Source organism: Paraburkholderia kururiensis JCM 10599 = LMG 19447, assembly GCF_003986935.1.
Classification (GTDB): domain Bacteria; phylum Pseudomonadota; class Gammaproteobacteria; order Burkholderiales; family Burkholderiaceae; genus Paraburkholderia; species Paraburkholderia kururiensis.
In genome coordinates this window covers 1-54255 of record NZ_RJZE01000032.1, presented here as the reverse complement: position 1 = coordinate 54255, position 54255 = coordinate 1, and the positions used below count along the sequence as shown (strand labels likewise).

Annotated in this window: 66 protein-coding genes and 4 pseudogenes (1 of these 70 only partly in view); 21 read left to right on the top strand and 49 right to left on the bottom strand. The window is 61.0% G+C overall.

Annotation, left to right across the window (positions count from 1 at the left end; all coding sequences use genetic code 11):
* Both PKKP23_RS29815 and PKKP23_RS29810 read right to left on the bottom strand, forming a co-directional pair.
* A protein-coding gene (locus PKKP23_RS29815) for a fumarylacetoacetate hydrolase family protein (RefSeq protein WP_126879526.1) crosses the window boundary here: on the bottom strand, nt 1-402 show its beginning. 462 nt of this gene lie to the left of the window's left edge; only the first 402 of its 864 coding nucleotides appear in the window; the start codon lies at nt 400-402; its stop codon lies beyond the left edge, outside the window.
* A gap of 36 nt (nt 403-438) precedes the next feature.
* Nucleotides 439-1368 (bottom strand): VOC family protein, encoded by a 930-nt coding sequence (locus tag PKKP23_RS29810; RefSeq protein ID WP_126879525.1) that lies wholly within the window; start codon nt 1366-1368, stop codon nt 439-441.
* 198 nt (nt 1369-1566) lie between these two features.
* On the opposite strand from PKKP23_RS29810, the gene PKKP23_RS29805 reads away from it, so the two are divergent.
* The 4 genes from PKKP23_RS29805 (at nt 1567) to PKKP23_RS29790 (ending at nt 5791) form a co-directional block, all read left to right on the top strand.
* Nucleotides 1567-2310, top strand: coding sequence for a GntR family transcriptional regulator (locus tag PKKP23_RS29805; protein WP_017773355.1), 744 nt, complete (start codon nt 1567-1569; stop codon nt 2308-2310).
* A 143-nt stretch (nt 2311-2453) separates the two neighbouring features.
* Complete coding sequence (locus PKKP23_RS29800; protein ID WP_126879524.1) at nt 2454-3698, top strand: MFS transporter; 1245 nt, start codon at nt 2454-2456, stop codon at nt 3696-3698.
* Between the two features lie 84 nt (nt 3699-3782).
* Nucleotides 3783-5384 carry a bifunctional 3-(3-hydroxy-phenyl)propionate/3-hydroxycinnamic acid hydroxylase MhpA gene (mhpA, locus tag PKKP23_RS29795; RefSeq protein ID WP_126879523.1) on the top strand — a complete coding sequence of 534 codons (1602 nt, stop codon included), beginning with the start codon at nt 3783-3785 and terminating at the stop codon, nt 5382-5384.
* A complete protein-coding gene (locus PKKP23_RS29790; protein WP_126879522.1) occupies nt 5381-5791 on the top strand; it encodes a DUF4440 domain-containing protein in 411 nt (136 codons plus the stop codon). The genes mhpA and PKKP23_RS29790 overlap by 4 nt, the downstream gene beginning before the upstream one ends.
* 153 nt (nt 5792-5944) lie before the next feature.
* On the opposite strand, the gene PKKP23_RS29785 is transcribed toward PKKP23_RS29790, so the two are convergent.
* The 5 genes from PKKP23_RS29785 to PKKP23_RS29765 all read right to left on the bottom strand — a co-directional run bounded on the left by PKKP23_RS29785 (nt 5945) and on the right by PKKP23_RS29765 (nt 11537).
* A complete protein-coding gene (locus PKKP23_RS29785) occupies nt 5945-6538 on the bottom strand; it encodes a malonic semialdehyde reductase (protein ID WP_126879521.1) in 594 nt (197 codons plus the stop codon).
* A gap of 96 nt (nt 6539-6634) precedes the next feature.
* A complete protein-coding gene (locus PKKP23_RS29780) occupies nt 6635-7051 on the bottom strand; it encodes a nuclear transport factor 2 family protein (protein ID WP_017773348.1) in 417 nt (138 codons plus the stop codon).
* A gap of 59 nt (nt 7052-7110) precedes the next feature.
* Entirely contained in the window at nt 7111-8751 is a 1641-nt protein-coding gene (locus tag PKKP23_RS29775) for a carbohydrate porin (protein ID WP_126879520.1), read from the bottom strand.
* Between the two features lie 27 nt (nt 8752-8778).
* A complete protein-coding gene (locus PKKP23_RS29770) occupies nt 8779-10158 on the bottom strand; it encodes an MFS transporter (protein ID WP_240659185.1) in 1380 nt (459 codons plus the stop codon).
* A gap of 89 nt (nt 10159-10247) precedes the next feature.
* Nucleotides 10248-11537, bottom strand: coding sequence for an acyl-CoA dehydrogenase family protein (locus PKKP23_RS29765; protein ID WP_126879519.1), 1290 nt, complete (start codon nt 11535-11537; stop codon nt 10248-10250).
* Between the two features lie 253 nt (nt 11538-11790).
* On the opposite strand from PKKP23_RS29765, the gene PKKP23_RS29760 reads away from it, so the two are divergent.
* Nucleotides 11791-13611, top strand: a complete 1821-nt coding sequence (locus tag PKKP23_RS29760; RefSeq protein WP_126879518.1) for a tetratricopeptide repeat protein — start codon at nt 11791-11793, stop codon at nt 13609-13611.
* Here the strand turns inward: PKKP23_RS29760 and PKKP23_RS29755 are convergent.
* From PKKP23_RS29755 to PKKP23_RS29730, 6 genes are all read right to left on the bottom strand, one after another.
* A complete protein-coding gene (locus tag PKKP23_RS29755; protein ID WP_017773343.1) occupies nt 13608-14153 on the bottom strand; it encodes a flavin reductase family protein in 546 nt (181 codons plus the stop codon). The two genes, PKKP23_RS29760 and PKKP23_RS29755, sit on opposite strands and share 4 nt — an antisense overlap.
* A gap of 127 nt (nt 14154-14280) precedes the next feature.
* A complete protein-coding gene (locus PKKP23_RS29750; protein WP_126879517.1) occupies nt 14281-15699 on the bottom strand; it encodes an efflux transporter outer membrane subunit in 1419 nt (472 codons plus the stop codon).
* The gene (locus PKKP23_RS29745; RefSeq protein ID WP_126879516.1) at nt 15696-16670 is read right to left on the bottom strand and encodes an efflux RND transporter periplasmic adaptor subunit; all 975 of its coding nucleotides are present in this window, start codon (nt 16668-16670) and stop codon (nt 15696-15698) included. Before PKKP23_RS29745 ends, PKKP23_RS29750 begins: the two co-directional genes overlap by 4 nt.
* Nucleotides 16667-17416: an ABC transporter ATP-binding protein gene (locus tag PKKP23_RS29740; RefSeq protein WP_017773340.1), complete on the bottom strand. Its 750-nt coding sequence runs from the start codon at nt 17414-17416 to the stop codon at nt 16667-16669. Before PKKP23_RS29740 ends, PKKP23_RS29745 begins: the two co-directional genes overlap by 4 nt.
* On the bottom strand, nt 17413-18576 hold the full coding sequence (locus PKKP23_RS29735; protein WP_017773339.1) for an ABC transporter permease: 1164 nt from the start codon (nt 18574-18576) through the stop codon (nt 17413-17415). Before PKKP23_RS29735 ends, PKKP23_RS29740 begins: the two co-directional genes overlap by 4 nt.
* 356 nt (nt 18577-18932) lie before the next feature.
* Nucleotides 18933-19592 (bottom strand): HAD family hydrolase, encoded by a 660-nt coding sequence (locus PKKP23_RS29730; protein WP_240659184.1) that lies wholly within the window; start codon nt 19590-19592, stop codon nt 18933-18935.
* Nucleotides 19593-19605: 13 nt separating this feature from the next.
* Here PKKP23_RS29730 and PKKP23_RS34660 point away from each other — a divergent pair.
* From PKKP23_RS34660 to PKKP23_RS29695, 7 genes and pseudogenes are all read left to right on the top strand, one after another.
* A pseudogene (locus tag PKKP23_RS34660) lies at nt 19606-20096 on the top strand (transposase); the annotation flags it as partial.
* Nucleotides 20062-20591 (top strand): annotated as a pseudogene (locus PKKP23_RS29720) (IS110 family RNA-guided transposase); the annotation flags it as partial. The pseudogenes PKKP23_RS34660 and PKKP23_RS29720, both read left to right, overlap by 35 nt.
* A 93-nt stretch (nt 20592-20684) precedes the next feature.
* A pseudogene (locus PKKP23_RS29715) lies at nt 20685-21629 on the top strand (IS30 family transposase); the annotation flags it as partial.
* Nucleotides 21630-21709: 80 nt separating this feature from the next.
* Nucleotides 21710-22126, top strand: a complete 417-nt coding sequence (gene tnpA, locus PKKP23_RS29710; protein WP_126879514.1) for an IS66-like element accessory protein TnpA — start codon at nt 21710-21712, stop codon at nt 22124-22126.
* Nucleotides 22123-22464, top strand: coding sequence for an IS66 family insertion sequence element accessory protein TnpB (gene tnpB, locus PKKP23_RS29705; protein WP_126879513.1), 342 nt, complete (start codon nt 22123-22125; stop codon nt 22462-22464). The genes tnpA and tnpB overlap by 4 nt, the downstream gene beginning before the upstream one ends.
* Before the next feature lie 52 nt (nt 22465-22516).
* A complete protein-coding gene (gene tnpC, locus PKKP23_RS29700) occupies nt 22517-24103 on the top strand; it encodes an IS66 family transposase (RefSeq protein WP_126879512.1) in 1587 nt (528 codons plus the stop codon).
* 117 nt (nt 24104-24220) lie between these two features.
* The gene (locus PKKP23_RS29695) at nt 24221-25018 is read left to right on the top strand and encodes a hypothetical protein (RefSeq protein WP_126879511.1); all 798 of its coding nucleotides are present in this window, start codon (nt 24221-24223) and stop codon (nt 25016-25018) included.
* 110 nt (nt 25019-25128) lie between these two features.
* On the opposite strand, the gene PKKP23_RS29690 is transcribed toward PKKP23_RS29695, so the two are convergent.
* The 32 genes from PKKP23_RS29690 to PKKP23_RS29540 all read right to left on the bottom strand — a co-directional run bounded on the left by PKKP23_RS29690 (nt 25129) and on the right by PKKP23_RS29540 (nt 39615).
* Entirely contained in the window at nt 25129-25413 is a 285-nt protein-coding gene (locus PKKP23_RS29690; protein WP_126879510.1) for a hypothetical protein, read from the bottom strand.
* A gap of 12 nt (nt 25414-25425) precedes the next feature.
* Nucleotides 25426-25638, bottom strand: coding sequence for a hypothetical protein (locus tag PKKP23_RS29685; protein ID WP_126879509.1), 213 nt, complete (start codon nt 25636-25638; stop codon nt 25426-25428).
* A 21-nt stretch (nt 25639-25659) separates the two neighbouring features.
* Nucleotides 25660-25992, bottom strand: a complete 333-nt coding sequence (locus PKKP23_RS29680; RefSeq protein ID WP_126879508.1) for a hypothetical protein — start codon at nt 25990-25992, stop codon at nt 25660-25662.
* Nucleotides 25993-26006: 14 nt separating this feature from the next.
* Complete coding sequence (locus PKKP23_RS33835) at nt 26007-26153, bottom strand: hypothetical protein (RefSeq protein ID WP_161978161.1); 147 nt, start codon at nt 26151-26153, stop codon at nt 26007-26009.
* A 178-nt stretch (nt 26154-26331) separates the two neighbouring features.
* The gene (locus PKKP23_RS29675; protein WP_161978160.1) at nt 26332-26685 is read right to left on the bottom strand and encodes a GNAT family N-acetyltransferase; all 354 of its coding nucleotides are present in this window, start codon (nt 26683-26685) and stop codon (nt 26332-26334) included.
* Between the two features lie 89 nt (nt 26686-26774).
* Nucleotides 26775-27143 carry a helix-turn-helix domain-containing protein gene (locus PKKP23_RS29670; protein WP_126879506.1) on the bottom strand — a complete coding sequence of 123 codons (369 nt, stop codon included), beginning with the start codon at nt 27141-27143 and terminating at the stop codon, nt 26775-26777.
* A 697-nt stretch (nt 27144-27840) separates the two neighbouring features.
* Nucleotides 27841-28059, bottom strand: a complete 219-nt coding sequence (locus PKKP23_RS29665) for a hypothetical protein (RefSeq protein WP_126879505.1) — start codon at nt 28057-28059, stop codon at nt 27841-27843.
* A 7-nt stretch (nt 28060-28066) separates the two neighbouring features.
* A complete protein-coding gene (locus PKKP23_RS29660) occupies nt 28067-28282 on the bottom strand; it encodes a hypothetical protein (RefSeq protein WP_126879504.1) in 216 nt (71 codons plus the stop codon).
* A gap of 8 nt (nt 28283-28290) precedes the next feature.
* Nucleotides 28291-28470 carry a hypothetical protein gene (locus PKKP23_RS29655; protein ID WP_126879503.1) on the bottom strand — a complete coding sequence of 60 codons (180 nt, stop codon included), beginning with the start codon at nt 28468-28470 and terminating at the stop codon, nt 28291-28293.
* A 20-nt stretch (nt 28471-28490) separates the two neighbouring features.
* A complete protein-coding gene (locus PKKP23_RS29650) occupies nt 28491-28808 on the bottom strand; it encodes a hypothetical protein (protein ID WP_126879502.1) in 318 nt (105 codons plus the stop codon).
* A 21-nt stretch (nt 28809-28829) separates the two neighbouring features.
* Nucleotides 28830-29114 carry a hypothetical protein gene (locus tag PKKP23_RS29645; protein WP_126879501.1) on the bottom strand — a complete coding sequence of 95 codons (285 nt, stop codon included), beginning with the start codon at nt 29112-29114 and terminating at the stop codon, nt 28830-28832.
* Nucleotides 29115-29130: 16 nt separating this feature from the next.
* Entirely contained in the window at nt 29131-29631 is a 501-nt protein-coding gene (locus tag PKKP23_RS29640; RefSeq protein ID WP_126879500.1) for a hypothetical protein, read from the bottom strand.
* A 21-nt stretch (nt 29632-29652) separates the two neighbouring features.
* The gene (locus PKKP23_RS29635) at nt 29653-29946 is read right to left on the bottom strand and encodes an H-NS histone family protein (protein ID WP_126879499.1); all 294 of its coding nucleotides are present in this window, start codon (nt 29944-29946) and stop codon (nt 29653-29655) included.
* Nucleotides 29947-29988: 42 nt separating this feature from the next.
* Entirely contained in the window at nt 29989-30261 is a 273-nt protein-coding gene (locus tag PKKP23_RS29630) for a hypothetical protein (RefSeq protein ID WP_126879498.1), read from the bottom strand.
* A gap of 11 nt (nt 30262-30272) precedes the next feature.
* A complete protein-coding gene (locus PKKP23_RS29625) occupies nt 30273-30530 on the bottom strand; it encodes a hypothetical protein (protein ID WP_126879497.1) in 258 nt (85 codons plus the stop codon).
* Nucleotides 30531-30540: 10 nt separating this feature from the next.
* Nucleotides 30541-30843, bottom strand: coding sequence for a hypothetical protein (locus PKKP23_RS29620; RefSeq protein WP_126879496.1), 303 nt, complete (start codon nt 30841-30843; stop codon nt 30541-30543).
* Between the two features lie 22 nt (nt 30844-30865).
* The gene (locus PKKP23_RS33830; RefSeq protein WP_161978159.1) at nt 30866-31036 is read right to left on the bottom strand and encodes a hypothetical protein; all 171 of its coding nucleotides are present in this window, start codon (nt 31034-31036) and stop codon (nt 30866-30868) included.
* A 12-nt stretch (nt 31037-31048) separates the two neighbouring features.
* Nucleotides 31049-31468 (bottom strand): hypothetical protein, encoded by a 420-nt coding sequence (locus PKKP23_RS29615; protein WP_126879495.1) that lies wholly within the window; start codon nt 31466-31468, stop codon nt 31049-31051.
* Nucleotides 31469-31634: 166 nt separating this feature from the next.
* On the bottom strand, nt 31635-31877 hold the full coding sequence (locus tag PKKP23_RS29610; protein ID WP_126879494.1) for a hypothetical protein: 243 nt from the start codon (nt 31875-31877) through the stop codon (nt 31635-31637).
* Between the two features lie 19 nt (nt 31878-31896).
* A complete protein-coding gene (locus PKKP23_RS29605) occupies nt 31897-32679 on the bottom strand; it encodes a DUF5677 domain-containing protein (protein ID WP_126879493.1) in 783 nt (260 codons plus the stop codon).
* A gap of 315 nt (nt 32680-32994) precedes the next feature.
* A complete protein-coding gene (locus tag PKKP23_RS29600) occupies nt 32995-33327 on the bottom strand; it encodes a hypothetical protein (protein ID WP_126879492.1) in 333 nt (110 codons plus the stop codon).
* A 46-nt stretch (nt 33328-33373) separates the two neighbouring features.
* The gene (locus PKKP23_RS29595) at nt 33374-33793 is read right to left on the bottom strand and encodes a DUF2513 domain-containing protein (protein ID WP_126879491.1); all 420 of its coding nucleotides are present in this window, start codon (nt 33791-33793) and stop codon (nt 33374-33376) included.
* A 46-nt stretch (nt 33794-33839) separates the two neighbouring features.
* Nucleotides 33840-34043, bottom strand: coding sequence for a hypothetical protein (locus PKKP23_RS29590; RefSeq protein ID WP_126879490.1), 204 nt, complete (start codon nt 34041-34043; stop codon nt 33840-33842).
* A gap of 25 nt (nt 34044-34068) precedes the next feature.
* Nucleotides 34069-34638: a hypothetical protein gene (locus PKKP23_RS29585; RefSeq protein ID WP_126879489.1), complete on the bottom strand. Its 570-nt coding sequence runs from the start codon at nt 34636-34638 to the stop codon at nt 34069-34071.
* 207 nt (nt 34639-34845) lie between these two features.
* The gene (locus tag PKKP23_RS29580; protein WP_126879488.1) at nt 34846-35826 is read right to left on the bottom strand and encodes a hypothetical protein; all 981 of its coding nucleotides are present in this window, start codon (nt 35824-35826) and stop codon (nt 34846-34848) included.
* A gap of 13 nt (nt 35827-35839) precedes the next feature.
* Nucleotides 35840-36346, bottom strand: coding sequence for a superinfection exclusion B family protein (locus PKKP23_RS29575; protein WP_126879487.1), 507 nt, complete (start codon nt 36344-36346; stop codon nt 35840-35842).
* Between the two features lie 27 nt (nt 36347-36373).
* Nucleotides 36374-36787, bottom strand: coding sequence for a hypothetical protein (locus PKKP23_RS29570; RefSeq protein WP_126879486.1), 414 nt, complete (start codon nt 36785-36787; stop codon nt 36374-36376).
* 15 nt (nt 36788-36802) lie between these two features.
* Complete coding sequence (locus PKKP23_RS29565) at nt 36803-37195, bottom strand: hypothetical protein (RefSeq protein ID WP_126879485.1); 393 nt, start codon at nt 37193-37195, stop codon at nt 36803-36805.
* Nucleotides 37196-37312: 117 nt separating this feature from the next.
* Nucleotides 37313-37633: a type II toxin-antitoxin system PemK/MazF family toxin gene (locus tag PKKP23_RS29560; RefSeq protein WP_126879484.1), complete on the bottom strand. Its 321-nt coding sequence runs from the start codon at nt 37631-37633 to the stop codon at nt 37313-37315.
* On the bottom strand, nt 37627-37875 hold the full coding sequence (locus tag PKKP23_RS29555) for an AbrB/MazE/SpoVT family DNA-binding domain-containing protein (protein ID WP_126879483.1): 249 nt from the start codon (nt 37873-37875) through the stop codon (nt 37627-37629). The genes PKKP23_RS29560 and PKKP23_RS29555 overlap by 7 nt, the downstream gene beginning before the upstream one ends.
* A 111-nt stretch (nt 37876-37986) precedes the next feature.
* Nucleotides 37987-38658: a tyrosine-type recombinase/integrase gene (locus tag PKKP23_RS29550; RefSeq protein ID WP_126879482.1), complete on the bottom strand. Its 672-nt coding sequence runs from the start codon at nt 38656-38658 to the stop codon at nt 37987-37989.
* A gap of 504 nt (nt 38659-39162) precedes the next feature.
* Complete coding sequence (locus PKKP23_RS29540) at nt 39163-39615, bottom strand: Rrf2 family transcriptional regulator (RefSeq protein WP_042303655.1); 453 nt, start codon at nt 39613-39615, stop codon at nt 39163-39165.
* A 101-nt stretch (nt 39616-39716) separates the two neighbouring features.
* Between PKKP23_RS29540 and PKKP23_RS29535 the strand changes: the two genes are divergently transcribed.
* Entirely contained in the window at nt 39717-40622 is a 906-nt protein-coding gene (locus PKKP23_RS29535) for an NAD(P)/FAD-dependent oxidoreductase (protein ID WP_126879534.1), read from the top strand.
* Between the two features lie 339 nt (nt 40623-40961).
* Here the strand turns inward: PKKP23_RS29535 and PKKP23_RS29530 are convergent.
* A pseudogene (locus PKKP23_RS29530) lies at nt 40962-41273 on the bottom strand (helix-turn-helix domain-containing protein); the annotation flags it as partial.
* Nucleotides 41274-41502: 229 nt separating this feature from the next.
* Between PKKP23_RS29530 and PKKP23_RS29525 the strand changes: the two are divergent.
* On the top strand, nt 41503-41952 hold the full coding sequence (locus PKKP23_RS29525; protein ID WP_126879481.1) for a hypothetical protein: 450 nt from the start codon (nt 41503-41505) through the stop codon (nt 41950-41952).
* A 373-nt stretch (nt 41953-42325) separates the two neighbouring features.
* On the opposite strand, the gene PKKP23_RS34945 is transcribed toward PKKP23_RS29525, so the two are convergent.
* A complete protein-coding gene (locus PKKP23_RS34945; RefSeq protein WP_338120182.1) occupies nt 42326-42685 on the bottom strand; it encodes a VOC family protein in 360 nt (119 codons plus the stop codon).
* Nucleotides 42686-43481: 796 nt separating this feature from the next.
* On the opposite strand from PKKP23_RS34945, the gene PKKP23_RS29515 reads away from it, so the two are divergent.
* The 7 genes from PKKP23_RS29515 to PKKP23_RS29485 are packed head-to-tail and all read left to right on the top strand — an operon-like array spanning nt 43482 to nt 50638.
* The gene (locus PKKP23_RS29515; protein ID WP_126879480.1) at nt 43482-44243 is read left to right on the top strand and encodes a hypothetical protein; all 762 of its coding nucleotides are present in this window, start codon (nt 43482-43484) and stop codon (nt 44241-44243) included.
* The gene (locus tag PKKP23_RS29510; RefSeq protein ID WP_126879479.1) at nt 44240-45043 is read left to right on the top strand and encodes a hypothetical protein; all 804 of its coding nucleotides are present in this window, start codon (nt 44240-44242) and stop codon (nt 45041-45043) included. Before PKKP23_RS29515 ends, PKKP23_RS29510 begins: the two co-directional genes overlap by 4 nt.
* 2 nt (nt 45044-45045) lie before the next feature.
* Nucleotides 45046-46176 (top strand): CapA family protein, encoded by a 1131-nt coding sequence (locus PKKP23_RS29505; RefSeq protein ID WP_126879478.1) that lies wholly within the window; start codon nt 45046-45048, stop codon nt 46174-46176.
* A gap of 28 nt (nt 46177-46204) precedes the next feature.
* Nucleotides 46205-47317, top strand: a complete 1113-nt coding sequence (gene alr, locus PKKP23_RS29500; protein WP_126879533.1) for an alanine racemase — start codon at nt 46205-46207, stop codon at nt 47315-47317.
* A gap of 9 nt (nt 47318-47326) precedes the next feature.
* Entirely contained in the window at nt 47327-48814 is a 1488-nt protein-coding gene (locus PKKP23_RS29495; protein ID WP_205703023.1) for an amidase, read from the top strand.
* 23 nt (nt 48815-48837) lie between these two features.
* Entirely contained in the window at nt 48838-49731 is an 894-nt protein-coding gene (locus tag PKKP23_RS29490) for a DMT family transporter (protein ID WP_126879477.1), read from the top strand.
* Entirely contained in the window at nt 49703-50638 is a 936-nt protein-coding gene (locus PKKP23_RS29485) for a GntR family transcriptional regulator (protein WP_126879476.1), read from the top strand. Before PKKP23_RS29490 ends, PKKP23_RS29485 begins: the two co-directional genes overlap by 29 nt.
* 29 nt (nt 50639-50667) lie before the next feature.
* Here PKKP23_RS29485 and PKKP23_RS29480 read toward each other — a convergent pair whose 3' ends face one another.
* Together PKKP23_RS29480 and PKKP23_RS29475 are read right to left on the bottom strand one after the other, a co-directional pair.
* Complete coding sequence (locus PKKP23_RS29480) at nt 50668-51873, bottom strand: trans-sulfuration enzyme family protein (RefSeq protein ID WP_126879475.1); 1206 nt, start codon at nt 51871-51873, stop codon at nt 50668-50670.
* Nucleotides 51870-53492 (bottom strand): B12-binding domain/radical SAM domain-containing protein, encoded by a 1623-nt coding sequence (locus PKKP23_RS29475; RefSeq protein ID WP_205703022.1) that lies wholly within the window; start codon nt 53490-53492, stop codon nt 51870-51872. Before PKKP23_RS29475 ends, PKKP23_RS29480 begins: the two co-directional genes overlap by 4 nt.
* Between the last annotated feature and the right edge of the window lie 763 nt (nt 53493-54255).

Sequence of the window (54255 nt, the reverse complement as noted above, 5' to 3'; positions counted from 1 at the left end):
TTCGGCCTCGTAGTCCATCTTGTCCGACACGCGCGGCTTGACGATCGGATCGAACGGCCCCGTGATGCAGCTCACCTGCTTGTTGAACCACAGTTGATGGGGCGGCACGGTAATGCCGGCGCGCGCCGCTTCGTCGGCGTGGTCCTGATAGTTCATGCCGATAGCGAGGTATTTCTGCGCATCGGGAATGGGCGCTTCGAGCTTCACGCGCGCGAGCGGCACGCCGTCTTTCACGTCGCGAAGCGTCTGTTCGAGGCGGCTCAGCAAGGCGGGACCGGCGGCCAGCACGTCGCGGATCGAAGCGGGTGCCGAAGAGTCGAGCGCCTTCAAGGCAACGACGCGATCGCCATCCACAGCGCCGATGGTGGTCACACCGTCATAGGTGTAGCGGGCAAGTTTCATACAGAACGCTCCTGCGCAAAAAAATGGGAATGGAGTTCAGGCGAAGAATTCGGGCGTGAGCGGCGGCGCCCATTGGCGAAGTTCGTCGGGCGACATAGGCGCGTGCCCGGACGGCGTGCTGTCGTTGACCAGATCGCCGTCGGTCCAGTGCTCGATCTTGTTGCCGAACGGGTCGCGCCAGTAGTCGAAGATCTGGCTGCCCTGCACATGGCGGCCCACGCCCCACGAGTGCTCGTAGCCGCGCGACTTCAGGTGCTCGCCGCCCAGCACGACGTCGTCGAGGTCCAGCACTTCGAACGCGGCGTGATCGAAGCGCGAGCGGCCGTCCTGCGCCGAGATCAGGGCAACCGTGTGGTGGTCGGTCCATTGCTCGCCCAGCCCGCAGTGCAGGAAGGCGGCAATGGTGTTCTGCTCGCTGCCGGCCCAGTACGTGTCCGATACGCGAAAGCCCAATACGTCGCGATAGAAGGCCAGCATGGCGGGGAAGTCGCGCACCTGGAGCGCGACGTGGCCCAGCCGCAGCACGCCGCTGGGCCGCGGCTGCAGGCGTACGGTCTGGCCCAGACGCCGGCGCGCGCCGCCGCCGTTCATGGCGACCGGGTCGCGCAGCGGCAACGGCGCGTGCCGTGCGGCGCCATGCACGACGTCCACGAGGAAGCCGTCCGGGTCGCGAAAGCGCACGCGCTGCCCGCCGCCCGGCTCCGGGTTGTCTTCCACCTGAACGCCCAGATGCGCAGCGAGCCGCTCGAGATCCCCCGCGTCGGCCGCATGCAGGCCGAAGCCCAGGGTGACGTTGTCGGGACCGAGTTCGCTTACATGCACGTGGTGCGCGGTGTCCGCGGCCCGCATGTACAACGCGTGCTCGCTGCGGGCCGCGCGGTGCAGGCCGAAGTCGAGCAAAAAGGTTTCCATGCGGTCGAGGTCGGTGACCTGATACCGCACGAAGGCAATGTCTTGCACTGTCATCACGAAAGCGTCTCCTTGTGTTGTGCGAGTCGTGGCAGGCGAGCGTGGCATCACGGCCAGCCGAATCCACAAATTCAACAATCAAAGATTAACCTCAAAAAAATCGATAAAACATAGGGAATTCCATAATCTTGACGAACGTGGATGGCGGAAGCGAGAATCGCGGCAAGCTCCCCACATGTACGAACGCTTGCTCTCATGGACACGACCCTCACCTCTCCAGGCGCAAAAAGCCTGACGTCGCTCGCGGTGGAACGCCTGCGCGGCGACATCCTTGCCGGGCAGTTGCGCCCTGCGGAACGGCTGCGCATCCAGGCGCTCAGCGAGCGGTACGGCATCGGCGCCACGGCCATTCGCGAAGCGCTGTCGCGCCTCGTCACCGACGGCCTCGTGGATTCGGAAGACCAGCGCGGCTTCTGCGTCACGCCGGTCTCGCGCGAAGACCTGACGGACCTCACGCAAACGCGTGTGGAAGTGGAAGGCAGCGCGTTGCGGCTGGCGCTCAAGCACGGCGGCATCGACTGGGAGTCCAACGTGCTGTCGGCCTTTCACCGGCTGCAACGCACGCCTATGCCCAGCTCGCCCGAGTTGCACGAAGCGTGGGCGGCGGTGCACCGGCAGTTCCACGAGGCGCTCATCGCGGGATGCGCATCGCCGTGGATGCTGCGGCTGTGCCGGCTGCTGTACGACCAGTCGGAGCGCTATCGCAACCTGGCCGAGCAGTACACGACCGAGAAGAACCGCGATGCGGCGAAGGAGCATCGCGAGTTGATGGAAGCCGCCATGGCGCGCGACGCGGACCGCGCAGTCCAACTGCTCGCCGGGCACTTCTGGGAAACCACCGGAATCATCCTGAAGGCCGTGTTCAGCGACAACGCAACCTCCCGCACGGCCAAACGCGGCTCCGGCCGCAAACCGCGCAGCAGTCGCGACGAAACATAACGGGGCGCCGCGCGTAAGCCCGCCCCGCTAACGCTGTGGGGCCGCCCGCGCCCTTTCCAGATCACGATGCAGATGCTGCGCACAACGCGGCAGGGGCGGACTTTGCCGTAGCGAGCCGCTCACGAACAAAAGGAGACAACGCAATGCAACCTCACACCGCGCCGGCAAGCGACCGGGCATACGAATTCAAGGCGGTCAGCCTGCTGGCGTTGGGCCTCGGCATGGTCGGGCTCGACCGCTTCATCATCAATCCGCTGTTCCCGGTGATGCAGAAGGAACTCGGGCTTGGCTACCAGGACCTCGGCCTGATTTCGGCCGCGCTGGCGCTGACGTGGGGCGTGGCGTCGATCGTCAGCGGACGCCTTGCGGACCGCGTGGGTCCGCGCCGCGTGTTGATCGCCGCGATGGCCATCTTCTCGCTGCTCGTGGCAACCACGGGGTTTGCAACGGGCCTCGGCAGCCTGCTCGTGATCCGCTCGGTCATGGGCCTCGCAGAAGGCGCCTACGTGCCCGCCAGCATCGTGGCGACCGTGAACGCGTCGAAGCCCTCGCGCGTCGGGCTCAACATCGGCCTGCAACAGATGGCCCAGCCGCTCGTCGGGCTGGGCTTCGGCCCCATCGTGGCCGTCGGGCTGCTCAAGGTGCTGCCAAGCTGGCATTACGTGTTCGCCGCGGTCGCGGTGCCGGGCCTGCTGCTCGCCGCCGTGATGGCGAAGGTGCTGCGCGACCCGGCCCGTGTCGCCGGCGCACCGCGCAACGAGGCAAGCGATTGGCGCACCGTCGCCATGCTCGGCGCCGTGCGCGTGAATACGGCGGCCATGCTCTGCTATCTGACCTGCGTGATCACGCTCTCCGCGTTCATGCCCAATTACCTGACCGACTACCTCCGGCTGAATCTGGACCAGATGGGCATGGTGCTGACGGGCCAGGGCGTGGGCAGCCTGGTCGGCATGGTGGTCATTCCCGCGCTATCCGACCGGTTGGGACGCAAGCCGATGCTGCTCGCGGCGCTGCTCGCGGAACTCGTGGCGCTCTGGGTGCTGCGCACGATCGGCGCCGAGCCGGTCAAGCTGTTCGCGGCCTTGTTTGTCATTACGTTCATGAACTCGGGCGCCATCGCGATCACGGTGGGGCCGCTCACCAGCGCCGCGGTTCCCGCCCGCCTCGCCGCTTCGGCCACGGGCGTCGTGGTGGGCATCGGCGAAATTGTGGGCGGGGCGCTGGCACCCGCCGCCGCGGGCGCGCTGGCCCACGCCATGGGCATCGCCGTGATTCCGGTCATCGCGTTGGTTGCCACCGCTGCGGGCGCCGCCATCGTGGCCTTCGGCGTGCGCGAGCCCCGCCCGTCCGCACACATCGAAGAGCATCCGGCCAACACGCTGCCCTGAAGCAGCAACGACGGCGAGATAGCGACGAGACAGCGGCAAGGCGCCGCCCACACCCCATTCACGACCTTCCATTGGAGACACGAAGTGACATCCGTATCGCAGCACCCTGACGACGGCGCGTCGGAAAACCTCGCCGACGTGGCGATTGTCGGTTACGGCCCGGTTGGCCAGGCGCTGGCCTTGAAGCTCGCGCTGGGCGGGCACCGGGTCGTCGTGATCGAACGCTGGCCGCAGCTGTACGGCCTACCGCGCGCGGTCGGGCTCGATCACGAGGCGATGCGCGTCCTGCAGTCGCTCGGCATCATCGACGAATTCGAACCCAACACGTGCCTGAGCCACGTCTACGAATGGCGCAACGGCAAAGGCGAACTGCTGGTCGCCTTCCCTGGCCTCGACGAAATAGCGGTGTCCGGCTGGCCGCGGCAATTCGGGTTCAGCCAGCCCGCGCTCGAACGTCTGCTCGACGAGCGCATCGGCCGCGCCTACGCGGACCGCGTCACGGTGCATCGCAACCTCACCGTGGTGGCCGCCACCGGGCATCCCGACAAGGTGGTGCTCGAAACGCGGCCTACCGGAGAGATCGACGGCGAGCCCCGCCATATCGCCGCGCGCTACGTGGTGGGATGCGACGGCGCCGGCAGCTTCGTGCGAGACGCAATGGGCGCCTCGCTCGTGGACCTTGGCTTCGTTGCGGACTGGCTCGTGGTGGACGTGCAGCCGCGCGACCCATCGCAATGGAGCGCGGACGTCATCCAAGTCTGCGATCCGCAAGGCCCGACGACGATGGTGCCAGGCGGCCCCGGACGCCGCCGCTTCGAATTCATGATGCTCGAGGGCGAACACAAGGACGAGCAGAACAACCCGCAGGCCGCATGGGCCCGGCTGGAACGGTGGGGCTGGACGCCTGCCAACGCGATCCTGGAACGCCACGCCGTCTATACGTTCCGCGCCGCCGTGGCCGACCGGTGGCGGCGCGGGCGGCTGATGATTGCCGGCGACGCCGCCCACCTCACGCCGCCTTTCGCCGCGCAGGGGCTCTGCGCCGGCCTGCGCGACGTGATTGCGCTCGCGTGGCGGCTCGATGCCGTATTGCGCGGCGAGGCCGAAGAGACGCTGCTTGACAGCTACGGGCCGGAACGGCAGGCGCATGCCACCGCGCTCATCGAGTTCGCCGTGATGCTCGGCAAGATCATCTGCGTGCTGGACCCAGCCAAAGCGGAAGAACGCGACCAGCAACTGCGCAACGACGCCGGCCGCGGCGAACAGAAGTGGCCGGCGCCGCGCCTTGGCCCATCGCCGCTCGTGCGCGAAAACGACCCAGGCGCCGGATGGCTCGGCGTGCAGGGACGCGTGCAGCTGGGCGAGCAGACCGCCCGTCTCGACGACCTGATCGGCTCGGGCTTCGTGCTGATCGGGCACGGGCACGATCCGTCGAACGCGCTCACCGCCGAACAGCGGCGCTTTCTCGCCGGCATCGGCGCAACGGCGATCGGCATCGGCGGATCGTGCGCGGCGCGCGACGTCGACGGCACCTACGCACGCTGGTTCGAGCAACTGGGCACATCCGCCGTGCTCGTGCGGCCGGACTTCTATGTGTTCGGCAGTGGTGAGGCGCCGGTACTCGTCAGCGACCTCATGGCCGCCTGGACGCGCGGCGTGTCGGCGTTCACCGCGGAGGCCGCATGAACGCGGACATGGCACCCCGGCATGCCGCGCTCGAGCGGCACGGCGAGCGCGTCCGGCGGCTTGCTGCCGGCGACCTTGCCGGCCTCGCCGACCTGCTGGACGACGATCTGGTCTACGTGCATTCCACGGGGCTCGTGCAAGGCAAAGCCGAGCTGATCGGTTTCTTCACGCAGACGCTGCACGTGCTGGACATTCGGACCCGCATCGCGCACTTCGCGCAGGGCAGCGACATGGCCTGCATCGGCCTGTTTCAGCGCATGCACGCACAACTGCAAACGGACCCGCCGCGCGAGCTATGCACGTACAGCTACGTGAGTGAAGTGTGGCGCCTGTGCGGCAGTGGCAGTGGCTGGCGTCTGCGGCATTTCCAGTCCACGGCGGTCAGCGAGGAAGCGGCGCAGCTTTGATTCGTGTCGAAAAGGCGCGACCACGTTCGTCGTGGGGCCGCGCTTTTTCCAGATGCGAGGCATGCTCGCCACGTGCTCCACGACATCGCCGCCGCACGCAAAGCCGGTGCCTTGCGCACCGGCGCTTCTGCGCTTCTGCACGAAACGCGTGCCTTATTCGATCCGCGCGACCTCGTCGAAGGAAAGACGCGGCCCTCGCGGACGATAGCCCGCCGGGTCCGCCACGCCCAGATTGAAGAGGAAGTTCGTCGTCCACGTCGTATCGCGGAAGAACGCCTCGTCCACCTTGGCGCGGTCGAAGCCGCTCATCGGCCCCACCGCCAAACCCGCCAGCCGCGCCGCGATCATCAGATACGCGCCCTGCAGGCTCGCATTGCGCAACGCGGTCTCGGCCGCCAGCCCGGCATTGGCCACGTACATGCCGGCAATGCCGGGCACCGCGGGAAACTGGGTGGCGAGCTGCTCGTGGAATTGCCGGTCCATCGCGACGATGACCGTCACGGGTGCAGCTATGGTCTTCTCGACGTTGCCGGGAGCGAGCGCATCCTTGAGCTTCGCCTTCGCGGCAGCGCTGCGCACGAACACGAGCCGCATCGGCTGGCAGTTCATCGACGTCGGGCCGAACTTTGCCGCCTCGTACAGCGCCTTGAGCACGTCGTCGCCAATGGCATCGCTGGTGAACCGGTTGGCGCTTCGCGCCTGCAGGAACGGTTGCTCGAAAACAGCGGGATCGATCAGATAGGTCATGGGAACGGGTTTGACGGATAGAGATTGAAAGAGTGTGTGCGTTGCGCGCCGAACGACGCACCAAACGTCACGTGGCCACAGCGGGCCACGCGCCGTTCACGGGTGCCGCGGCGGCGCGATCTTGTTGATGCTGTTCCAGTGCTCGGCCAGCTTCCCGTCGCGCAGCCGAAACGCGTCGAACACGAAGTAGTCGTAGAACGCACCGGGCTTCGCGGGCTCGGGCTGCGGCACGTAGCCCGCAATGATCACGACGTCGCCCTCGGCCACGAGCAGCGCGGGCGGCGGCGAAAGCTCGTCTTTCACGGGCAGCGGTGGCGCATCGCCAAAGAGCCCGCGCAGGTAGCGCTCGAGGCCGTCCGCCCCGTCGGGAATGTGCCGGCAGTGCTGTTTGTAGTCGGCGGTGACGAAGTCTTTCGCCGCAGCGGGATTGCGCGCCTCCAGCACGTGCCGGAAGAAGTCGACGACCACCTGGCGGTTCTTCTGTTCGAGGGTGGGTTCAGCGGTTGCGTTCATGGTTGGAGTGCCTCATTGGACGAATATCATCGGACGGGTAAAAAATTGAACGGCGTTCTTCACGGTCTGGACAGACCCGTGATGCGGCCCAGGTCGACGACCAGAAACATGCCCACCATCCAGCCGCTGCGGATCGGCGTGGTGGAGACGGAAGCCAGCACGGCGGTGTTGGGATGCAGGAAATACTGCGCAAAGCCCTGGACCAGCACGCCGGGCACAAGGCCGAACTGGCCGTGCACGTCGAACGTGAAGGTGTTGCGGGCCACGCCTTCGTTGACGACCGGCACGGCGCCTCCCGTGGACGCGTTCAGCAAGCCGGTGAAGGCCGCCCGAGCCTGCTGCTCGTACAGCGCCCGCTCGCTGCTCAGGCGGATGTAACGCACCGTGGAGCCGACCATCGCCGCGGGGTTGTTGCGCAGAAAGCCGCCGTACTCCGCGCCGCCATAAGCTTCGATCGGATAGCTCTGGCCCGGGCCAGGTGTGATGAACGCGCCGCCGTACAGGGCAACGTTGCGCGGCACCGGGCCTGATGCTTCGTCCGCGCGCCACACCACTTTTCTCGCCTGTCCGTAGAAGCCCCACGTGCCGCGCCCGTGTTCGAGCGGTGTGCCCGACGAATTGAGCGCCTGGCTGGACCCGTCCACGTTGTACAAGGCGTCCTGGTATGGCGTCGTGCGGTGATAGATGCCGGCCTCGGCCTTCAGCGGGTACCGCGTTTCGGAGAAGTCTGTTTCGTGCAGCACGTTGACGATGCCGGTCCAGCCCGTCCTCGTTCTCGTGCGCCAGTCCCAGCCGGTGGTGTTCTGCCAGATGTCGGTGTTGTCCTCGATCACGCCGAGCCCGAGCCGCGTGTTGCGCGACAGCGCATAGGCCATGCGGGCGCCCCATACCGACTTCGTCACACCGGGTGCGTCGAGCACGTTGGCCATCGTCGAATTCACGCAGCCGCTGCACATCGTCGTCACCATGAAGTCGTCGTTCAGGTTCATGCGGCCGTACTCGATATGAAGCCGCTTGTTGAACAGATCGTGCGACAGCGTGAATTTCACGAGATCCGTGCTTTCGGGCTCCACAGGAAAAGGTGTGAACGCAGAGCCCGTCTGGAACAGGTAGGTCTTCGTGTTGTGCGAAGGCCGGTTCCACGACTCCGTGATGTTGAACTGCGTGTCGGGAATGCCGACGAGCTTGTCGAGGTCCACATTGGCCTTCATGAACAGCGCGCCGTAGTCCGCCGACTTGCCGGGCGAAATGCCCGTGGACGGATTCGCGAAATAGGCGTTCGTGAAGAGCAGGCCAAGGCTCACACCGTGCTCCTCCAGCACGTCGCCTACGTGCGCGAGCGGCCCCTGCCTCGCCGCGGGCCCTTCACCGGGCGGCACGGACGGAACGGGCAAGCCCACGCCCGGCGGGTTCTGGCGCGTCTCGGTTTGCGCCTGCAGCAACGAGGAGGACGCAGGCGTTGCCGCGGCGGCGCTCGGCGGCGCGCTGCCAGCGACCGTCGTACTGGCCGTACTGGCGACACTGACCGCACTTGCCGCGTTTGCCGTACCGGGGGCACTTGCCGCACTGGCCGCACTTGCGGCCTGCACAACGCTCGCGTTCGCAGCAGGAACGCTGGAATCCGACGATTGCGCCGCGTAGGCGCCCTGGGCAGCGAGCAATAGCGAGCCCGCTGCAATCACATTGAATGCAGTTGTCATGTCGATGTCCCGATGCGGGTGTGTGTTTTAGTTGTTTCCCGTTTCGGGACCGACGAATGCAGGCCGACGTGCTGTCTCACGCGCCTTGGGCGGCGCGGCAAGCGAGACGGCCAGGGTCGCGACGACCGAGAGCGATATGCACAAGGCGAACACCGGCGAATAGCTGCCGGTACGGTCGAATACCGCGCCGGCGGCCCCCACCAGGAACGCACCCGACCCCGTGCCCACGGCCATCATCAGACCCAGCAGTTGCGGAAAGACGTTCGCGCCGAAGTAGTTGCCGAGCAAGGCCATCAGGCAGACCTGCGAGGCGCCGTAACCAAGCCCCACGGGCACGGCGAACATCCACGACCCTGCGGCGCCCTGAGGATGAACGGCAAGAATCAACCCTGCGGTAAGCGACGCGATGGCCACCGCGCCAATGCGCTGAATGGAAAAGCGGTCGCCCAGCACGCCGGCCAGCGCATTGCCCGCGAGCGATGCCGACACCATGATCGAGACGGCAAACGCAGCACTGCCCGACGAGTAGCCGCTGTCGCGCAGATGCACGACGCCGTGGGCCATCATGAGCATCCAGTCGAAGCCGACCACGCACATGTACAGCATGATGAGCCAGTAGGAGCGCTCGCCGAGCGCTTCACGCCATGTCGAAAACACCGGCGCCGTGGGTCCGGATGCGGCGGGCAACGGCGCAGCGACAGCGCCTTCGCCGGCCGGTTCGTCGCGCCGGATGGCGAACGCCGCAATCAGGAACGCAAGCAGCGCGAAGCCGGACATCACATACCAGCCCGCGCGCCACTCGCCGCCGTCCAGAACAATGGCCTTCTCGAGAAAGGGAGCGGCGATCATGCCGCCAACGTCGATTGCCGAAAATACGATGGACACGGCAAGCGCGCGCCGGTCGGGAAACCATTTCGCCACGGCGGCCTGCGCCGGTAGCAGACCCGAACAGGCCACGCCGCTGCCCACCAGCAGCCCGAATACGAGCGGAAACTGCCACGCGTGCCTCACTGCTTCGGCCATGGTGAGCGTGCCGGCCGCGAGCAATGCCGTTCCGGCGAGGATCACGCGCTTCACGCCCACGCGACGAACACCCATCGCGATGATCGGTCCGGGCGCGCCCATCATGAGAATGAACACGCCGAAGCCTGTGCCGATGACGGTCCGGTCGAAGTGCAGCGCGTCCGCCATGTGTGCGTTCACCACGCTTGCGCCGATACTGGGCAGCGCGGCCGCAAAGACGACGATGACCCAGAGTGCTGCGATCAAACGCCACCGGTAGGCGCTACTGCGCTGCGGCTGCTCAACGGGGTGCTTAACGGGCTGCTTAACAGGCCGCTCAACGGTCTGAATAAGGGTCTGCGCCTGATTGCCCGGCGAAGACGAACCATCCTGAATGGAACTCATGCATGTCTCCTACGTTGTCATTTTTTGCCGACTGTTTTTGCCGACTGTTTAGTGCAATGCCTCGTGAGCGAGGCATGAAGAACGAGGTATCAGCCTGCCGCCTTGGGCCCAGCCACATCCGGCAGACCGCCGGCAAACATGCCGAACGGCGGGCGTCCGAGCAGATAGCGTCCGTAGATTTCACCGAGCGGGTCGACGCGCACGGCGCCGTGCAGATTGGCCACGCGGATATCGCGCACGAAGCGCTGAATGGGATTGGTGTCGCGCGCCGTGGATGACCCGAGACACAGCTGGATCATGCCCACCGCGTCGTCGCACATCTTCGCGCCGTAGGCCGTGTGCATGGTCATCTGCGATTCCGCTTCGGCGGAAAGGGCCGTGCCTTCCAGCGCCGAGCAGTCCACGATTTCGGCGTAACGCTGAATGAGCGCCTGCGCGGCGCCTATCATGGCGTCCGCCTTGGCCGCCACGATCTGGGTGGACGGCATGTCCGCCACTGTTTCGTACGGCAGATTGAAGGGCTTGAGCTTCTGCGTCTGCTCCATGAAACACTCGAGCGCGCCCTTCGCCATACCGTGAGCGATCGCCATGACCGTGAGGTGCGTGACGAGCATCAGGCCCCGCGCATCGACGCGATACGCGATGCCGCGGTACTTGCCCTTCAGCGCATCCATGCGCGGCCCCAGTTCGGCGAGGTCCAGATAGCGATGTGCCGGCACGAACACCTCCTCGCGCGCCGTGACGCTGTTGCTGCACGTGCCTCGCATGCCCATGACGTGCCAGTCATCGAGAATTTCGTATTGGCCGCGCTTGAGCAGCGCCATGCCGCGACGGACCACGCCATCCGCCCCTGCGATTTCCACGCCCACCGTCACCCAGCCCGCGTGCTTGCAGCCGCTGCCGAAATGCCACGTGCCCTTCACCATGTAGCCGCCCTCCACGGCGCGCGCTTCACCCACGCGTGTCGAAAAGACGGAAGCGCCCGCGGCAAGCGGCCCTTGCCAGCTGTCGCGTTCCGCGAATACCTCTTCCACGGCCTGTTCGGGAAAAGGCAGAAGGTTGCGCGTGCCGCCGGCCACGAATGCCATCCAGCCGGCCGCGCCGTCGGCCCGGCCGATTTCCGACACGATGTCCACGACGTCGCGAATGCCGAGCGCGTATCCACCCAGCTCGACGGGCGTCGTCAGCTTGAACGCGCCGGCCTGAGTCAGCGCTTCCAGCGTCGGCGCAGGCACCTCGCCCGCTGCCTCGCCCGCGAGCGCGTGCTGCCGGATGAGCGGCACCAGTTCGGTCATCCGGTTGCGCAGTTCGCGCCCCGTCTTGGTGGTCAGCTCGGTTGGCAGATCAAAGCGGGGGTTCGGGAAAAACGGCGCAGTCATGTGATGAATATCCTTTTGGAAAAAATTGGGCCGCCATGCGTGCATGTCATGCGACTGGTCTGGATGCCTGAATGTGCATCGCCGCGCGTTGCAGATGAAGTCACAACACGTCTAAGCGCGACGTCTCAACGGCGACGTCGCGCAATACGTCGTAATGACGCACGGGGCGAACGTGGTGTTTTCCCGGCTGGGCCGCAGAGGGCGGACCCTCTAGCATCGGAATCCGGACTCACGGATTGGCGGGAACATCGAGGTGGAAAGCAGCGGCGCGATCATTCGTTCTCACCCCGCTGAGGGGAACACGCCCGACGAACAGGACGTTCGCGACGAACTGGCTCGCGTGCTGAAGAGCCACTGCTTCGCCACGTCGGGCCGCATGCGCGCGCTGCTCGACTATCTTGTCAACGAGACGCTGCAAGGGCGCGGCGACCGCCTCAAGGAATACACGATCGGTATCGAGGTCTTCGACCGCGGCACGAATTTCGATCCGCGCATCGAAACGGTCGTGCGAACCGAGGCGTGGCGTTTGCGCTCGCGCCTTACCCTTTATTACCAGACCGAAGGCGCGCACAACCCTGTCCGTATCGAACTGGCGAAGCGCTCGTTCGCGACGGCGGCGTATCGCGTCGCGACCGCCACACCTGCCCTCGCCTTCGCCGACCTGCCACCGCAGCGCATTGCGCGGCTCGCCGTCCTGCCCTTTGCCGTAACGGACGACGCGCCCGACATCGGCCACTTCGCCGCGAGCCTCGCCGACGAAACGAGCCATGCCCTCGCGCGTTTGCCGCGCATCGAAGTGCTCGCGCGCTCGTTGTGCCGCGCCATGCCGGCTACGGCGGCTTCCATCGGCGAGACCGTACAGCGGCTCGACGTCGACTGGATCATGGAGGGCAGCGTGCGCCGTTCAGGTGCTCGCATACGCGTGCTCGTGCAACTGGTGGAGACGACAAGCGGTTGCCAGGTCTGGGCTCACGCGATCGAACAGGACTGGAACGACGGTCTTCCACGCGTGGAAGACACGGCGGCGGCGCTCGTCACCGAACTCGCGAAAAGCGAAAGGGTCTGGCAGACGCCGCTGGCTGAAGCGTTCGTGGAAAACGTCTGCTCCGGTTCCGACCTGCGGCAGTTGCTTCGCTTCGGCACCGGCGGCTCGCCATCGGTGGTCGATGTCTTGCGCCGCGGCATCGGCTGGCTCGAAGGCCGCTTGCAGCGCAACCCGCACGAAGCCGCCATGCACGCGAGCATGGCCAACCTCCTCGCGGCCTTCGTCTCGATCGTGCCGGGTTCGAGCGCGGACCTCATGCCGCGCCTGAAACGTTCGGCCATGGCCGCCGCCACGGCGCCTCGCAGCGGAACGCGTGGACTCGTCGCGCTGGGAATGGCTTCGCTCTTCGTCTGCGACTGGGTGGCTGCCCAAGATGCGCTGGATCGCGCCATCCGCCTCGCTCCCGACGATAGCGGCGCGCGCATGTGTCTCGGCCTGCTTCACCTGCAAACCGGCAAGCTGGGCGAAGCGCTCGACAACATGCGGGAAGCGCGCGACTTGCATCCGTTGTCGGCAACCGTAACGGGGTCTCTCGCCGCGGTCTTGATGAATAGCCGCCGCTACGGCGAAGCAATGGAGCTGGCGCGCCGGGCCGTCGCACTGGACAGCGACTTTCAGCCTGCCCACGTGCTGCTCGCCGACGCCATGCTGTGGGACGGACGTATCTCGCAGGCCTTGGGACGGTTCGAGGAAATCAGCCAGCTGGATGGCCGCAGCGCGTTCGGCCTCGGAAAAATGGGCTATGCGTATGGCAAGACGGGAAATGGGCCGAAGGCACGCGCGATTCTCGATGAACTCGACAGCCGGGACGACGATCCGGGCCGTGTGCTGATGGCCAAGGCGCAGATCCATCTCGGCCTTGGCGAGCACAACGCAGCGTTCGAGCATCTGGACGCCGCACTCGGCGCACCGACTGCGCCGGAGCTGCTGCTTCGCACCGCGCCGCAATTCGATCCGCTGCGGGCCGACCCGCGCTTCGCAAGCCTGCTCGCCCGGCTCGGCCTGACCGCCTGCCGGGCGGACAGTTAGACGGCAAGCGCGCCGCCCGTCTCGCGTAACGGCCGGGCCGGATCATCGGCCGTGGCAAGCCGCCTGTATTGCCCGCCGTGAAAGACGAGGGGCGCCGCGTCCTGCCGTTGCGTGAACGAGCGGACCTCGCCGAGAAAGATGGCATGGTCGCCGCCGTCGTACTGAACGGCGCGCTCGCATTGCAGCCAGCCCACGCATCCCTCGATCAGCGGTATGTCGCCCAGGCCGTGCCGGGTTTGAACACCGGCGAACCGGTCGATTCCCCGGCTCGCGAATCGGCCCGAAAGCGGCTCCTGCTCCTGCGCAAGAATGTGAATCGCCCAATAGCGCGCCGATGCGAACGCCGCATACGACGACGAACTGCGCGCGAGGCTCCACAGCACGAGCGGTGGATCGAGCGAAACGGAGCTGAAGCTGTTGGCGGTGATGCCGACCGGAGCCCCGTCGGGGCTCCGTGTCGTGATGATGGTGACGCCCGTTGCGAACTGCCCCAATACGCGGCGAAAGGAGGCAGGTTCGATTGCGGCAAGCGGCTCTGTCATGGCTGAACGCTCCGTGTTGATCGGGCCCATCGTCGGCCGGATCTTCACGCAGCGGAAGTCACGAGACGTCTCTTGAGCGCAGCGGCGGTCGATGCAACCACGTCGCCGGTCGGTGCGGTGTTCTGTATCAGTCGCGAGGCGCGAGCGCCGCGGTGCGCTCGCCGTCTTCCCAGCCGCCGCCAAGCGCCTTGTAGAGCGCGATGGCGTCCATCGCGAGGCTGACGTCGCTCTGCGCGAGACTGTCCCGCTGCGAAGCGAGCGACCGGTCGGCCTCCAGCACACTCAGGAAAGTGGTGAGACCGGCCATGTATTGCGCCTGCGAGACGTCGAACGCGCTCTTGTAGGCCGCAACCGTTTTCTTGAGCGCGTCGTTGTGCGCCTTCTCGCGGTCCAGCGCAACGAGCGCGTTCTCGGTTTCTTCAATCGCGCTTCGCACCGTTGCCTGCCAGGCCGCAACTTTCTCGTCCCTGACCGCCTCTTTCTCGCGCACCTTGGCGGCACGCTTGTGGGCGTCGAAGACCGGCACGCTCAACGTCGGACCGAACGACCATGTTGCCGATGAACGAGCGGCCATCGACCGTATGCTCTCCGAGTTCACGCCGAGTGCCCCCGCGAGCGAAACAGCCGGATAACGGTCCGCCTCCGATACCCCGATGTCGGCCGTCGCCTCGGCAATGCGCCGCTCGGCGGCGCGCACGTCGGGCCGTCTCGCCAGCACCTCGACGGGCGGGTCCGGTTCGATCGCCCACGAAAGCGCCGGCACGGGAGCGACCTCGCGCAGGCGGTCCAGAACGTCCTGCGACGACGCCCCGGTGAGCACCGCAAGGCGATTGACCGATTCACGGAAGCTGTATTCGAGCGGCGCAATGCTCGCCCCCGCGCTTTCCATCTCGGCGCGTGCCTGCACTTCGTCAAGCCCTGTTCCGGTACCGGCCAGCGCCTTCGCACGCGTGAGCTGCCAGGTGTCGGTGCGCGAGGCCAGCGTCGCCTTCGCTATGACGAGACGAGCCTGATACCCGCGCGCTTCGACGTAATAGCGCGCCACGTCCCCCAGCAGCGAACGGATCGTATCGTCCAGATCGGCCGCGTAGGCCTGCACGTTCGCCGCAGCCGACTCGACGCTACGACGCTGGGCTCCAAAGATGTCAAGTTCGAAGCTCGCATCGAAGCCAGCCTCAAAGGTGTTGCTCGTGAGGCTCGCGTTATCGCCGAAACCCGAGAGCTTCTGGCGTGACCGGGTGGCACTGGCCGAGCCATCGACTGCGGGATACAGCCCCGATCGCGTCTGGACCAGCGAAGCCCGCGCCTCGCGCAAACGCGCCTGCGCCTCGCGCACGTCCGCATTCGCGCGCATCGCGTCAGTCACGAGGCGGTTCAGCTGAGGATCGTTGAATCGCGTCCACCACAATTTCAGGTCCGTGGCGACTGACTTCGTGGGCGTCCTGTCCGCCCAGTCAGCCGGCGCGGCGGCCTGCATAGCGTGATAGTCGGGCCCGACTGTGCATGCAGCCAGCAGGGACGCGCACAGCAGCGCCAACGCTCTCATGGCCGGACCGCGCTAGCTGCGCCACTGTCGAGCGGCGGCGCCTGAATGAAGACGTCCACGAGCTGCCCGAGATACGCGGGGAACTGGTCGTCCTCGATCTGGTAGACCACTTCCAGGACGCGCGTATCCACGCGCTCGGTGCTGTCGCCCGTGAGCGACGTCTTCGTGACGACATAAGGCTCGCTGTACATGTACTTCAATGCCGTGCCGATGTTGCCGTTGCCCCGCAGGTAGGCTCGGGCGGCCGCCCCCGGCTTGAAGCGCCAGGCATCGTTCTGGTCGATCTGCACGCGCACGTGGTGCTTGCCCGAGCGGCCCAGCATGACGAGCGGCGTGGAAAGGGCCGCGGCCGACGCATATTCCCCCGGCCGGATGTTGACCTGAAGGACGGTCGCATCGAAAGGCGCCTTCACGGTGAGACGGACGAGCGAAGCTTCGGAATACGCAAGCTGCGCACGCGCCGAAAGCAGTTGCGCCCGCGCCGATGCAAGCTTTGCTTCGTACAGACGCACCGCGTAACGGCGCTTCGACAAATCTTCCGCGCTCACCGCGCGTGGATCGGAAACCGATTCCGCCAGTTTGAGCTGCGCCCGGTAGTCGCCCAGATTGGCGTCGGCTTCGCGCACGTTCGCAACGGCGGTTTCGACGTCGGCGCTACGCTGGTCCCGATCGGCGCGTTTGACGCGGTCGTCGATACGAAACAGCGTTTGGCCGGCCTTGATCTCATCGCCGGGCGCGATGGGCACGTCAACGACGATTCCGCCGTCAGGCGCCCCGATGCCCACCGCCTGGCCCGGCGGCTCGAGTTTGCCCGTGCCGCCGATGTAGCTCGAGAACGGCGCACTCGCGGGTTCCGAAAGCGGCTTGGTCGCGGAGATCGAGGACGGTGCCGTCATCACCGCCGTGGCGGCAACGGCGACACCCAGTGCGGCCAGCAGCGGCAACATGGCCTGAGTCAGACGGAGTCTCACGGAGCGGTGCCCTCAACAATGACAGAGGATGAAGCGCGGATACCCGTTATGCGGCCGTCGTCCATTTCCGCAATGCGATCGGCGTATTCGTAGATGCGCCGATCGTGCGTGACGACGATGAGCGTTGTCCCGCGTTCGAGAACCAGACTGCGCAGCAGCTTCATGATGTCTCGCCCCGTTGTGTGATCGAGCGCACTGGTCGGCTCGTCGCAGACGATGAGGCGCGGCGAATGGACGATCGCGCGGGCGATGGCGACGCGTTGCTGCTGCCCGCCCGACAGTTCAGACGGCATCTTGTCGGCCTGATCGCTTAGCCCGACCAGTTCCAGCGAACGCTGCGCAGTTTTCGCTGCATCCCTGGGCTTCGCCCGCTGGAGCAGAAGCGGGATGCTGACGTTGTCCCGCACGCTGAGCGAGGGGATCAGGTTGTACGACTGGAACACGAAGCCGATGTGATCGCGCCGGAACGCGGTGGCTTGCGCGGAAGGCAAGCTCTCCGGGTCTACGTCGAAGATCGTGCATCGGCCCGCGTCCCGTCGCAGCACACCCGCCACGATGGAGATCAGCGTGGTTTTTCCGCAGCCCGACGGTCCCACGAGGAACATCACCTCGCGCGTGCGCACGGCAAGATCGACGCCGCGCAACGCGGGCACGCTGCCCGTGGGTGTCGGATAGGCCTTGGCGAGCTGTTCACAGACGACGGCGAACCCGGCGCTGGAAGCGGCGCGTTGCGGATCGGCATTCATTTGAACACCACACCGGGATCGAGGCGCAGCACGCGACGCAGCCCCAGCGACCCGGCCGTGCTTCCAACCAGCACGACCACCGCGCAGGCGGCGCCCACCACGGGCCACGTCAGACGGACGTTGATATCGGAATTGACGTTGAGCAGGATGAAAGTCGCTATGCCGCCAATGCCCAGACCGTAGCCCAGCAGCGTCACGCCCAGGGCCTGCAGCGCGACCATCCCGATCAGCGTCCCATCCTGGGCTCCGATTGCCCGCAGCACGGCAAAGTGCCTCTGGCTGTCGAGCATAAAGTTGTAGAAGGTCATTCCCGCGATGCCGCCTCCAATGGCAAACGTCATCAGCGCGGAGAGCCCCATGTTGAGAATCACGCTGGTATTGAGGATGAACCAGCGCAACGTCTCGTTGGAGAATTCGCGGCTCGTGCGGGCAAGCAGCTTCAGCCCTTCGCGCGTCTGCGACTTGACGCGCGCGACATCGGCATTCGGCCTGAGCTTGACGAGGACATACGACAGCAGTTTTCTCTGGCTCGGCACATAGGTCTTGACGCGTTCATACGTGGTGTAGACCACCGGGGTCGAGGCAAACGTCTTTTCGCCGCGGTAGATGCCTGCCACCACCACACGGTGATCGTTGAGTTCGAACGTGTCGCCCACTCTGAGCGGACGGCGTGCGCCGCTGGAAGTCGCGCCTGAAGCTGAATAGGCGAGGCGATTGCGTGCCCCGTCTTCGTCGACGAACACGCTGTCGGCCATGCGCAGGTCGGCGAGCGAGCCCGACACCATTCGCCCCGGCGCACCGATCAGTGTGGAATCGTCCACGCCGATCAACTGCACGGACTCTGCGCGGCCATCCGGCAGCCGTGCACTGATGCTGCCCTTGTACAGCGGCACGGCCCATGCCACGCCCGACACGCTGCGCATCCGGTAAACGGCGATGTCGTCCATCGCCTTGACGTCGTCGACGTAGTCCGAATGAAGATCGGTCACCCACATGTCGACGCCCTGAATCTGATCAACGAACGTCGTGGTCGACCGCAGAACGGCAACCAGGGTTGCGGCCTGTTGCGTGATCAACAGCGTGGTAAAGGCGAGCGAAAAGACGATGCCGAAATATTTGGCCCGATCGCCGATTAGCATCCGCCAGGCAATTGCCAGCATGACTACCTCACGCGCAATTCATGTGACGCCCTTTGCTCACGGCGCTTCGTCAATGAAATGCCGGGCAATGTCGTGGCGAGAATATGACTTCGCATATTCCTTTGAATTGACGTGTATCAATTCAAGCCAATCAGTCTCGGATCCGTAATAATCGGAAAGTAATTGTTATTTCAAAAATAAGGAAATGGATTGAATGAGCGCGACGATGAGGCGACCGGCAATGAAGCGGCAGATCGCTTTCGCCGGGCGTGCCGTGAAGACCATTGGCAAGCGGACGTACCGGCACGCCTACCGGCTCAACCCGCCGACGCGCTCACATTCGCCGGCAGTGTCACTTCGAGCAATGCAAGCGTCGGTTAGGCGCCGCCGAACATAAAGCGCCAAAACACGACGCTCTTGATTCGGTCGAGGAGCAGAGCGAACACGGCAACGGCACAGATCAAGGCGCCGACGAGTTCCAGTGGAACTGCGGTCATCAGCGTTCCGGTTACGGCCAGCACACTCACCAGGACGACGTCGATGGCGCTGGCCCACGCCATGAGCGTACCGGGAGCGAACGCCCACATGGGCCCGTCGTTGCGGAGTACGTAGATGTTGGCCTGCGTGGTGAATACCAGCAGCAGGAACACCATCGTTTGCATCTGCCCGGCATTCAGCCCGAACTCTGTGCGCGCCGCGCCATACAGCGATAGCGTGAACGCAAGCGAAACCGCTGCGAGCACGCCCGCGGCGCCGACCAGTTGCCCGACTCGCCAGCGTTGTGGCTGGCTTGCCGGTAGAACGCGGTCGGTTGCGATGCTCATCGTAACGAAGTCATTGGCGAACAGCAGTAACACGATCAGCCGCGGTGAAATCACAAAGCCTTTGGTGAGCCAGAGGCCCAGTGTGAGGAAAACGACGATCTCAAGTGTCTTGACTATCTTGTCGAGAATGTACGTGGTAAGAGGTGGCCGCGAAAATTTGGACAGCCAGATAAGTGGAGCGGCCGGGGCCAGAGCCAGCGATAATGCAGGCAAAGGAACCCGAGAAATGACGAAGAGAACCCGAAGGACGCACTCAGCGGCGTTCAAAGCGAAAGTGGCACTCGCAGCTGTTAAGGGCGAGCGGACGCTGGCCGAATTGGCGCAGCAGTTCGATGTGCACCCGAACCAGATCACGGAATGGAAACGGCAATTGCAGGAGCGCGCAGCGGACGTATTCGGCGCCGGCGGTGCGCCGTCGAACGAGCCGCCGGTTGATCTGAAATCGCTGCACGCAAAGATTGGGCAACTGACGCTGGAAAATGATTTTTTAAGCGGCGCGCTCGACAAGGCGGGATTGCTGAGCGCAAAGAAATGATCGACCGTAAGCACGCGTTGCCGATTTCGCAGCAGGCCCGTCTCGTCGGCGTGGCGAGATCGAGCGTGTATTACCGGCCGCAGCCGGTGAACGAAGCGGATCAGTTGCTGATGCGCCGGATCGACGAATTGCACATGGAGTTTCCGTTTGCCGGGGCGCGGATGCTGGCGCGCCTGCTGCGTCGGGGAAATCGATATTCTCGGCATCGATCTTGCCAAGCACGTCTTCCAGCTTCACGGTGCTGAACGCAGCGGCCGCGCGGTGCATCGCTCCAAGGTCGGGCGTGGAGCATTGATCGAGACAGGTCAAAAGCTTCGCCCGCGAGTCATAGCAATGGAGGCTTGCAGTTCAGCCCATCATTGGGCACGCCGTTTTGTCGGCATGGGTATCGAGGTTCGCCTGTTAAGCCCTCAATATGTGACGCCGTTCGTGAAAAAAAATAAGAACGACCGCAACGATGCGGAGGCAATCGCCGAAGCGGCCTCACGTCCGTCAATGCGCTTTGTTGCCGTTAAATCGATCGAACAACAAGACATCCAGGCCGTGCATCGAATGCGCGCCATACTGGTACGCCAGCGTACCGCGGTCATCAACCAGATCAGAGGACTGCTAGCCGAGCGCGGCCTGATCGTTGCGCGTTCTGCGCAGGCTTCAAAGGAGCCATCCCGGCCCTTTTGGTATCGATGGCGCCGAACTGACGGCTTTCTGCGGCGGATTCAACCGGTGGATGCAACACACTAAAAGCTGCACAAGCAGTGGGAGTGTTGCGAATGAAACAGCGACGCCGGATCTATTACAGTGAGACGCAGAAAGCGCTGATGTGGGAGCGCTGGCAGAAGGGTGAATCCCTTCAGCATATTGCCCAACTCTTCGACCGGAACCATTCATCGTTTCAGCGGATTCTTGCCGAAACCGGCGGCATCCGGCCGGCACAACGACATCGATCGCCGCTGGCGCTCACGCTGGCGGAGCGCGAGGAGATATTGAGGGCGCTCGTTGCTCGCGATTCAATCCAGTCAATCGCGAGTCGACTTTCACGGGCTCCCTCCACCATCTGCCGTGAGATCAAACGTAACAGTGGACCGGACGGTTATCGGGCAAGCCGTGCCGACCAGCTTGCCTGGGATCGGGCGCAGCGGCCCAAAATCTGTAAACTGGTTGAACACCGGAGGCTGGCACGCATCGTGGCAGACAAACTCCAGCTGGAGTGGTCACCGCAGCAGATCGCCGGATGGCTCAAGCGCGCATACCCGGGCAGCGAGGATTACCACGTGTCACACGAGACCATCTATCGCAGCCTCTTCATCCAGGCACGCGGTGCCCTGAAGAAGGAACTGCTGGAACATTTGAGGCGTACCCGGGCAATGCGCCGTTCGCGCCATCACACGCAGAAGACAGATGATCACGGCAGGATTCGCGACACGGTATCGATCAGCGAACGTCCGGCCACAGTTGAAGACCGCGCGGTACCGGGACACTGGGAAGGCGATCTGCTGTGCGGAAGCGGGAACAGCCAGACTGCGACGCTCGTCGAGCGCCAGACACGCTACGTGATGCTCGTGAAGATAGCCAGCAAGGACAGCGAGACGGTGATCAACGCGCTCATCAAACATGCCTGCAAGTTGCCGCAGGAACTCTATAAATCGCTAACATGGGATCGGGGAACGGAGATGGCGAACCACAAAAGCTTCACCGTCGCCACTGACATTGCCGTAAGCATTCACGCAAGGCCGTCTAGAAAGCGTGACGGGAGTTAGCCAGCATAGCGTCCACCAAATATTTGGAGGACGCGATAATGGACAGGCTGGACGAAGTGGTAACTGCGGCGCGCAAGCGCCCGAATTTTGCGCCGGAGTTCCGGCAGTCGATTGTTGAAATGACGCTGCGGCCCGGAGCGTGCGTGGCGCAGATAGCGCGCGAGCATGGTCTGAATGACAACATGGTGTTTAAGTGGCGGCGGCGGTTTCTTGATGCGCAGGCCAAGGCGGCAGAGTCAGTGCCAGCACTGACGAGTGTCGCGCAGAGCACTGACAATGTGATGATCCTGCCCGTGAACATCACCGATGCTCCTGCGCCGACAGCAGCCGAGCGGCAACCGGGCGGCGCAGCCGCCAGTTGCGAAGTGGAGATCGAAGTAGGCAAACGGCGCGTTCGAATCTGCGGATTGTCGATGGATCTGGCCGAGCGATTTCTGCGGGACTGCCTGAAATGATTCCGCCGAACACTCGAATCTGGATTGCAGCGGGAGTGACCGACATGCGCTGCGGCTTCGGTTCTTTAGCCGCGAAAGTGCAAACCGTGCTGGAGAAAGACCCGTACGGCGGGAACATCTTCCTCTTCAGAGGTAAGCGCGGCAATCTACTGAAGGCGATTTATTGGTGCGATGGCGGGCTATGCCTGTTTGCAAAACGCCTTGAAAAAGGACGTTTCGCGTGGCCACGTGCCGACTCCGGCGTTATCTCACTCACCACTGCCCAGCTCTCGCTCCTGCTGAAAGGCTTCGACTGGCGTCAGCCAGTCGAAGCAGCGCGTCCACGCAGCGCTTTGTAAACGATGGTCAAGCGATATTCGGGTATTGGCGAAAAGCCCGTAAACTGCCTTCATGGACCACCACACGACAGCTCTTCCCGACGACATTGACACCCTGAAGGCGATGGTGTTCGCTCGCGATGAGATTGTACGTAAACGCGACGCACAGGTTGCCGAACTGCAGGAACAACTCTCGTCGCGCGCCATTGAGATCGAGCACCTGAAGCTCACCATCGCGAAGCTGCGCCGCATGCAGTTCGGCCGCAAGTCCGAGAAGCTCGATCGCCAGATCGAGCAACTCGAACTGAAGCTCGAAGACCTGCTGGCCGACGAGGGTGCTGCCGCCGCGGCGGCACCCGGCAAAGCGCGGGCGCCTCGCGAAGCGTCTGTTCGCGAGCCGCTGCCTGCGCATCTCGAACGCGACGAGCGCATTCATCTGCCCGCGACCGACTGTCCGCAATGTGGCGGCACGCTCAAGCCGTTGGGCGAGGACGTTGCTGAGCAGCTCGAATACGTGCGTGCGCACTTCCGGGTCATCCGCCACCGTCGTCCGAGGCTCGCCTGCTCGTGCTGCGACTGCATCGTGCAGGCTCCAGCGCCCAGCCGCCCCATCGAGCGAGGCCTTCCGGGCCCGGGACTGCTTGCGCATATCGTCGCATCGAAGTTCGTCTACCACCTTCCGTTCTACCGGCAATCGGTCATGTACGCACACGACGGCGTCAGGATCGAGCCGGGCACGATGGGACACTGGCTGGGAGCGCTCACGTGGCTGCTTAACCCGCTGGTCGAAGCCATCCGGCGTTACGTGCTTGGCGGCGGCAAGGTGCACGGCGATGACACGCCGCTACCGGTGCTGGCGCCCGGCAATGGCCGCACGAAGACAGGACGTCTTTGGGTTTACGTTCGCGATGATCGCAACAGCGCCTCGATCGAAGCGCCAGCGGTCTGGTTTGCCTACTCTCCGGATCGCGGCGGCGAACACCCCCAGGAGCATCTGAAGCACTTCAAGGGCTTGTTGCAGGCCGATGCGTTCGGTGGGTACGCGAAGCTGTATCGGGGTGGCCACATCCAGGAAGTTGCCTGTTGGGCTCATGCGCGTCGTCAAATCTATGAACTGCATGAACGGCGCCGCAATGCGCTTACTGAAGAAGCACTGCGGCGTATCGGGGCAATCTACGCGATAGAGGAGCAGATCCGCGGCAAGCCGCTTGATGAACGCAGGCGTGTGCGCCAGACTCAGGCGTTACCGTTGCTCGACGAGCTAAAGCGCTGGTTCGAAGCGACGCTCACGACGCTGTCGGCCAAGTCCGAGACGACGGCGGCGATCAACTATGCGCTCAATCGGTGGGCGTCACTCGTCTATTACTGCTCTGACGGCTGTGCGGAAATAGACAACCTGATCGCGGAGCGCGCGCTTCGCGGTGTGGCTATTGGACGCCGCAACTTCTTGTTCGCCGGCGCAGATTCTGGTGGAGAACGCGCTGCCGCGATGTACAGCCTCATCGGCTCGGCACGTCTGAACGGTATGGATTCCGAAGCGTATCTGCACTACGTCATCGAGCGCATTGCCGACCACCCGGCAAACCGCATCGACGAACTACTGCCATGGAACGTCGCGCCGCATCTGCCTGCGGCGGCAAAAGCAGTACCCATTCGGTAAGCGCTTCCATCGCCTTCGCCAACAACCTTGCCTACGGCACTCGCTTGAGTGCTTACTCCGTTTGTGGAACTCGTCGAGTATGTTTGCTCCAAACCGATAAGGAAATCTAACATTACGATGAAAATTCGACCCAAATCCCTCGCCACAGCGGGTGCCATTGCTGGCGTTCTGATCTCGCACGGTGTGTTCGCTACATTGCATAAAGAGCCCGTCATCAAGACGATCGAGTCTTCCAGTCCCCCCTGGTACGCCAGAGTGACTGACGAGGCCTTGATATCGATTACTCTATCGCCGAGGCTGTTGCGTCTGGATATGAACGCTGCAAACTCGATCAGGGCAGAAGCGAGCGACTTCAAGCCAGCGCGCTATTCCTTTCCAGGCGTTACGGTTCCACGATCAGTACTGCACGACCTGACCAGAATTTATTCTTATGGTCGGCGACGGGATGTGCCGATCGTGTCATCGGGGGGAGACTGGGTCATCGCGGAATACTACATGGCTGGATCCCATGTCCCTGCGTCCCGCTTCCGGCTACTGGGGAAGCAGGTTCAACGTCAGGAAGAGTTGGACCGGACAGGGCACGCTGTCAAGATCATTGATATCGGCTGGGCGCCGCGGACGGCGTCGGACGATGACTCGGTTGATACGTCGACACTGGGTGACCATCCGGCGTGGATCCGCGTGTTCAGAGTATCACCCTCGGGAAAGAAGACGCTTGTTGCATTGGCATGGCGAACAAAGGGGTTCCCGACAGCACCTGATACCGATGTGATGCCCGACGACAATGATCTCATCTTCGGCCTTCCGGATGGCACAGTGAAGTGGCATACCAAGAACGACTTTCTGAGCGCCAACGATATCGACCTGAGTGCCAGAAGACTTTCTGGTATGGCCAAACCGGCGTCAGGACCTTGAGCGCCGACTCGCCAAAACCGCCGTGTTGGCAAATTGCTTCGGAGCGTCGCCAGTATTGCCGCCGCAGATTGTACGTCCCGGGACTTGCCAACAACCATAACGCGTCGCCGTCAAGACGGCCTTGATTGCGCGCTTACGCTAGGCGGACCTTCAGGCTTGCACACGATCACGCCGTTCTCATGGTCACGCCAGCCAATCAAGGTCTGCCAGTTGCCGGCTTCCGCAAGATAGGCGGTGATCGTCATTCCTGACTCGATGCGGGGCTTGCCCGGTGCGGCCACCGAATACGCCTTCCGGTCTGCGCTTTCGAACCCGAACAGAGTGACCTGCTCGCGGTTTTGCGAGGTCTGCACGACGCCAAACACGCGATCGAGTCGAACTGTTTCAAGCGGCATGTTCGAGTTTTTCTACGCCTTCTGAATGTTGAAGTTCGCCGCCGCGTACCGCGCATTGCACGTCCAGACCTCTTCCCCGTCACGGTAGAAAACCGCCCAGCCCTTTGAGACGGTCATGCGGGCTTGCGGAAACACTGCGCTATGGCCGTTGAGCGCGGCTGAGATTTTGTTGCGCTCCCGGCACGTCGCCCAATACTCGCCGTCGGCTAGGACTTCGTGCGCCATTTTTGCAAGTTTTCCTTGTCGTTACTTGACGTGCGCCACGAAGGCGCTGCTCGGCGACCACTCTGCGGCGGCGGGTATCCCAGGAACTGCGATCTGAATCCAGTCGCCTTCAATGCGCTGCACCTGCCATGGAACACCTACAGGAATTGAAACACAAGCATGGCTCGCCACTAGGCTCGTTCGCCGGGAATCATCGCCCGCGTTCAAGCGCTCGGCGATGGTCTTGGCGTTATCAAGGCTCGCACACGCGAAAGTCTCTCTGCTCGCCTCTACTGCCGAACCTACATCTTGGGCCGCTCTGGCTTCGTAACAGACAATGCAACAAACGAGGGCAGCCAACGCAAGACTCTTCATTCAGTTTTCCGTGGTCAAAGCTGGTCTGCTCGCGCGAGCTTGTACAACTCGCGCACGCATCCCTGAAACGGTAGAAGCGTCGCGAAGGCGAGCAGCGCGAAAACGGGATCGTTCTTCTTCACCGCGCACGCAACGGCCCCGAGGCCCAAAGTTGCCGACATTGCGCAAAGCCCGATTAGCTTCAGTGTGTTCCTGAACGTCCGATTTACAAAGCACTGCGGGCGGTACAGAAGGCGGTGGAGTGCCCGGCGCCACGACAATCATTGAACTTTCCCCATTCCATCCATGCAGCCCAGAACACAATGGCCCCCAGGATCGCAACCGCAACAATCTTCCCGATCATTCATCGCCTCGCATCACATACCGTATATACGGTTGCCCCTGCGCAAAGCCCGAATACAGCCGTTGCGCAACGACATTGTTAGCGGCGGTGATTCCCCACAGGCGCGACCACTCGCCACTGTAAACGCGTTGCACCAACTGGGCGGCCATCGCCCTCGCAACCAGCGAGCCACGCCCACGCTGCAATTTGCTCACGAAGACGTCCTCGACGTAGCAAACCGGTTTCGTTTCCCACGTGCCTTCATGCACTACGTAGTTCGTGAAGCCGACGACTTCGCCAGCGCTCACGGCGACCAGACCGGCAATCGCAGACACCGGGTCGAGCAGGCGAGCCCACGTTGCGTCGCTCACGTGCGGCTCGATCGCACCGTCACAATACTGGTTCCACAGCACGCGCCAACCCGCTTCGTGCTCGGGCCTCGGCTCCGTCACATCAACGCTCATTTCGCTCGCCCCTTCCGGGTAAATCGCTTCAACTCTTCGACCGCCACAGCACGCTCACACACCGCCACCAGATGCGCTGCCGATACGCCCAGCGCCTCCGCAAAGTCCCACACGAGACGGAAATCGATATTCGCCCGCCTGCCCGTTTCGATCTGCGTAATGGCCGGCTGGCTCATGCCGAGGATCACTGCAAGATGACGCGTGGAGAACTCCCGCTCACCGCGCAGCTTCCGTACCTCCGCCCCGAAAGCGGTCATCACTACCTGATCGCGCCCTGCAAGCGGCCGGGTGTACCGGCCCACACCTTTAGATACCGGACGGCTTGCTTCGGGCTCATGGACCCAACTCCAGGGGGCTTCAGTCACGATGCGCTTTCCAATGCAGGCTACGCCGCCGGCAACAGGTCGAAGTCCGAGTCAGGGTGATCCGTAAAAAGTCGTGTCGACTGGCGCGCTGCGCGGCCATCGGCATACCAGCAGATCACCATAGTCCCAGAGCTACATGAAACGCTTCCAACGAGTGCGTATGGGCTGTTTGGCGAAGCCGGCCGCTCAATGGCCGGGGTGAAACGAGGTTCACGGCAGCGCAGGGCGGCGCCATTGAGCGCGGCTTGAAGGTCAAAATTCTTCATGCTCACCTTTCCCCGTCATTGCCGCGACAGCAGCGACGCCAGCAGTCGTGAGCCAGCCCGCTGACGCGGCTCGCTCGCTCCACGCCGTCGAAGTGCGCTCATGCCGTCCCGTGTTGTCGCGGGGGGCACGGTGTGCCGCGACGCGTGCAACTCGACCATGAGCGGCGAAACCGATTTTCCATTCGCCGGCGGGAATGTCCTCACCTCGCCGTTGGCAAGATGCTGTTCTAGCGTGCCGTCGCGCACGTCAAGAAAGAACGTTCCGGCTGCATCGATGAAAGGACCGAAGAACTGGCCACAGTCAGCGCCTGTGCATTTGTATGGCGTTGCGCTCATGCCTGCACGTGTCGGCGCTATTGAGCGAGCCCCACACTTCGGGCAATTAGGCGGGTAATTGCCGATGGTTTCTCTGGTATCCATAGATTTCCGTTCTATTGGTCGTGCATCAGTCGGCGCGTGTTCCAGCGCATGTATGCTTCGAAAATCGGCTCAACAAGCAACAGTTGGGCAACGAAGGCAATTCCAATGCTTGCGACAAGCACGGCCCCTTCTGATGCCCACTTGTCACATACCAACGCGACAAGGTTGCAGACGATCAGCACGACAATCGCGCGGATCAAATAACGGATATGCCTGGTATGTAGCTTCACGGTCCTTTCACCACTCCTGCACCACAAACACTTCGCGGGCTTTGCGGCGCGCATAACGCTCGCGTAGGCTTGCGCTGACCTCGTTGATGCCGAACACCTTTCGGTAGTCTGGATGCTCGTCGTGCCAGCAGTCGTAGGTATCATCATTAGCCTCGGCCAAAAGCGTCTCGCCCGAATGACCATGTATGACAGTCCAAAGCAGCACGTTTCCGGTTGGCTTCATGCGTTTTCCTAGATCAACTCGTACTTGCAGAGCAGGGCCATCTTTCGCTGTTCCTTGCGATGCCGCTCATCGCGGGATGCTTCAGTTGGCACGATATCCAGCTTCGCCGCGAGCGTAGCGTCGTAGCGCTCCGTTTCAGCCACCAAGCGCACTAACTCCCGCAGTTCGTTCTTCGCCGTTGAAAACATGGTCGCTCCGGTTTTCCGCGTCAGATGTTGTTCTCGCACGTCCCTACCTGCGGGACCGGCGACGCCAGCGTTGCAATCAACGCGTACCCAGGATACTGCTGACGCGCTGTGTTCGAAAACGCCGCGATGGCCTTGGCGCTATCGTCCGCCGTCACGATGCCGTGGATCGGCTTGATTACGTCTGTCGAGCCGTCCTTGCGCAGTACGCCCGAGACGATGAAGCGGGTCGGCTGGCGGACCTTCCAACCGATGTTTGCTCCACGCTCGTTCGTTGCGGCCGAAACGGCACCGCACAAGCTCATTACCAAGGCAACAGTGGCCAGTCGCAGCGCTTTCATTGTTTTCGCTTGTCCCGAAGCTCAGGCACGCGGATAGGTCTTAAATATCAAAATGAGCGCGAGAAGGACGCCACCGCTGATACCCCACGAAGGATCATCGCCAGAATGCATCGTGAAGGCCGCATACAACGCTGTGGGAAGAACGACCACCAGCCCGATCAGCGGAAGTGTCGATTTCCAGAAACGGCGGCGTTCTTCTAGATGCCACCGTGCCGTGTCACCTCGCGCCTTTTGAATCGCAGTCATCGTTTGGATGCGAGCGTGAAGCTCCTGCGCCCAACGAGTCTCGAATTTCGGTTGATTCATAAATGGGCCTGTTTTCCTATAGCTCAGGATGTTGCTTCAACCACTCAGCGAACGCTTTCATCTCATCCGAGAGCGGTCCGCCCAGCGGCACTACCATCGGTACCGCACGCATAATCATCGAGACTGGCTGAATCCGGTCCACTTCAAAGTCGGTCTCGGAAGGGTCGCCAGCATGCTTCGCTTGGTTTCGCGCGTCGTTCAACACGTGCGTGATGAACTTCCGGTGCTCGCTGTCCGTCTCAGCTTCGGTTTTTCCCCGGTAAAAATCGACAACGAAATCTACAGCGTTCGGCAGCCCGGCCCTTTGAGACAGCGCACCGAGGATTCCTTCGGCCGCCCCGGCGAGAGTAAGCGATGAAACATAATCCCCGTCAAAAAAGAGCCGTATTGCAGCGTCGAGTTGGACAGTTGCAACTTGAAGCTTTGTGATGGATACGGGATCGGTTGCTTGAGCATACTTCTGGATCGCGATCGCCACACGTTGCTCGTGGGTGCCGCGCCGTTTCGCCTCGCCCATGGTGGCTCTGTTTCCGTGGTGTCAACGCGGAATCAGGAACTTCTCTCGGCGCTGCCCTTTGATCCAACCAGGTTCACGGCCCATGCCGCTCCATGTGGCACCTGAAACTGGATCGCGGTACTTCGGCGCCTTGGCCCCCGGCTTAGGACTGCTCCTGCCTCTAGTTCGAGCGAAAACCTGTTCGGGCGTCAGCGAGTATTCGCTAATGATTGCCTGAACCTTCTCGATCGCGGCAGCGATTTCCTGTTCCTGCGCTTCCTCGATTTGTCTTTCTAAAGCCTCGCGTTGCTTTAGCAGTTCACGGTAGCTTGCCACTCACATCTCCGGTCGTTGAAATACTCGGCCCACGTTTTTCGTTTAGTCCGCGATGATCGCGGACAAGCGAGCAAAGACGCGGCGCGCGAACTCCGGGGCCGCTTGCTTCGCCGCTTCAATCGACGGGAACCCGCCCGTTTTGAAGTGCAGGAAGTGCAGATCGAATGCTCCGGCGTCATCGGTGATCGCCATCATTTCTTGCCCGCCGAATCGCGCCGTTTGCATCACGCTCCCGTCGCCACCGTTCGGGTCAATCCAGCGTTGCTGGGGAGCGTTGAACGCGATCCTGCCGCCACCGTCGATATCGAGGTTCATCTGTCGTTTTCCTAGTGGACGCGCGCGGGGTACACAAAATCCGCTTCGGGCGTGAATTCGTACCGGGTCGGGTCGCCTTCGAACTGAACGTAACCCTCAATGTTGTTCTGACGGAGCGCTTCCACGCTACGGTGTGCACTCGCGACGGCGAATTCGTCAAGGACGCCAGGATCGACCGACTTCCCGCCTGTCGAAACTCCATCGCTCTCGATCAAGAGAACCATGTCCTTTGCGGAGCCGACCTTTCGGCCGAAGATTTGCTTCTTCATCGCAGTTTTCCTACCATTCTTCTAGAGGGCAATTCGCGTCAATGAAAGCCTGCTTCAACTCGTCGATTATCTTTTGGGTATCGCCGCCATCGGCTAAGAGGATCAGGGCAGTCAAGCTCAGCCGTGCCTGCTCTTTCGCCTCACGCAATCTCGGACCGACCTTACCGCTTTCAAGAATGCCCAACAAAGCGGACAGATCAGTGATCGATCCAGCGAGCGCCCACGCCATATTAGAGTCTGCTTCTGGCTCTGGCATCCGGCGGAGCTTCGCAATCGCGAGGTCGACCGCATCAGCGAAATCGTCTGCCGACATGTGTGCTCCGTTTTCCGTTGGCTCAAGCGCTCGCAATCGGCACAACCAATCGAGCCGATTGAACGACGCCGGGCAGGGTGACAAACGCAAGCAGAGCGACAGCCGGTTCCGCACGAGAGATCGCGAGCGCGGCCAGAGCAACGCCCGTTGCAGCGCACGCCGTAAGGCTCAAAATCGCGAAGATCGTTTTCATGGTGTTCCGACCTCAATGTGAAATCACTGCGCCGAGCAACGCGCCGGTCAACAGCGGCCCAAAGACTGACGGGCTCTGTCCAGAATCGGCCCCATTCTTCTGAGAACCAAGACGACTGGCGATTAGCGCCAAAGTGGCGTTCTGCTCTTGTTGAAGGCCGATTTGCAGAGCAAGCAGCTTTTCACCAGGTGTGGGTTCTTCGATCCCGACTAGCTTGCAAAGCCGCGAAATGTTCGCCTCGAAACGTTCCTTCTGGCGATTCGGGTTGCGCAGATCCTCGATGAAATCATACATCTGCGCGCGCGACGGCTGGCGACTCAAAAACTCCTCCAGTTCCGCCAACAAGAACGGGTTGCTGCCGCACTGCGCTCGCGCTTGCGTCATCTGGTCCACAGTTGCGCGGTCGTTGCTTCGTGTGTCCTGTGTTGTCATTCCGCTTTCCGTTATGCGGGCACTACCCGCTTTTCGTGGTGTTCAAGACGGCCACAACTCTGCGGCACCGAGCGCCGCGCTTTCGGTATGAAACAGGCCGAGCGCCGCGTCTTCCCACTCGCCCGACAGCCACGACAAAATTTGAACCTTCCACATGATCGTTTTCCTACAGTTCGTGATGCGCGAGCCACATGAGCGCGCCAGCACGCTCGCTACCCGCAATGGTCGTCCACATTTGACCTTGCTCATCGACCGCGATGCAGCCGGGCTGCCAATGGTCCGGGTTGCGCAGTTGATTCACCCAGCCCTGAACTTCACCTTGGAAGAACACGACGACGCCGCCCTTGCCGAGAAGCGCTTCCTGCTCGCGATAGCGACGCGCATCGTCAATCATTGTCTTGGCATCCATCGCTGTGTTTTCCCGTGCATCAAGCCCACGGCCTGTAACGCTGATCGAGTTTCTCGCACTCGCTCCACGTCTGACCTAACTTTACGTCTGTGTCCGCAATTGAAAGCCCACACTTTTCACACGCGAAGCATGCGAGCAGGATGCCTGTTACTGCACTCAAGACGGCTGCTGGAGTCTTGGCGAAAAGAGGCTTCAGTTGAACACTGAACTTGCCACCATCGTGCCGTTCGAAGTATTCGTCCACGGCAGAAAGCGATGGGTGTGCTGCGTGGTGCGACAAATGGCGGTACAAGCCGTCGTAGGCTGCTAGTGCCTTACCGCGCCTTGCAAACTCCCGCATGTCGATCGTGGCTGAATCTTTGTGCAAAGAACTAAAGTCCTGTAGCTTTTCCTTGAACGGTTCAACATTCCCGTAGTCCTTCGCGTTCAGCAGAGTATTCGCATGCTTCACTCTGGAGGCAGAATCATGGGCAGCGAGTTCGCCGGGCGACACCGCGTCTTCAGCAATCGCAAGCATGACGAAAACCGTCTCGAGGAGCCCACGCGACATCGCAAGAGATTCCAGTGTCATTCCGGACTCCGCGAGCAACATTGCCGCCTGAAAATGAGTAACGCAGCGCGCAAAAAAAGCGCCAGCGACAAGCTGACGTCTATTCTTCACGGCGCGAAGTCGCCCGGCGATCTCTAAAGCAAGTCGAGCGCATTTATCGGCGAAGTCGAACAATTCACCGTTACGCTGACGCTGTTCAGCTTGCAGGGCGGCTGCACTACGCCCCGCGAAACCTTCCGTCTCAAAGGTCATTCACCCGCTCCTACGATATCCCGACGCGTTTTCCAAGGCCGCCGCCGCCGGCGAATCAATTTTCCGATTTAGACCGTGCGCCTCTGGTCGCAGTCCTTGAGGTCAGGGAGCGTGTCAATCGGCGGCTCATAGCCCCGGTTGATGTACACGCCGGGTTCGACGGTCCACTCCGTTCCCACATCGTCTCTCACCTGAACGCCATGAATCGCCCCTGATTCAAGCCTTTGCACGTACAGTCCGCGCGTTGCCATATCCATTCTCCATCTAGTCCGGCATCCGGCCGGTTAAGAACGCTCGCGCCGATTCATTTCCCGTTCAGTTTCGGCGAACGTCTATTGCGCAGTTCAACGCTTGCCGCAGTTGGTCGGTGTGGCCGCCGCCTGGATAATCGACCTCTTGTTTCACGCACACTTCCCGAAGCCGATCCAACGCCTCTTTTGGCTCGTTTTGCATCAGGAGCGTCGTGGCATAGCCGAAGTACTCCCACTCATGAACCGTCGCGCGACGCCCGAATTCGTCTAGCTGATCGAACAGCCGCGTCATCAGGTCAGAGACGACTTTCCCTTGATGAAACGACGGCAAGTCGTCGAACTCGACACCAACAGCCAGGTCGCGCGACGCCGCCTGGAAATCCAAATACCTATGCATTGCCAGTTTCCCTCTTCCCTTTGAGGCCGGCCGAGCCGGCATTTTTCTATGTGCCCAACGAGTGCTTCAAAGCGTATCCAGCAAGCGCCTTAATCGCGTCAAACGTTAGTTCAATGCCTTTGGTCTTAGCGGTTTGCTTGATGGATTCCCAGATCGTGCCAGACCGCATGGTATCTAGGAGATCGTGGCCGGCCATTGTGAGCCGCGGCGCAGACCTACCGTAAGAAAAGTGCCCGTCGGCACCGCGAAGGACCTGGAGCCCATCGACATAGCCATTGTCGATGAGCAACTCCAAGTGTCCCGCAAGACGCTCTTCGAGGGACCTGTGCTCTTTGGCGATTTGATCGTAAGCTTCCCACGTCAAATCATCTGTCCATTTCGGCGCGTCCGGAATGTCCGTGAGTACATCATGGCCTGATTCTATGTCGGTCAACTGCTTGCGTAGCAAATCCCAATCTCGCTTCATATTCCTCTCCCGTTCCAGCGCCGGCGGCACCAGCTAATTTTCTTGTCTATTCCTGGCGGCCGTCCGGATCGTCATCATTGATGCTCAGTTTGGCGTGGACGATATCCATGTCCGCGTCGCGCAGTTCCTTCTGGTGCTCCGCCACAGAGGCAGGATCATTAGGGTTAGCTGGCCCCTTCTGCACCGCGTGATGCTTTCGAATTCTCGCGATGGCATGCTGCGCGTGACCTTGAGCGTCTATACGTTTCACAATCTGCTTTCCTTGGCCCATAAGTTCATTTACCGGTCAGCTTCCCGTACTCAGTTCGTGCTTCGTCACGACACTTCGTGTAGTAGGCTCGCACATCGTCTGGCAGGTGCCTGCAAAGGCCAACATCGAAGACCTCACGCGGGGTACGTGCGCGGACACACGCATACAGGAAGAATGTCGATTCCAGCGCGACATCCAGCGAGGGAATGTCCATCAGGTTCGATTCGTCCAGGTGGGCGACAAACTTGTCTCGATAGACGCGCACCTTGTCCAGATATCGAGTCCAGCCGTCGTGGTTGAGGCCTGCGACCCTGTAGATATCGGCAAGGAATTGCTTCTGGTCGAGGTCTTCACGAACAAACCGCTTCCAGTGATGTTTGGCCCTGCCGTCCGCAAACAGTTTGCACCATTCGAGCACGGCGATGTCCAGTGCATTGCCATTGGCCGTGGCGCCAAATTCCGTCTGGTGCTTCAGCGCGCCGGTCCCATCCTCGTTGACGAAACCGACGCGGTAGTACGCGATGTTCCGTACACAGTGGCAACACAGCAACGACAGCTTGCGCACGAACCGTGGATCAGAGAGTGGTGGGGGCACGGCTATTTCTTCGGGCTGGACTGTACCGCTTCGCGCGCTTGCTGACAGCCAGCGGCAACACCAAAGAACGAATGGTCAACCAGATCGTCACGGACACGCATCCCGCACGACCTGCATTGCTGCGCGTGGCCCATATCCGACAGGCGGCAGGGCTTCGTTTCGGCACCTCGGCATGCGCGCTTCTCAGACATGGCAATTTTCCGTTGTCTACGAGTTGTTTGTGCGGTTGCCGATCTCTTTCACTTCGAGCAGCTCGGCCCGGACGTCATTACCATAGATGTCGGCGACTTGATACAAAGCACAAAATCTCCTGCCGCACATCGCTTCGTACTCTGCGCTTTCGATGAAATCGCCCAACGCCCCAAGAGGGACGCGTAGCCGGGTATGCTGTCCTCCAGACTGGACAGCCAACCAGAACCCCTTCGCGACATCACCTGGAGGGCTATACTCAAAGCCATTCGTAGCGCGTTCGCTGCTCGAGTCTATTTTCACCGATAAAGTCGAATAGTCGACGCTTTCTACCACAAAGATAATACGAGATCGTTCAACTTCCGCAGCTAGTTGCCCCCCGACCGCGCCTGGTGGATGTTGAGTTCCGATGCGGTCAATAAGTCCAACGACATAGCGTCCACAGTAAGTATCGTGGATCGATAGCGCTTCTTGCTGTTGGTCCACGAACTCGCGCAATCCGGCGTCCACAATCCCTCGCTCATTGATGTACATCAGCAGAGCCGTGTGAAGTGCTGTCGCATCATTGAAGTTGATGTTGACAAGCGGTGCAATGATTGGCGGAGCGCTATGCGGCGCGTATTGAATGGCGAGCGCATTCGGGTATGCGCCGTAGCACGAGCTCAAATGAACAACGGTCTGGTCCGGGATAGGTTGAAACGCGTTGGCATGCTGCCAAAGGCAAATGGACTCTTCGTCGCCATCGTCTTTCTGCCCGGGTATCTCGAGGTCGCCAGAACCGTCGTGGCCGTGAGCGCTTATTACCAAGACCTTCGGCAAATCCTTGGCGACCCCAGACAACGCTGCGCAAGCTTCCTCGATACACGCATCGAACTCCCTACCAAGACGATACGTCCGCTTGTAGACGCAAACATGCCCAGTGACATCTTTGTCATAGATTTCCGATTGACTACCGTTTTTTTGGATGCCGTACTGCTCGATGATTGCGTAGTGCGTCATATTCTATGTTTTCCTACACAAGTAGCTCAGGCTCTGCTGAGAGAATTTCTCGGGCCCATGGTTGCATGTTGAACGGGAACCCAAGGCCGTAGGAAACGGACGACGCTCGGTACAGCACTCCTTTGCCCTCCAAACCGCGCACGGCACCGTCGTTTAGGCTGTAAGGGACCGAAGCGGCTTGATCGCGGATATAGGGAACCAGAATTGCCTTCTCGTCCGGTGTAAGCGTTGTCAGCCACTTTCGTCTGACCTTCCGCATCCGTGCATCGTCTAGCAACGAGCCGACAACGTTGAAGATCCAAGCGAGTCCATGCGCGAGCAGATAGGCGCAAGAAGCCAATAACGCGAGTCCGATCCACATTCGATACTTCGCGAGAAAATCCATGAGACCCGTCGCAGCAACAACGCGTTCCGGGGCATATAAAAGAGCCCCGCTAGCGATTGCGATGGCAAGTAGAGGCTTTACCGCAATCTGGCCAACTGCCTTTATGCCCTCAGCAACATCCCCGATCATGCCCATGTCAGTATTTTCCGTGGTTGCGCGTGCCTACTCGGCGTACCAATGCGGCCTGACGTCGATCCAATCGACGAGATCGTCTTCCACGACCCCGGAATAGCCGTTGGGCCAGCCCCTCAGATTCGCACGGATAAACGGGTCCTGCGCGCTCCGCGCTTCCTCCGCGCTCAGGCGGGTGACGCGCTGAGCGTCGAGCTCTTCATTGATGAGCCGGACCAGTTCGGCCCGCAAACGGCGGCGGTCCTTGTAGAACGAGGTCGGATCAATCTCCCACTGCGGCGGAAAATTCAAACTCGCGGGCACGACTTCCTCGTCGCTCAGGCGCTCAAGGAGGCGGCCCGAATACCCGTGCCTGTCCGACCGGATACGGACGGTGAATCGGCGTCCCTGCCCTTCAAAAAAATGCACCCGGTGGTACACGCCCTGCGTCACATCATCTGCCATGTCGGGTCTTCCTATTCAACGTGATTGCTTGAGTACCGCGGCGATATTTCGCGCGCAGCATGAGATCGGGCAACGGCGCGAGCGCTTCGTCCATGATATCCCGATGCCGGGCCCTTTCCCCGTTTGATACAGAAATGCATGTCGCGCCAGTCGGCCTTTCAGATCAATTCGGCCCTGCGCACCGATGATGGCCGAGCCGGTCGGGAGAAGTTCGGCGATAGGAATGTCGCTATCTGCGGTCAAGATCCGCATGGAGCGCGCCTCGTACTGCGGGGTATACGACTCCAAAACATGCGTTGGGATCTCATCGACCCTCAATCCGTGTGCCGTACACCATCCGCGCGCCTGGTCCATGAATTCCCTTACACGCTGCTGGTAGGTCGCTACCTTTTCGCGAAATTGGTCCATTTTGGCTTGCTTCCTTTCCATTAATCGTTGCTGCTGTTGGCGCGGCGGGGCGCACCGCCCGGTGCGACTCACCAAAGCCTTCGCCGTTTTCGTCATGCGCGGCTTGGGCCGCTTTCCCTATTCTGCAAAGACTTCCTGCAAGGTTCGCAGGGTGGCCAACAACGTCTTATCGGCAACTGCGCCCTCCTTCTTGACCAGGCGCACCTTGCCCACTGCGCGAATCTGGTCCAGAAGGATCAAACCTTGTTTGCGCTTGAACGTCACGGGAATCCGAAATGGCGCTGGACGCCCCTTGGAAGTCATCGGCGCGACGATGACAGTGCGCAAGTGGTCGTGCATTTCGGGAGGTGAAACGACGACGCAGGGGCGCGTCTTTTGAATCTCACTACCAAGCGTCGGATCGAGCGCGACTAACCAGACTTCCCCGCGCATCACCACGCAAGCTCCGCGTCATCGGCATTCGAAAAATCACCCATGAGCAGCGCATCGTCACCGCTCTCGGCCAGAGCCTTGCTTGCTTCCGCCCAACCCTCGCGGGCTTTGTGCTTCGGGCGACGCAGAACAATCGCGTCGTTTTCGACGTCCATTTCCACTTCGCTCTCCAGCCCTAGTTGCGCAAGGACGGGCTTCGGAATCAGCACGCCCTGCGAATTACCCATTCTGCGAATCGTCGTTCTCATAGCACCTCCAAAGTAATAACAATGTTACGCCATGCGGTCGCAACAGTCAACACAATGTTATTACACGTGACTTCCCCGGACCCGCGCGCCGCACAGTGCCGCGCGCGGCTTTCATAACACTTCGCAAAACATCTGTCGGAGCCTTTTATCGGACACGTCCAGATACGGCAAAACGTGGTCAAGTTCGGCATGGCCGAGAAGCTGCTGCACAGTCTCGATATCGTGCCCTTGCTCAATGAGGTTACTGGCAAACGAGCGTCGGCCCGAATGGGACGATCCACCGCGTATCCCCGCGTCCCTGTAGAGCTTTGTGATGTGGGATTGCAAGCTGTCGCTCGCGGAGTAATCGACCTGCTCTCCGGCCTCGTTGATGCGGCGCTTCGTGTTCATCGCAAACTTGCGCCCCTTGCCGGCAAGGACCAGGCAACTTGACGGCGTGAGTCCGCGATAGCGCTCTGCGGTCAGCTCGGTTCCCAAGCCGCGGGCAATGCGATGGGCCAAGTATGACTCCAGAGCCGAAACCGTTTTCGGGTGTGTGAGATAGACGCATCGTTGCCGACAACCCTTCGTGATTGCGGCCCGAAGACTGACCTCTGAACGGATTGCGCCCGATGGAAACAACACGTCTTGAACTTCGATTTGAGCTATTTCGCCGACGCGCATCCCGCATGTAATGCCTAGCAGGAGAACGAGACAATCGCGTTCGGGATGGCGCGATGTTGCAGACGTGACGGCGAGTAGATGCCGGATTTGAGCCGGTCGAAGTGTTGCAGCTTGGGCCATGCGTCCCTCTGAACTGGATAGGTTAATGACGTATTCAGAGAGAGATTTGGTCGGGGTCTTTTTCAAGCCTATCACGGCTTGTTTATTCACAACCTCGGAAAAAGCCGGCGCGGGAATTCACCGGCCCGCCCGGTCACGTCATCAGCGCACGCAGGCACGCGCGTGCGGGCGACAGCGCATGGGAGACCGAAACGGCAACGCGGGGTGGCATTCCACGCCGCGGCATTTACGACAACATGAAGACTGCCGTCGACCGGATTCGTCCCGGCAACGTGCGCGAGGTCAGCGAGATGGTGAGCTACTACCTGTTTTGATGACGGGTTCTGTAACGTGGCCTCGGACTGGGGAGAAGGGGCAGGTCAGACTGGTTCGCATTCCGAACCTGCCAATCGCCTGCGCCCGCATTGTAGAACCGGGTGATCGCCGAGATCGTCACGATTCGACCTTTCACGGTTTTGATCAGCGTCGACTTGCCAGAAGGCGCCAGAGCGCATGCGACAGCGATTATTTTTTCCCTGCGCGAGACGATTTCGACCGCAACGCCGAAGTTTCAACTTCTCCTGCAAGCATCGCAATGGTGACCATCTCGAATTTTTTCAGCAGGACAGCCTCGGCTTCGAGAAGCGTCGCCGAAAGATGGGTATTCACAGCTTGTTCGACAAGACATTCCGGATGATCCTCCGAGACAAGATGCGAGAAAAGCGAAGGTTCGCCGACCGCACGGTAGACGTCCAGTAGCGTGATGTTTTCGAGAGGTTCGGCCAGCACCCAACCGCCTCCGTGCCCTTTCTCCGAAGTGACGTATCCAATATCGCGCAGACCGCTGAACAAACGCCTCACGACGACGGCGTTCGTGCACAGCATTTCACCGAGCGCTTCGGAGGTGAGCGGACCATCCGCATGCTTCATGTGAATCAACGCGTGCAAGACGCGAGACATGCGGCTATCGGTCTTCATCGTGGGCGCCCATCTCAAGAAACTTGTCAAGTTGCATAAGAGTTTAACATGGCGCTATCATGCAACTCACGACGTTACGTGATGATCTGGGGAGGGAACGTATGGATGAGCACTACGATGTCATCGTGATCGGCGGCAGCTTCGCCGGTCTTTCAGCCGCAATGCAGCTGGCGCGCGCGCGACGGCGTGTGCTTGTGCTCGATAGTAGAAGGCCACGCAATCGATTCGCATCACACGCTCATGGTTTTCTCGGGCAGGATGGCAAGGCGCCCGGCGAGATCATCGATGAGGCGACGGCGCAACTCTCGGCGTATCCGACGGCGCACGTCGAGACAGGCGAAGCACGCACGGCGGAGCGTGTTGATGATCGCTTCATCGTCACGCAAAGCAGTGGGAGCACCGCAAGCGCGGATCGATTGATCCTTGCGACGGGCGTTCGAGACGAACTGCCCTCTCTCCCCGGTCTGGATGAACGGTGGGGTATCAGCGCGCTGCATTGTCCGTATTGTCACGGTTACGAAGTCGCGGACAAACGGCTCGGCGTCCTGGCAACGCATTCACTATCGATTCATCAGGCGATGCTCGTTCCTGACTGGGGACCGACAACCTGGTTTACGCAAGGCATAGTCGAGCCATCGCCCGAAGAGACTGCATTGCTCGAAACCCGCAATGTGCGGATCGAACGGGCGCCAGTCGTGGAAGTGCGTGGCGACGTACCCAACATGACAGGGTTGCGTCTCGCCGACGGCCGCGCCATCGAAATCGATGCACTGTTTGTGGGGTCGCGCACCCAGATGGCAAGTCCGCTCGCAAAGCAGCTCGGATGCGAGTTCGACGAAGGTCCGATAGGTCCCGTTATCCGCGTGGACGACTGGAAGCAGACCACCGTTCCGGGAGTGTTTGCCGCTGGCGATGCGGCGAGCGCATGGTCCAACGCGACGTTCGCCTCGGCGGCCGGCGTTGCAGCGGGCGTTGCAGCACATCGCTCGCTCATCTTTGGCTTGTAAGCGATCGTGGAAGTGGCCGCGCCCTGGCAGCGGGCGCTAACGCGTCGAGTGCACCAAACGGCTGCCCGCGAGGCTCGCGTTTGTTCGAGGTTGCCGGGTGGCGGTCCGATCAATTATTCCGGCGCCATTCGTTCGTCCCATTGGCACGCAAAGAACATTGACGCTACAAGCGGAACGGCCGCTTCGCGTGGGGGATTCAGCCGGTCGATGCAACGATTTGGTTAAATCGCTCAGCCGGCGTGTCGAAGTTTAGTGTTTTTCGGGGATGTTCGTTGAGCCGCCTGGCTACGGCATTCAGTCAGGCCTGCGAGTAGACGGAGAGATCAGTACCCTTAGGGAACCTCCGTTGCGCTGCAGCTCGCGGCTAATCGTGGAAGGAGTACGGGCCAGCCTGGCGGCAATAGCCCGAATCGACCATCGCGCCACCAGGCAGCGAGAAATCTCCTCGCGCTCCGCAAGAGTCAAGGCCTGCGGCGCGCGGTGTCTTCGCCGCGGCTCAATGCCGCTGGCCTCCGCGAGTATCCGCTGTACCGAAGAGTGGCCCCGATCAAACAGTTTTGCAATCTGATGAATCGTTTCGCCTTTGCGCCAGCGCTCCCACATCAATGCCTTCTGGCGTTCGGAATAGTAGATTCTCGGTCTCTGTTTCATTGCAACACCTCCGCGGCTCACGTGGATTCCAGGTGTTGCATCGACCGATTGAATCCGCCGCCAATTTCGGCCATTCGACATCTCACTCTAGTTCGTCGACAATGTCGGACTGCTCTCCGCACGCGATCCGCTGTCGCTTCGCCTCATCGAAGCAGTAGAGCGACCAGCCCATGTCGCCGACGATTTTTCTTAAAAATTTATCTCAACCTCGCGGACCGGAGTCGGATACTTGAAATTGGCGAAGATAACACTGGGATGGCTCGCGCTCTGCCTGCCTGCGATTGGGCTTGCAAACGAGGTGTGTGCCGAGATTCCGGACGACGTTTCCCTGCGCCCCTACGTGATCGAGGACACCGAATTCAGGGCTCCAGGTGCTTTCCGGACAATTTATGCGGTGTCGGACGGTAAATTCCTATGGGTGCGGTTCGATTCGCCGAAGCCGTGGCCGCGGCCGTATACAACTGGCTCGACAGGGGAAGATTTGCTGTTGGACTGGCACGAGTCGAAAGATTGCCTCACGGTCACGAGACGGGGCCATTACCTCAATGGAGGGCAAGAGCTTCTTTCCACTTTTCCGACTGAACTCTATCTCGGTCAAGGCGGCTATGTGACCCGCTTGGGGACAAAGCCCTACGAGCCTCCAGCGCCAAATTGGCCCGTGCCGGGCATCCCGAAATAAATTTCAACGGACGAGCGATGAAAGGTGGCCAGACTTGCGGTGCATAGTTGTGTTGATCGCTCAGCGTTCCACTGGTGGCTCCGATGAGGCGGGGCAGACAGGGAAAAGCAATGGCGTTGGAATAGCAGACGGACTCAATGGAACGGCAGCGTTCAATGTCCCTGGCGGGTCGCTTTATGCCCTTTGCATGAGAGGTCACGCCAGCGAGGACCACCACGCTTGGTCGTCGAGCGCTGGCCCTTCCTGATTGTCGTCGATTTTGACGGAACTGCCGACGAGCTCATCCTGGCCGGTCACCGTCTGCTACTGATCAGCAATATGGGTTCGACTTCTTGATCGGCTTGCCGAAAATCGGTCACTCGGGGCTACCGATTTACGGCGAAACTCCGGCTAGAGATTGAGATGGAATTGCCGTCAGGGTCCTTGGCATTAGCAAAACAGTACCCATTCGCCTGATGCATTGGGCCAAACTCGAGTCCCCCCGCGCGCATTGACTCCTAAAACTCTCGACGTCTTCAACGTCAAAAACAAGTTTCACCAACACCTGCCCGGCCTTCATTCCTTTGCCTGCTTGATGGACCATGATGATGGCGCCGCCCTGCGGCGATACCAACTCGGCTATCCTTCCGTTCACGTCAATTTCGCATGCGAACCCAAAATGTTGGACGTAGAAAGCACAAGTCTGTTGGACATCTTTAGCATGGAGCAGTATCCGATTTAATGCTGATCGCATCTGCGTCTTGCTGCTTTTCATACGAGCCTTTCCCGGTTCGACGGCGAATGCTGACGATTGTCGTCAATTTTGACCAAGCCGTCGAACGGCCAAAATTGGCCGGACCTGGGTTGACGCGAACCTCGGAGATCGCTGATCGCAGCAGATATGCAAAAGGCATGAGCCGACCGAGGCTGTGTAAAAACATGCAGAACGGCCGCCCAGTGACGCCCGGTTGGGAGCGCAGTTGCGTTAGGCCAGCCGCGGCGGATAACCACGGAGACCTAGCCGCTTCGCGCTTGCCATGCGCGGCCGCTCAGTCGATCGAGCCGAGGCGGACGTCCCGATATCGATGGAGTCGGCCCGATCAGTTCGTCCGAAGCTGTTGACGTATTTAGTTCGCGCCTGCAAACGCTTGTCCCGCAAGGCCGAGCCGATGTCAGCATGCGTCGATATTAAGGATCGACACAGCCATTGTCGCAACGTTGACACAATTAATACGGTCTACGACAAGAGCTTTCCGATTCTTCCCTTCTCTACTTCACAGCAACTAGCGGATCCGCTGGCGCCGCGCAGCTCATCTGCTTCCTCTCAACTTTCCTTGGCGCCTGCGCTCGCGTCGCGGTGAACGTGCATCTGACATTGTCGCCCTTGCAAAGCCGAAAATTCATGATTAGACTGAAGCCGTCATCAATCGGATGTTGGATCCAATCGACTATATCCGTAGAGCAAGCTATCCGTTTCCAGGCACTTCAAACCCTTGCTCGGCCTGTGTCATTGCAGCCACTAACCTCACTACCTGACCTGAGAGGATCGTATGCTGGACCAAAGCAGCCGTGATCAACTTCGCATCGAAATTGACAATCGTCTTGATCGGTATATCGACAAGATTTACTCAGACATCCCATACGCTACGCACCAGCGCGATGCGTCGAAGATCGATCTGGAATACTACAAACGCCATAGCATCGAAACGCCGATCAGGATCAAGCTCAAACGCACGATCGATTCGCTCGTTATCCACTATTTCACCAAGACCAATCCACGCGCCGCGAAGGAATGGGCCAAGTACACGGACGACGAGATGCTGCACGGCCAGATGTTCGCGAAAGATATCGAGCGCCTCTGGGGACTTTCCTTTGAAGAAGTAATGGCATATCAGCCGCTTTTTGCAACGCAGCTTCTAAACGGCTACTTCTATTTCCATCTCGAATATGAAGGCCCGATGGCGGCTATTGCATCCGCATACTTCCTCGAATATGTCACGGCCAAAACGCAACCCGTTTGGCTCGACAACCTCGAACGCGTGTTGGGTAAGGGCTTCGTCACAGGTGCACGTGCACATGTTGCGGTCGATCTCAACGAAGATCACGATGCGTTCGTCTGGAACACGCTGATGCACACGGTTCAAACCGAAGACGACGTCGCGAGGCTCAAACAGCACATTGAAAATATCTATGGCCTGTTCTGCGCGTATCTCGAAGAGGTGTATCAGGTGACCGTCGACGGCAACGAACAGGACACCGTCATGTCCGTGTCGCGTGCCGCCGTCCGACATGCACTGAGTGCTGCTGCATGAACGCGGCGCCGAATAAATTCGAGGCGCCAGATGGCGCCGTACCAATCAGGCTACGTCACGCGGAAATTCTGCGTCGGCCCGGTTTGCCTGCTACGCTACCCGCCGCGTTGGGCCGCATCGCTGTGCTCAGGGCCTATCTGCTGCATCACGCTATTGAGTGGGTATCTCGCCGGATCGTCCAAGGCGCGAACGATCGTGGCGAACTCGAGTTCAAAGTGGTACGCGAACGAAGGGACTGGACGGCGGTCTGCGCCCTGCGTCGCGAGGTCTATGCGACAACGATTCCCTACATGCTTTCTGTCCTGGATCCGACCGGCGCGGATGAATACGACCATCGGTCGGTCGTCTTTGGCGTGTGGCTGCGCGGACGGCCCGTCGCAACCGTGCGATACACGCAATGGCCTTTCGAAGTAACGCGCTACGTCCCGACGACGACGCTGGCTGGTTCGATTCCGCTGGAAGCCTGCGACAAAACGCTGGAGTTTTCACGCCTTCTGGTGGCGTCGGACGCGGGTGTCAACCGCTTGATGCCTGCGCTTATCACCTATTCCGGCCTGATGATTCTGTTCAATACCTCGTTTCGGCGCTATGTCGGTTACGCCAAAATGTCTGTGGTGCGCAAACTCAACAGCTTTCACTGTGAAACTGGTCCTCAGGCATTCAGGATCCCGGAGCGCGGCGACCACCAGTACGAACTTGTGATTGGTGAGTTTCTGAACGATGCGCGTCATTTCATCAAGCGCACTTTCCGGTTTGCGCCTGTCGTGACTGCGCTAACCTGCTTGCTACCGAGGTCCTGACAATGGACGCGACACAGCACCGCCCATTTCTTGACGGGAAATTCGGGGGTCTTTGGGATTCGATCAAGCATTCCCCCTACCCTCTTCACTACACGCTGCGCTGGCCGCTCTATTTCTATCGCCCCTCTGCCCGGAACCACTCCGGACTCGTGCCACTGCCCGCCCGGTTCGTCCATCCCGAAGCCGATCGAATTTCGCCTACCGAAACCCTCAGACTGGTGTTCGCCGGTGACATCATGGTACTCAACGGAGACCGCCCGCCATTGCTTTGCCCCAAGCTTTGCAGGTTGATTGGCGGTAGCGATTATTTCATCGCGAGTCTTGAGGCGCCGATCGGCGAGCACAGCCCTACGCCCGATATCCGGTATACGTTCAAGTTCCACATGCCGCTAGCTTTCCTGGAATCGATCAGAGAGCAGACCGACTTGCCGTTCGATCGATGGGTGCTGACCAATGCGAACAATCATTCCGGAGACGTAGGCGCCGATGGGTTCTCGCAGTCTATCCAGACGCTCGAGCGCAACGGCGTCCTGCACGTTGGCTGGAACGAAGGCGACCTGTATCGCAAAATTTCGTCGAAAGGTATGAATGTCGGCTTTGCCGCGTGGACTCGCTGGCTTAATCGCGATCTTGGGGCCGCCGGGCGAACCCTGACGACGGAGCACAACATTGCCAGCCGCTTTACGCTCGAATCGAAGCAACAAGCCGGCATTGACTTCCTGATTGGGCTTCCCCATTGGGAATACGAATTTCAGCACTTCCCGCGTCGCTCAACTCGACGCCTTGCCCGACGACTACTGTCGGACGGTGCCGATCTGCTCGTCGGTTCACATCCACACGTGCTACAGCCCTACGAGCCGATCGGAACAGGTCACTGCTTCTATTCGCTGGGCAACTTCTGTGGCCTGGGAATCGCATGGCCGGCAAAGATCATTTCTCTGCTGGAAGTGCATCTTGCCCGAACCGGTCCGGACGGAGCCGCGCGACTGGTGCGCTTTGCCTTCCATCATTTCTATCAGTTGCACGTCGAACAGGAGATCAGGATAGTCGCGCTAGACGAAGTCCCCGAATCGCTGCGATTGCGCGCCGTGAAGCGGATTTCGCGCGTTATCGACCACAACGTTGTTGCTTGACCCGTTCCCGCCAATCAACTTGCTTCCGATGCGCCCTACCCTCGCTACGATCCATATCGATGCTCTCAGGCACAACTTCGATGTTGCGCGACATCTGGCCGGCCCTGCCAGCGTTATGGCCATGCTCAAGGCCAATGCGTACGGCCATGACCTTCTCACCTGCGCGTCCGCCCTGATCGAAGCCGACGGGTTTGGTGTCGTCGAACTCGAAGCTGCGCTCGACCTGCGCCACGCCGGTTGGAAAAAAAAGATACTTCTACTCGAAGGGTTCTATGAGCCGGACGAGATTCGCGTTTTTCAGGACTACAATCTGACGCCGACAATTCACAATGTCGAACAGATCGACATGCTCAGGGCATTCGAAACGAAGCGGCGCTTCGACATTTTCCTGAAGATCAACAGCGGAATGAACCGACTCGGGTTCGATATTGATGCGGTTCCGCGCGTCGTCGAACGTCTGCGATCAATGCACTGTATAGGTCGCATCTCATTCATGACGCACTTCGCATGCGCGGATGGGGAACTTGGGGTTGAGTTCCAGACGAAACGTCTGACTAGGCTCGCCATCAAGCCGGACGCCTGGTCGATGGCGAATTCGGCCGCCTTGATCGCGCACAATCACGTCAGGGGAGACGTCGTGCGCCCCGGCATCATGCTTTATGGCGCCTCGCCGTTGGAGGGGCGCAGCGCGAGATCACTCGGGCTGGAACCCGTCATGACGCTGCAATCACGGATCATTGCCGTTCAGTCGTTGCAGCAGGGGGAAACCGTTGGATACGGCGCAACCTATACATGCCCGTCGCCTATGCGCGTCGGGGTGGTTGCATGCGGCTATGGCGATGGCTATCCTCGCCACGCTGGCAGCGGCGCGCCGGTTGGTGTGGGGGACAGGATCGCGAGAACGATCGGGCGGATTTCGATGGATAAGCTGGCAATCGACATCACCGACTTTCCGGAGGCAGGCGTTGGAACCTGTGTCGAGCTGTGGGGGAAAACCGTCCCCGTCGACAGCGTCGCAACGCATGCCGGCACGAGCGGGTATGAACTGGTCAGCGCGGTCACGCCTCGCGTACCTCGTATCGCTTCCGAAGCTGGCCAGCGAGCATTGCGTCGGCCATTGATCGACGTTGATTGCCACTGACAGAAACTCATGATCCGATTCGACGAATACCGACGTCATGACGCGGTCGGGCTGGCGCAACTGGTGACATCCGGGGAACTCCACGCGTCGGAACTGCTGGACGTGGCCATCCACCGCGCAAGCCAGGTCAACGACACGCTGAACGCCATCGTCACCCCTATGTACACGCTCGCGCGCAAGAGAACGCAAGAGAGGCTCCACGGCTCGCTCGCCGGCGTTCCGTTCCTGATCAAGGACCTGCGCCAGGACTACGAAGGCGTCGTGACGAGCAACGGCTGCAAGGCGCTGAAGACGGCGGGGCGTAAAGCGTCGTCGCACTCGGCCATCACGGCGAGGTGGCTCAATGCCGGGCTCGTCGTTTTCGGCAAGACCAATACTCCGGAGTTCGGAGCAAAAGGGGTAACCGAACCGGAAGCCTGGGGTGCGACGCGAAATCCCTGGGACCCGTCGCGCTCGGCGGGGGGGTCGTCGGGCGGCGCATGCGCGGCCGTTGCGGCCGGCATCGTGCCTGTCGCAGGCGCCAGCGACGCGGGTGGATCGATTCGCATCCCCGCTTCTTATTGCGGTCTGTTCGGGCTCAAGCCGGGTCGCGGACGCACACCGATGGGACCCGCGATTGCCGAAATCATGCATGGTGCGGCCGCCCATCACGTAGTGTCCCGCTCGGTACGCGACAGCGCGGTATGCCTTGATGCGGCGGTCGGGCACGAGCCGAATTCGTTCTTCAGGATTGCAGCTCCCGAGCGTCTATACCGCGACGAGATCAAGCGCGACTGCGAACCGCTACGGATCGGGCTCAGCCATTACTCGTTTGCTGCGTCCTGCGTCGACGTTGAGGCGGTGCGCGCGGTCGAAAACACGGGCGAACTGCTGCACCGACTCGGACATCGTGTGGAGTGGGCAGAGCCACAGATCGATGGTGCACAGATGGGACGTGACTTCACCAACATCTGGTTCGCCTATTGCGCATCGATGGTGAGCCAGACACGACGCGAATTCGGCGTAGGCAACGCCGGTTTCGAACGCGACACGCTGAGCATGGCGGCCTTTGGTCGAGCGATGCGCGCGATCGATTACGTCGAAAGTTACATGAGGTTGAATGAGTATTCACGCGCGCTCGGGGAATTCCACCAGCGCTACGACGTGCTCGTTACGCCGACTGTTGCGATGCCGGCCCCGCGCATTGGTGAGCTCGTGACTCCTCGTTCGCAGCAGTTGCTGCTCCAGGCGATCGACGCGATAGGCCTGACGCGTGCCGTCCTGCATTCGCGACTCGTGCGCCGTGTCGTACTGAAGAATCTCGCGCGTGTACCTTATACGCAACTGGCCAACCTGACGGGCGTCCCTGCCATGTCGGTGCCCTTGCATTGGACGAAGGAACAGCTACCGTGGGGCGTGCAGTTCATCGCGTCGCATGGACGGGAGGGCATGCTGTTCAGGCTTGCATCGCAACTTGAACTGGCAACCCCTTGGTTTGATCGCATACCTGCCATCTAGACACATTAACTGAGAAGAAAGCCGTGAATACGAACGAATCTCGCGGACTCGCCTTCGGTGCATTGGGCATGCTGATTTTCAGTCTGACGCTACCCATGACCCGCATCGTCGTAACCGAAATGAATCCATTCCTCAACGGCCTGGGGCGCGCGGAAGTCGCGGCAGTTCTTGCTGGCATCGTACTATGGGCAACGCGTAGTCCACTACCGGCCCGACGCCATCTCGGCATGCTTGTTGTCGCCGCCGCCGGCGTGGTAGTGGGCTTCCCCGTGCTCTCCGCGGTCGCCATGTACTTCGTGCCAGCATCGCATGGTGCCATGATCAATGGGCTGATGCCGTTCGCAGTCGCAGCATACGCTTACCTGTTCGGCGGCGAACGTCCATCGGCTGGCTTCTGGGCGTGCGCGGTTGCCGGCAGCGCGATCGTCTTGCTCTACGCGATGGCAGATAGCGGTGGCGTGCTGGCGTCTGGCGACCTGCTGATGCTTGCGGCAGTTGCCGTCGGCGGCCTCGGCTACGCGGCGGGAGGCAAGCTTGCGCGCGAACTCGGAGGCTGGCAGGTGATCTGCTGGTCGCTCATCATCTCCGCCCCCGTGCTCGCCATCCCCACGGGATGGCTGTTGATGTATCACTGGCGTCCGCTCAGCCCAAGCGCGTGGCTGGCGTTTGCCTATGTCTCGGTCGGCTCGCAGTTTCTGGGATTCTTCGCCTGGTACGCCGGCCTCGCAATTGGCGGTATCGCCCGCGTCGGTCAGGTGCAACTGCTCCAGGCGTTCGTGACCATCGGATTGTCCGCGTTGCTATTCGGTGAGCGCATTCCCGCGATCGCGTGGCCATGCGCGCTGGCTGTCGCCGCTGCTGTCCTGCTTGGCAAACGCATGGTGATCCATGCGCGCCCTGCTCGACGAGCGGGCTGATGAGGAGCTGCGGCCACGCCGCGCGAACCTGTTGAACCCGGGGCCACCTCATATGCAGGCGCCGTGCGTCCGCAATAAGGCGACGGCTGGATTTAGGGGCCTTCCGCGCAATCCAATGCTGGAGACTCACTTGCGCATAATGCGCGCAACGTGTATTGTCAGCGCGGGTGATTATAGGATGTTGGATCCAGCCGATAAAATGCAAGCGATTCCTAAGGCGTCAGAAGCGCGGATCGTCGTCAATGCGCGTGGCTATACCACGGCGACTGAGTTTGCTGCGCAAACAATCCGACAACACATCCTCGACGGCACGTTCGCCGACGGTATGCCGCTTCGCCAGGACGAACTGGCGGAGCAACTGCAGCTGAGTCGCATGCCCGTGCGCGAGGCGCTCAGACTCCTCGAGGTCGAAGGACTGGTCGACTTCCAGCCTCGCAAGGGCGCGATCGTCGCATCGCTCTCCCCCGACGACATTACCGAGATCTACGAACTGCGCGCGCAGTTGGAAACTTACGCATTGCGTCTGTCGTTGCCCCATCTCTCCGCGGAAGCGCTTGCCAGCGCCGAGAAACTGCAACGCGAAATCGAGGCACATCCCGATCCAGTCCAAACGGGATCGCTTAACCTCGAATTTCATCTGTTGCTGTACTCCGGTGTCGAGCGCAAGCGAACCACTGCATTCCTAATATCGCTAAGTCGGAGCGTAGACCGCTATCTGCGCCTGCTGATGAGCCAGCTAGGATATGCGGGAAAATCGGACAAGGAGCACCGGGCCCTGCTCAGACTGTGCCGCAAGCGAGACGTGAATGCGGCCTGCGACCTGCTTCATAAGCACCTGATCGAAGGCGGGACGGCGTTAGCCGCTTTTGTCCACGAACTGCAGACGAAACGATCGGCCAGCGTCTAGCGCCGATCACACGATCAGTCTCGTCGGCATCAGCGGACGGCACGTTCCAACGCGTGAACGACATCGGCCTCCAGATCCATAGCATGCTCCATCCCGACGTAGATACGCAGATATGGTGTGTCGCCCGGTGCAACGGGGAAATGCCGTTCCCGATTTGGCATGACAGCATTCACCAGACTCGTGTCTCCTCCCCAGCCGTATCCGTGGCGGACGACCCTGAACCGCGAGAGTACCGCCCCGACATCATCTGGACTGTTCGCGGGACAACGCACGGTAATCAGGCTGTTTGCCCCGAGAAAATCCCGCTGCCAGAGTTCAAATTGTCCAGATGACTGATGGGCTGGATAGAAAATATTCGCTTCCCCGACGATAGCGGCAACTTTGGGCAGCAATCGAGCAAGCGTTGCAGCTTGATGTTCGAGCCGCAGGCGCAGGTTCGGCAACACAGATGCGATTCGCGCTGCACTATCCGACGATAGCATTGCTCCTACCAGCGCTCCGAAGTGCCTGAATTCAGCGTGCAGCCCAGCATCGTTGCTCAAGGCCGCTCCGCCCGATACGCCCAGCGGAGCGCCATGATATTTCGACAACGAGAGGACGACGACATCGATCTGCCCGGTTTCGAATCCGTTGAATAATGTTGAAGCAGACCAAGTGTTGTCAAGTATAGTGACAACGCCGCGGGCGCGGCAAAGACGCGTAATCGCAGGCACGTCCTGAATTTCGTACAGCATCGAACCCGGCGATTCAAGAAAAACTGCCTTTGTTCTCGCCGACAGACGTTGCTCGAACGCAGCGAGGTCGGTTGGCGCGAAGTAGCCAATCGAAACCCCCGCGCGTGCAAGCACCTGATCGAAAAGCCAGCGTGTTGTGTACGTTACGCTATCGGCAACGAGCACTTCGTCACCGGTCGTCGCCACAACCGACATCACTGCGTGCAAGGCGGCCTGACCAGAAGGGTACAGCGCGCAATGTTTTGCACCCTCAAGCATGCAAAGGCTATCCGCCAGTGCAAACGTAGTCGGGGTATCGACCGCGCCATAGTAGAACCTCTGAGTCAGTTTTTTCGACTGTGCCGTGAGGGACGCTTTATCTATCGGAAGCATCTGATTGGGCGAATCGAACAGAACTGTCGTCGCTTGGATCGATTGGGGCACCGGCAGCGTCACGCCGTCGTAAAGCTTGACGCAGTTGCGACTGACAAGGAACGTATCGGACTGGACAGTTTGCGTCATTGCAGGGTTTCGCTTGGGTTGGATTCATATGAGGGCCAGACGCTCGTGCGCGGATCATGGGCAAAATGCTTCATCCGCGTGACGACTTCGCGGACCTCGTCGATCCGTGGCGTCCCGACATCGTGCAGCGGGTATCGCGCCGAAGCCTCGCCGAAATGACGGAAGAGCTCGAGCAATTCTCCCTTGGGGGTCGGCCAATCCAGATAGTCGTAACCTTTGCTGTCGTCGCTTCCGCGTAGCGGATGTTGAACGGCCCAGTTGAAGCTGATGGGATGCGGTCCACCATAGATGGAGCGCATCCTGACAAGTTCGTCGAGCAATGCGCGACGGTTTTCCGGGGACTCTCCAAGACCGAATAGGACTGCACACCCACATTTGATGTCCGCGTCGCGAAGGAACGACAATGCGTCCTCGATGCGATCCAGCCACCTCCGCCTGCTGCGGGTGTCCTTGCTCATCCCGCCGATCTCGGCAGGAATAAGAGTTTCTATACCGACAAACAGATAGCGCAAGCCCGAACGGCGAAGGCGCAGGAGCTCCTGCTTTCGCGCAATGATAAGGTCGATCGTCAGTTGGGCTCCCCAGTGGATATCAAGCGGTGCGCACTCGAGGCGATGCGCCAGACGCTCTAGCTGACCGGCGCTTCCGCCGAGCATCACGGAATCTTCAACGAATGCGCTCGCCTGAAGCAGCGGGTGATCCTCCCGGACCACGGTTACCGTATCGGACAATTGCCGGAATAGCCGATCGGCGCTATTGCGCAGATCGCGGGGGGAACCCGTTACCGCGCTAGACTCGCTGCAGAAGGCGCAGCTATAGATGCAACCTCGCCCCATGTCGCTGCTTACGTGGGCAGTCAACCGTCCATCGAATACGTCGAATGAGCTCGACAGTCCGAAGACGCGCACAGGTGACGGCAACTCGTTGTAGTCGAGCGGCAGTCCAGAACTTACGCGCGCGTAGATCGAACATTCATGCACGCACCCTGCAATCCAGTCGCCGCGGGTGGCTGGTTCGGGGAGCGCGCGCACAAAATCGCTAGCCTGTGCAGGAAGATTGCCGCTCGCCCGCGCAACAAGTTCGCCAAGTTCCGCGATCAGATATTCACCATCTCCCGATACAACGAGATCGAAAACATGCTCGATCTTTCGATCCACCATCAGAGAAAGTGCCGACGCCGGATGGTGTCGAACCTGGCTGACGTGCCGCAACGAAGCATCTGCCAGATACAATGTCTCGCACGCATGACGCCCACCCAGCACAACAAGAGCGTCTGCGCCCATCACACGCCTCACCAACATTGCGCATTCGATCGCACCGCGCATACATATCGTCATCGCTCCGATCAGCACGAGGTTCGGCCTTTCCTTGCGTAGCAAAGCTTCGAAGCGCGGCATTTCGTCGCCAGAATGCATCAGGACACATTTGTCCCGTCTCGCCGAGCGACGGCCGCACCAGTTGCTGGTCGCCCACGCCGAGGATGCAATTTCAGTGCGGGCAGCGGCGAGCCTGCACGCGTTGTACAGGCTCGCCGGATCGCGGCTGCTCAACGTCAGTTCACCTCTTGCCCCCGTCACTGATTCAGGTGCAGCAACAGCGAGTACTCTTAGGCTCGACACGATCTGGCCTCATTGTTGGTATATTCTTTATCCGATCTTGGGTGGCTAAAACATCCCGTTGGTTGGATCCAATCGACAGGATGTTATCTCAAAAAAATGCCTTGTCGCAATTCTTACTACTATTTGCCGCCGGGCACGCACGGCCGCTCGGCGCGCGCCATCGAACACATTGCCTATGCCTTCGTACATGCAGATGAAGCACGAGACCCGCAAGCGGCGCGCAACTATTTCGACGCGACCATCGACCGCCTCGGCAAACGATGGCGCCAAGGTGGGCACAGTAGGCCGTACCAAACGAGTGTGGAGACTACTTTGTCACCTGATATAGCGACGGCAGCGAAACGGACGCGTAAAGCTACAGCTGCCCCGTTCATTAACGGCGAACGCTTGATTATTGTTTCCTCGCCCCCCACAGGCGAACGGCGGCTACTGAGAACGCCGACCGTCCCCTGAGAGTCGGAAGTACTCGCTGGCGAACGGCCGCTTCCGGACGACGGACTCCCACGGGCCGCTTCGCGGTGATGAGTTTCAGGAGCCGATAGACGCACACCGACCCACTCCGGTCAGACGACCTTCTCCAAAGCGGTCAGACGGTCGAATCCAGGTTTTGCGAACTAGGGACGGGCTGAACAATGTGCATTGGCTGCACGGTTGACGTGCGAACCGACGCGAGAATCGGGAGGCGGGTGCCGTGACTGCTGAGTCCTGTGTCTCGACAAGCCTTCGAAGGCGTTTTTTGCGCAGATCTGCGCGTTCAAGACGC

Bases quoted from the DNA above. Each gene is read 5' to 3' on its own strand.
- PKKP23_RS29810 (WP_126879525.1), bottom strand. From the start codon at position 1,368: ATGACAGTGCAAGACATTGCCTTCGTGCGGTATCAGGTCACCGACCTC.
- PKKP23_RS29805 (WP_017773355.1), top strand. From the start codon at position 1,567: ATGGACACGACCCTCACCTCTCCAGGCGCAAAAAGCCTGACGTCGCTC.
- PKKP23_RS29800 (WP_126879524.1), top strand. From the start codon at position 2,454: ATGCAACCTCACACCGCGCCGGCAAGCGACCGGGCATACGAATTCAAG.
- PKKP23_RS29790 (WP_126879522.1), top strand. From the start codon at position 5,381: ATGAACGCGGACATGGCACCCCGGCATGCCGCGCTCGAGCGGCACGGC.
- PKKP23_RS29785 (WP_126879521.1), bottom strand. From the start codon at position 6,538: ATGACCTATCTGATCGATCCCGCTGTTTTCGAGCAACCGTTCCTGCAG.
- PKKP23_RS29780 (WP_017773348.1), bottom strand. From the start codon at position 7,051: ATGAACGCAACCGCTGAACCCACCCTCGAACAGAAGAACCGCCAGGTG.
- PKKP23_RS29775 (WP_126879520.1), bottom strand. From the start codon at position 8,751: ATGACAACTGCATTCAATGTGATTGCAGCGGGCTCGCTATTGCTCGCT.
- PKKP23_RS29770 (WP_240659185.1), bottom strand. From the start codon at position 10,158: ATGAGTTCCATTCAGGATGGTTCGTCTTCGCCGGGCAATCAGGCGCAG.
- PKKP23_RS29765 (WP_126879519.1), bottom strand. From the start codon at position 11,537: ATGACTGCGCCGTTTTTCCCGAACCCCCGCTTTGATCTGCCAACCGAG.
- PKKP23_RS29755 (WP_017773343.1), bottom strand. From the start codon at position 14,153: ATGACAGAGCCGCTTGCCGCAATCGAACCTGCCTCCTTTCGCCGCGTA.
- PKKP23_RS29750 (WP_126879517.1), bottom strand. From the start codon at position 15,699: ATGAGAGCGTTGGCGCTGCTGTGCGCGTCCCTGCTGGCTGCATGCACA.
- PKKP23_RS29740 (WP_017773340.1), bottom strand. From the start codon at position 17,416: ATGAATGCCGATCCGCAACGCGCCGCTTCCAGCGCCGGGTTCGCCGTC.
- PKKP23_RS29735 (WP_017773339.1), bottom strand. From the start codon at position 18,576: ATGCTGGCAATTGCCTGGCGGATGCTAATCGGCGATCGGGCCAAATAT.
- tnpA (WP_126879514.1), top strand. From the start codon at position 21,710: ATGGACAGGCTGGACGAAGTGGTAACTGCGGCGCGCAAGCGCCCGAAT.
- tnpB (WP_126879513.1), top strand. From the start codon at position 22,123: ATGATTCCGCCGAACACTCGAATCTGGATTGCAGCGGGAGTGACCGAC.
- tnpC (WP_126879512.1), top strand. From the start codon at position 22,517: ATGGACCACCACACGACAGCTCTTCCCGACGACATTGACACCCTGAAG.
- PKKP23_RS29695 (WP_126879511.1), top strand. From the start codon at position 24,221: ATGAAAATTCGACCCAAATCCCTCGCCACAGCGGGTGCCATTGCTGGC.
- PKKP23_RS29690 (WP_126879510.1), bottom strand. From the start codon at position 25,413: ATGCCGCTTGAAACAGTTCGACTCGATCGCGTGTTTGGCGTCGTGCAG.
- PKKP23_RS29685 (WP_126879509.1), bottom strand. From the start codon at position 25,638: ATGGCGCACGAAGTCCTAGCCGACGGCGAGTATTGGGCGACGTGCCGG.
- PKKP23_RS29680 (WP_126879508.1), bottom strand. From the start codon at position 25,992: ATGAAGAGTCTTGCGTTGGCTGCCCTCGTTTGTTGCATTGTCTGTTAC.
- PKKP23_RS33835 (WP_161978161.1), bottom strand. From the start codon at position 26,153: ATGTCGGCAACTTTGGGCCTCGGGGCCGTTGCGTGCGCGGTGAAGAAG.
- PKKP23_RS29660 (WP_126879504.1), bottom strand. From the start codon at position 28,282: ATGAAGCCAACCGGAAACGTGCTGCTTTGGACTGTCATACATGGTCAT.
- PKKP23_RS29655 (WP_126879503.1), bottom strand. From the start codon at position 28,470: ATGTTTTCAACGGCGAAGAACGAACTGCGGGAGTTAGTGCGCTTGGTG.
- PKKP23_RS29650 (WP_126879502.1), bottom strand. From the start codon at position 28,808: ATGAAAGCGCTGCGACTGGCCACTGTTGCCTTGGTAATGAGCTTGTGC.
- PKKP23_RS29645 (WP_126879501.1), bottom strand. From the start codon at position 29,114: ATGAATCAACCGAAATTCGAGACTCGTTGGGCGCAGGAGCTTCACGCT.
- PKKP23_RS29640 (WP_126879500.1), bottom strand. From the start codon at position 29,631: ATGGGCGAGGCGAAACGGCGCGGCACCCACGAGCAACGTGTGGCGATC.
- PKKP23_RS29630 (WP_126879498.1), bottom strand. From the start codon at position 30,261: ATGAACCTCGATATCGACGGTGGCGGCAGGATCGCGTTCAACGCTCCC.
- PKKP23_RS29625 (WP_126879497.1), bottom strand. From the start codon at position 30,530: ATGAAGAAGCAAATCTTCGGCCGAAAGGTCGGCTCCGCAAAGGACATG.
- PKKP23_RS29620 (WP_126879496.1), bottom strand. From the start codon at position 30,843: ATGTCGGCAGACGATTTCGCTGATGCGGTCGACCTCGCGATTGCGAAG.
- PKKP23_RS33830 (WP_161978159.1), bottom strand. From the start codon at position 31,036: ATGAAAACGATCTTCGCGATTTTGAGCCTTACGGCGTGCGCTGCAACG.
- PKKP23_RS29615 (WP_126879495.1), bottom strand. From the start codon at position 31,468: ATGACAACACAGGACACACGAAGCAACGACCGCGCAACTGTGGACCAG.
- PKKP23_RS29610 (WP_126879494.1), bottom strand. From the start codon at position 31,877: ATGGATGCCAAGACAATGATTGACGATGCGCGTCGCTATCGCGAGCAG.
- PKKP23_RS29605 (WP_126879493.1), bottom strand. From the start codon at position 32,679: ATGACCTTTGAGACGGAAGGTTTCGCGGGGCGTAGTGCAGCCGCCCTG.
- PKKP23_RS29600 (WP_126879492.1), bottom strand. From the start codon at position 33,327: ATGCATAGGTATTTGGATTTCCAGGCGGCGTCGCGCGACCTGGCTGTT.
- PKKP23_RS29595 (WP_126879491.1), bottom strand. From the start codon at position 33,793: ATGAAGCGAGATTGGGATTTGCTACGCAAGCAGTTGACCGACATAGAA.
- PKKP23_RS29580 (WP_126879488.1), bottom strand. From the start codon at position 35,826: ATGACGCACTACGCAATCATCGAGCAGTACGGCATCCAAAAAAACGGT.
- PKKP23_RS29575 (WP_126879487.1), bottom strand. From the start codon at position 36,346: ATGGGCATGATCGGGGATGTTGCTGAGGGCATAAAGGCAGTTGGCCAG.
- PKKP23_RS29570 (WP_126879486.1), bottom strand. From the start codon at position 36,787: ATGGCAGATGATGTGACGCAGGGCGTGTACCACCGGGTGCATTTTTTT.
- PKKP23_RS29565 (WP_126879485.1), bottom strand. From the start codon at position 37,195: ATGGACCAATTTCGCGAAAAGGTAGCGACCTACCAGCAGCGTGTAAGG.
- PKKP23_RS29555 (WP_126879483.1), bottom strand. From the start codon at position 37,875: ATGAGAACGACGATTCGCAGAATGGGTAATTCGCAGGGCGTGCTGATT.
- PKKP23_RS29550 (WP_126879482.1), bottom strand. From the start codon at position 38,658: ATGGCCCAAGCTGCAACACTTCGACCGGCTCAAATCCGGCATCTACTC.
- PKKP23_RS29540 (WP_042303655.1), bottom strand. From the start codon at position 39,615: ATGAAGACCGATAGCCGCATGTCTCGCGTCTTGCACGCGTTGATTCAC.
- PKKP23_RS29535 (WP_126879534.1), top strand. From the start codon at position 39,717: ATGGATGAGCACTACGATGTCATCGTGATCGGCGGCAGCTTCGCCGGT.
- PKKP23_RS34945 (WP_338120182.1), bottom strand. From the start codon at position 42,685: ATGCGATCAGCATTAAATCGGATACTGCTCCATGCTAAAGATGTCCAA.
- PKKP23_RS29515 (WP_126879480.1), top strand. From the start codon at position 43,482: ATGCTGGACCAAAGCAGCCGTGATCAACTTCGCATCGAAATTGACAAT.
- PKKP23_RS29510 (WP_126879479.1), top strand. From the start codon at position 44,240: ATGAACGCGGCGCCGAATAAATTCGAGGCGCCAGATGGCGCCGTACCA.
- PKKP23_RS29505 (WP_126879478.1), top strand. From the start codon at position 45,046: ATGGACGCGACACAGCACCGCCCATTTCTTGACGGGAAATTCGGGGGT.
- alr (WP_126879533.1), top strand. From the start codon at position 46,205: ATGCGCCCTACCCTCGCTACGATCCATATCGATGCTCTCAGGCACAAC.
- PKKP23_RS29495 (WP_205703023.1), top strand. From the start codon at position 47,327: ATGATCCGATTCGACGAATACCGACGTCATGACGCGGTCGGGCTGGCG.
- PKKP23_RS29485 (WP_126879476.1), top strand. From the start codon at position 49,703: ATGCGCGCCCTGCTCGACGAGCGGGCTGATGAGGAGCTGCGGCCACGC.
- PKKP23_RS29480 (WP_126879475.1), bottom strand. From the start codon at position 51,873: ATGACGCAAACTGTCCAGTCCGATACGTTCCTTGTCAGTCGCAACTGC.